Annotated in this window: 42 protein-coding genes and 7 pseudogenes (1 of these 49 running past the window's edge); 24 read left to right on the top strand and 25 right to left on the bottom strand. The window is 69.4% G+C overall.

The window, feature by feature from the left end; genetic code table 11:
• A pseudogene (locus EHO50_RS09520) lies at positions 1–1,585 on the bottom strand (helix-hairpin-helix domain-containing protein) (its annotated part extends 738 nt beyond the left edge of the window); the annotation flags it as partial.
• A gap of 418 nt (positions 1,586–2,003) precedes the next feature.
• Between EHO50_RS09520 and EHO50_RS09515 the strand changes: the two are divergent.
• Together EHO50_RS09515 and EHO50_RS09510 are read left to right on the top strand one after the other, a co-directional pair.
• Complete coding sequence (locus EHO50_RS09515) at positions 2,004–2,258, top strand: acyl carrier protein (protein ID WP_246101096.1); 255 nt, start codon at positions 2,004–2,006, stop codon at positions 2,256–2,258.
• Positions 2,255–2,743 carry a beta-ketoacyl synthase N-terminal-like domain-containing protein gene (locus EHO50_RS09510; protein ID WP_128429449.1) on the top strand — a complete coding sequence of 163 codons (489 nt, stop codon included), beginning with the start codon at positions 2,255–2,257 and terminating at the stop codon, positions 2,741–2,743. Before EHO50_RS09515 ends, EHO50_RS09510 begins: the two co-directional genes overlap by 4 nt.
• 3 nt (positions 2,744–2,746) lie before the next feature.
• Here the strand turns inward: EHO50_RS09510 and EHO50_RS09505 are convergent, their stop codons facing one another.
• Entirely contained in the window at positions 2,747–3,346 is a 600-nt protein-coding gene (locus tag EHO50_RS09505) for a hypothetical protein (RefSeq protein WP_128429448.1), read from the bottom strand.
• Positions 3,347–3,595: 249 nt separating this feature from the next.
• Here EHO50_RS09505 and EHO50_RS09500 point away from each other — a divergent pair, with 249 nt between their 5' ends.
• On the top strand, positions 3,596–7,381 hold the full coding sequence (locus EHO50_RS09500; RefSeq protein WP_128429447.1) for an nSTAND1 domain-containing NTPase: 3,786 nt from the start codon (positions 3,596–3,598) through the stop codon (positions 7,379–7,381).
• Between the two features lie 320 nt (positions 7,382–7,701).
• Here the strand turns inward: EHO50_RS09500 and EHO50_RS09495 are convergent, their stop codons facing one another.
• The gene (locus EHO50_RS09495; protein WP_128429446.1) at positions 7,702–8,655 is read right to left on the bottom strand and encodes an ArsR/SmtB family transcription factor; all 954 of its coding nucleotides are present in this window, start codon (positions 8,653–8,655) and stop codon (positions 7,702–7,704) included.
• Positions 8,656–8,822: 167 nt separating this feature from the next.
• Between EHO50_RS09495 and EHO50_RS09490 the strand changes: the two genes are divergently transcribed.
• The 3 genes from EHO50_RS09490 (at position 8,823) to EHO50_RS09480 (ending at position 11,308) form a co-directional block, all read left to right on the top strand.
• Positions 8,823–9,254, top strand: a complete 432-nt coding sequence (locus tag EHO50_RS09490) for a hypothetical protein (protein WP_128429445.1) — start codon at positions 8,823–8,825, stop codon at positions 9,252–9,254.
• A 263-nt stretch (positions 9,255–9,517) separates the two neighbouring features.
• A complete protein-coding gene (locus EHO50_RS43945; RefSeq protein WP_164904805.1) occupies positions 9,518–9,742 on the top strand; it encodes a hypothetical protein in 225 nt (74 codons plus the stop codon).
• A gap of 360 nt (positions 9,743–10,102) precedes the next feature.
• The gene (locus EHO50_RS09480) at positions 10,103–11,308 is read left to right on the top strand and encodes a DUF4241 domain-containing protein (RefSeq protein ID WP_128429444.1); all 1,206 of its coding nucleotides are present in this window, start codon (positions 10,103–10,105) and stop codon (positions 11,306–11,308) included.
• Between the two features lie 328 nt (positions 11,309–11,636).
• Here EHO50_RS09480 and EHO50_RS09475 read toward each other — a convergent pair whose 3' ends face one another.
• The 3 genes and pseudogenes from EHO50_RS09475 to EHO50_RS09465 form a co-directional block, all read right to left on the bottom strand.
• Positions 11,637–12,446: a transposase family protein gene (locus EHO50_RS09475; protein ID WP_128429443.1), complete on the bottom strand. Its 810-nt coding sequence runs from the start codon at positions 12,444–12,446 to the stop codon at positions 11,637–11,639.
• 113 nt (positions 12,447–12,559) lie between these two features.
• Positions 12,560–13,372 carry a class I SAM-dependent methyltransferase gene (locus tag EHO50_RS09470; protein WP_128429442.1) on the bottom strand — a complete coding sequence of 271 codons (813 nt, stop codon included), beginning with the start codon at positions 13,370–13,372 and terminating at the stop codon, positions 12,560–12,562.
• A gap of 810 nt (positions 13,373–14,182) precedes the next feature.
• Positions 14,183–14,392: pseudogene (locus EHO50_RS09465) on the bottom strand (metallophosphoesterase family protein); the annotation flags it as partial.
• Positions 14,393–14,492: 100 nt separating this feature from the next.
• On the opposite strand from EHO50_RS09465, the gene EHO50_RS09460 reads away from it, so the two are divergent.
• Positions 14,493–15,125 (top strand): RNA polymerase sigma factor, encoded by a 633-nt coding sequence (locus EHO50_RS09460; protein ID WP_128429441.1) that lies wholly within the window; start codon positions 14,493–14,495, stop codon positions 15,123–15,125.
• Positions 15,118–16,089, top strand: coding sequence for a CU044_5270 family protein (locus EHO50_RS09455; protein WP_128429440.1), 972 nt, complete (start codon positions 15,118–15,120; stop codon positions 16,087–16,089). The genes EHO50_RS09460 and EHO50_RS09455 overlap by 8 nt, the downstream gene beginning before the upstream one ends.
• A 7-nt stretch (positions 16,090–16,096) precedes the next feature.
• On the opposite strand, the pseudogene EHO50_RS44890 reads toward EHO50_RS09455, so the two are convergent.
• Positions 16,097–16,246: pseudogene (locus EHO50_RS44890) on the bottom strand (endonuclease/exonuclease/phosphatase family protein); the annotation flags it as partial.
• A 330-nt stretch (positions 16,247–16,576) separates the two neighbouring features.
• Here EHO50_RS44890 and EHO50_RS45585 point away from each other — a divergent pair.
• The 8 genes and pseudogenes from EHO50_RS45585 to EHO50_RS45990 all read left to right on the top strand — a co-directional run.
• Complete coding sequence (locus EHO50_RS45585) at positions 16,577–16,708, top strand: hypothetical protein (protein WP_281288178.1); 132 nt, start codon at positions 16,577–16,579, stop codon at positions 16,706–16,708.
• 805 nt (positions 16,709–17,513) lie between these two features.
• Positions 17,514–18,089 carry a peptidase inhibitor family I36 protein gene (locus EHO50_RS09445; RefSeq protein WP_128429439.1) on the top strand — a complete coding sequence of 192 codons (576 nt, stop codon included), beginning with the start codon at positions 17,514–17,516 and terminating at the stop codon, positions 18,087–18,089.
• A 131-nt stretch (positions 18,090–18,220) separates the two neighbouring features.
• On the top strand, positions 18,221–18,583 hold the full coding sequence (locus tag EHO50_RS09440) for a hypothetical protein (RefSeq protein ID WP_128429438.1): 363 nt from the start codon (positions 18,221–18,223) through the stop codon (positions 18,581–18,583).
• Between the two features lie 95 nt (positions 18,584–18,678).
• On the top strand, positions 18,679–19,128 hold the full coding sequence (locus EHO50_RS09435; RefSeq protein ID WP_128429437.1) for a hypothetical protein: 450 nt from the start codon (positions 18,679–18,681) through the stop codon (positions 19,126–19,128).
• 990 nt (positions 19,129–20,118) lie between these two features.
• Positions 20,119–20,952, top strand: coding sequence for an NAD(P)H-binding protein (locus EHO50_RS09425; RefSeq protein WP_128429436.1), 834 nt, complete (start codon positions 20,119–20,121; stop codon positions 20,950–20,952).
• Positions 20,953–21,186: 234 nt separating this feature from the next.
• The gene (locus EHO50_RS09420) at positions 21,187–21,516 is read left to right on the top strand and encodes a trypco2 family protein (protein WP_128429435.1); all 330 of its coding nucleotides are present in this window, start codon (positions 21,187–21,189) and stop codon (positions 21,514–21,516) included.
• A gap of 19 nt (positions 21,517–21,535) precedes the next feature.
• Positions 21,536–24,775: a tetratricopeptide repeat protein gene (locus EHO50_RS09415; protein WP_128429434.1), complete on the top strand. Its 3,240-nt coding sequence runs from the start codon at positions 21,536–21,538 to the stop codon at positions 24,773–24,775.
• Between the two features lie 260 nt (positions 24,776–25,035).
• Positions 25,036–25,158: pseudogene (locus tag EHO50_RS45990) on the top strand (tetratricopeptide repeat protein); the annotation flags it as partial.
• 503 nt (positions 25,159–25,661) lie between these two features.
• Here EHO50_RS45990 and EHO50_RS09405 read toward each other — a convergent pair.
• The 7 genes from EHO50_RS09405 to EHO50_RS09375 all read right to left on the bottom strand — a co-directional run bounded on the left by EHO50_RS09405 (position 25,662) and on the right by EHO50_RS09375 (position 36,364).
• The gene (locus EHO50_RS09405; RefSeq protein WP_128429433.1) at positions 25,662–26,591 is read right to left on the bottom strand and encodes a hypothetical protein; all 930 of its coding nucleotides are present in this window, start codon (positions 26,589–26,591) and stop codon (positions 25,662–25,664) included.
• A 34-nt stretch (positions 26,592–26,625) separates the two neighbouring features.
• On the bottom strand, positions 26,626–27,873 hold the full coding sequence (locus tag EHO50_RS09400; RefSeq protein WP_128429432.1) for a zinc metalloprotease: 1,248 nt from the start codon (positions 27,871–27,873) through the stop codon (positions 26,626–26,628).
• 51 nt (positions 27,874–27,924) lie between these two features.
• Complete coding sequence (locus tag EHO50_RS09395; RefSeq protein WP_128429431.1) at positions 27,925–31,068, bottom strand: S8 family serine peptidase; 3,144 nt, start codon at positions 31,066–31,068, stop codon at positions 27,925–27,927.
• Positions 31,069–31,102: 34 nt separating this feature from the next.
• On the bottom strand, positions 31,103–31,573 hold the full coding sequence (locus tag EHO50_RS09390) for a MauE/DoxX family redox-associated membrane protein (RefSeq protein ID WP_164904804.1): 471 nt from the start codon (positions 31,571–31,573) through the stop codon (positions 31,103–31,105).
• Positions 31,573–33,753 (bottom strand): PKD domain-containing protein, encoded by a 2,181-nt coding sequence (locus EHO50_RS09385; RefSeq protein WP_128429429.1) that lies wholly within the window; start codon positions 33,751–33,753, stop codon positions 31,573–31,575. The genes EHO50_RS09390 and EHO50_RS09385 overlap by 1 nt, the downstream gene beginning before the upstream one ends.
• A gap of 698 nt (positions 33,754–34,451) precedes the next feature.
• On the bottom strand, positions 34,452–35,003 hold the full coding sequence (locus EHO50_RS09380; RefSeq protein WP_128429428.1) for a hypothetical protein: 552 nt from the start codon (positions 35,001–35,003) through the stop codon (positions 34,452–34,454).
• Positions 35,004–35,149: 146 nt separating this feature from the next.
• Positions 35,150–36,364 carry a hypothetical protein gene (locus tag EHO50_RS09375; protein ID WP_246101094.1) on the bottom strand — a complete coding sequence of 405 codons (1,215 nt, stop codon included), beginning with the start codon at positions 36,362–36,364 and terminating at the stop codon, positions 35,150–35,152.
• A gap of 178 nt (positions 36,365–36,542) precedes the next feature.
• Between EHO50_RS09375 and EHO50_RS09370 the strand changes: the two genes are divergently transcribed.
• Together EHO50_RS09370 and EHO50_RS09365 are read left to right on the top strand one after the other, a co-directional pair.
• Positions 36,543–37,826, top strand: a complete 1,284-nt coding sequence (locus EHO50_RS09370; RefSeq protein WP_164904803.1) for a DUF4241 domain-containing protein — start codon at positions 36,543–36,545, stop codon at positions 37,824–37,826.
• Positions 37,827–38,238: 412 nt separating this feature from the next.
• A complete protein-coding gene (locus EHO50_RS09365; RefSeq protein ID WP_128429426.1) occupies positions 38,239–39,270 on the top strand; it encodes a DUF6215 domain-containing protein in 1,032 nt (343 codons plus the stop codon).
• A 135-nt stretch (positions 39,271–39,405) separates the two neighbouring features.
• On the opposite strand, the pseudogene EHO50_RS09360 reads toward EHO50_RS09365, so the two are convergent.
• A pseudogene (locus EHO50_RS09360) lies at positions 39,406–39,731 on the bottom strand (saccharopine dehydrogenase); the annotation flags it as partial.
• Here EHO50_RS09360 and EHO50_RS45985 point away from each other — a divergent pair.
• Positions 39,686–39,796: pseudogene (locus tag EHO50_RS45985) on the top strand (DUF6980 family protein); the annotation flags it as partial. The pseudogenes EHO50_RS09360 and EHO50_RS45985 overlap by 46 nt on opposite strands.
• 35 nt (positions 39,797–39,831) lie before the next feature.
• Here the strand turns inward: EHO50_RS45985 and EHO50_RS09355 are convergent.
• Positions 39,832–40,083: a hypothetical protein gene (locus tag EHO50_RS09355; protein WP_128429425.1), complete on the bottom strand. Its 252-nt coding sequence runs from the start codon at positions 40,081–40,083 to the stop codon at positions 39,832–39,834.
• A 446-nt stretch (positions 40,084–40,529) separates the two neighbouring features.
• Between EHO50_RS09355 and EHO50_RS09350 the strand changes: the two genes are divergently transcribed.
• The gene (locus EHO50_RS09350; protein ID WP_128429424.1) at positions 40,530–41,459 is read left to right on the top strand and encodes a S1 family peptidase; all 930 of its coding nucleotides are present in this window, start codon (positions 40,530–40,532) and stop codon (positions 41,457–41,459) included.
• Between the two features lie 108 nt (positions 41,460–41,567).
• On the opposite strand, the gene EHO50_RS09345 is transcribed toward EHO50_RS09350, so the two are convergent.
• On the bottom strand, positions 41,568–41,855 hold the full coding sequence (locus EHO50_RS09345) for an alpha-amylase (RefSeq protein ID WP_246101093.1): 288 nt from the start codon (positions 41,853–41,855) through the stop codon (positions 41,568–41,570).
• 2,306 nt (positions 41,856–44,161) lie between these two features.
• On the opposite strand from EHO50_RS09345, the pseudogene EHO50_RS45980 reads away from it, so the two are divergent.
• The 3 genes and pseudogenes from EHO50_RS45980 to EHO50_RS09330 all read left to right on the top strand — a co-directional run.
• Positions 44,162–44,890, top strand: a pseudogene (locus EHO50_RS45980) (AAA family ATPase); the annotation flags it as partial.
• 125 nt (positions 44,891–45,015) lie between these two features.
• The gene (locus tag EHO50_RS09335) at positions 45,016–46,227 is read left to right on the top strand and encodes a Mu transposase C-terminal domain-containing protein (protein ID WP_246101092.1); all 1,212 of its coding nucleotides are present in this window, start codon (positions 45,016–45,018) and stop codon (positions 46,225–46,227) included.
• A 145-nt stretch (positions 46,228–46,372) separates the two neighbouring features.
• On the top strand, positions 46,373–47,116 hold the full coding sequence (locus tag EHO50_RS09330; RefSeq protein WP_181449585.1) for an AAA family ATPase: 744 nt from the start codon (positions 46,373–46,375) through the stop codon (positions 47,114–47,116).
• On the opposite strand, the gene EHO50_RS44885 is transcribed toward EHO50_RS09330, so the two are convergent.
• Entirely contained in the window at positions 47,100–47,660 is a 561-nt protein-coding gene (locus EHO50_RS44885; RefSeq protein ID WP_246101091.1) for a hypothetical protein, read from the bottom strand. The genes EHO50_RS09330 and EHO50_RS44885 overlap by 17 nt on opposite strands.
• 7 nt (positions 47,661–47,667) lie before the next feature.
• On the opposite strand from EHO50_RS44885, the gene EHO50_RS44880 reads away from it, so the two are divergent.
• The gene (locus EHO50_RS44880; RefSeq protein WP_246101090.1) at positions 47,668–48,234 is read left to right on the top strand and encodes a hypothetical protein; all 567 of its coding nucleotides are present in this window, start codon (positions 47,668–47,670) and stop codon (positions 48,232–48,234) included.
• A gap of 65 nt (positions 48,235–48,299) precedes the next feature.
• Here EHO50_RS44880 and tpg (EHO50_RS09320) read toward each other — a convergent pair whose 3' ends face one another.
• The 7 genes from tpg (EHO50_RS09320) to EHO50_RS09290 form a co-directional block, all read right to left on the bottom strand.
• Complete coding sequence (gene tpg, locus EHO50_RS09320; RefSeq protein WP_164904801.1) at positions 48,300–48,857, bottom strand: telomere-protecting terminal protein Tpg; 558 nt, start codon at positions 48,855–48,857, stop codon at positions 48,300–48,302.
• Between the two features lie 201 nt (positions 48,858–49,058).
• A complete protein-coding gene (locus EHO50_RS09315) occupies positions 49,059–49,937 on the bottom strand; it encodes a hypothetical protein (RefSeq protein ID WP_128429419.1) in 879 nt (292 codons plus the stop codon).
• A 462-nt stretch (positions 49,938–50,399) separates the two neighbouring features.
• The gene (locus tag EHO50_RS09310; protein WP_128429418.1) at positions 50,400–51,563 is read right to left on the bottom strand and encodes a site-specific integrase; all 1,164 of its coding nucleotides are present in this window, start codon (positions 51,561–51,563) and stop codon (positions 50,400–50,402) included.
• Between the two features lie 4 nt (positions 51,564–51,567).
• Positions 51,568–51,906 (bottom strand): hypothetical protein, encoded by a 339-nt coding sequence (locus EHO50_RS09305; protein WP_128429417.1) that lies wholly within the window; start codon positions 51,904–51,906, stop codon positions 51,568–51,570.
• A gap of 100 nt (positions 51,907–52,006) precedes the next feature.
• Positions 52,007–52,567, bottom strand: coding sequence for a telomere-protecting terminal protein Tpg (gene tpg, locus EHO50_RS09300; RefSeq protein ID WP_128429416.1), 561 nt, complete (start codon positions 52,565–52,567; stop codon positions 52,007–52,009).
• A gap of 3 nt (positions 52,568–52,570) precedes the next feature.
• The gene (tap, locus tag EHO50_RS09295) at positions 52,571–54,670 is read right to left on the bottom strand and encodes a telomere-associated protein Tap (protein ID WP_128429415.1); all 2,100 of its coding nucleotides are present in this window, start codon (positions 54,668–54,670) and stop codon (positions 52,571–52,573) included.
• 57 nt (positions 54,671–54,727) lie between these two features.
• Positions 54,728–57,127, bottom strand: coding sequence for a DEAD/DEAH box helicase (locus EHO50_RS09290; protein WP_128429414.1), 2,400 nt, complete (start codon positions 57,125–57,127; stop codon positions 54,728–54,730).
• Between the last annotated feature and the right edge of the window lie 544 nt (positions 57,128–57,671).

The following is a 57,671-nucleotide window of genomic DNA, read 5'->3' as shown; positions in this document are numbered from 1 at the left end:
CCGCCGGGTCGGCTCGCCCTGCAGCGGACCGAGTGCGCCGATCTGGATCAGTCGCTGGGCGGTCGGCAGCTAGGGCCGTGCCCATTGCCACAGATCCTGCAGCGAAATGTACGGCTGTCCGGCCGCGATCCGCGTGGCCTCGGCGTCGCTGATCCCGCGCACCGTGGACAGCGCCAGGCGCACCCCCCACCCCTGGTCGGTCCGCTCCACGCTGTGCACGGTGCGGGAGTGGTTGACGTCGACGGGCAGGACAGGGACGCCGAGGCGGCGGGCGTCCGAGACGACCACCCGCATCGGCCACATGCCGGGATCGTGCTCCAGCAGGCCCGTGTAGAACGCCGCCGGATGGTGGGCCTTTAGCCAGGCGGACTGGACGGCCGGCACCGCGAACGCGACGGCATGCGCCCGGCAGAACCCGTACGCCCCGAACTCCTTGATGATTCCCCAGACTTCGTAGACGACGGATCCGGCATAACCGCGCGCGGCGGCCGCCCGCCGGAACCAATCCTCCACCTTCGGCAGGCGATCAGCGTCGGCGAGGGCACGGCGGGCGACGTCGCCGGCGGCCCGGTCGCAGCCGGTCATCCTGGCGAAGATTGTGATGATCTGCTCGTGCCAGATGACGACCCCGTAGGTGTCGTCGAGAATCGGCTCCAGGTCCGGGTGCGGGTAGTGAGGCGGCTCGGTGCCGTGCCGCGCGGCGATGAACCTGGCGGGCATGCCACCGGCGACCGGGCCCGGCCGGAAGAGCGAGATGTCAGCGATGACGTCCTGCATATGGCGCGGCTGCAGCCGCGCGATGAGGTCCTGTTGGCCGGGCGACTCAATCTGGAAGCAGCCCAGGACGTGGCCGCGGCGGATGAGCTCGAAGGTGTCGGGGTCGGCGAGGTCGACGTGGTCGGGGCTGTCCAGGTCGAGCTGGCGTCCGGTGGTGCGGCGGATCTCTGCGACGGAGTGCGCCATCGCCGACTGCATCCGCACGCCGAGCACGTCGAGCTTGAGCAGACCGAGGTCCTCCACGTCGTCCTTGTCCCCGATGGTCCAGGCGCCGCCCGGGGTGGGCTGGGCCGGCAGCCGATCCAGCAGGGAGGCATCCGAGAGGATCACGCCGCACGGGTGCATGGCGTACCCGCGGGGCAACACGTCCAAGCCGGCCGCCAGCTCCCACAAGGGCCCGAACTGCTCGGCTTCGCAGGCGAGTTGGCGCAGTTCGGGCAGCTCGGTGAGGGCGTTCGGAATGTCGCGGGCGCAGGTGCGGGAACCCCTTGGCGATCCGGTCCACCATCTGCGGTCGGATCCCCAAGGCAAGCCCGGTATCTCTGAGGGCGTGCCTCGCACGGTACGTCTCGGGCATGCCGGTAACCGCCGTCCGTTCCCGGCCGAACCGCTTGATGATCGCGTCGTACACCTCCAGACGCCGCTCGGACTCCACATCCAGGTCGATGTCTGGCAGCGACGTACGGCGCTCGCTGAGGAAGCGTTCCCAGAGCAAGGGGTGATCAAGAGGGTTGGCGGTGGCGATGAAGAGCGCGTGGTTGACCATGCTCCCGGCACCGGAGCCGCGCGCGGCGACCCGGATCCCAACCAGTGCGAGCGCGGTCATCCCGCGTTCGGCGGCGCGCTGCACGAGGGCGCCGGAGAGGGAGGCTCCGTAGCGGGCGCTGTACCCGGAGGCGACTCGCAGATGAGTAAATCCACGGCTTCGCACCTCCCCGCCTTTCGCCTGTCCCTCCCTGACCTGTGTCCTCTCCAGGTATCCACCATAGCTCGAAATCGCACAAGCGTTCGAACGTGACTTGATGCTATTCCACGCTGTGACGCTCAGCGATAGGTGGCCCTGCGCAGCCCTACTTGGCCACTCGACCCACAACTCCGCGCGCAGGCGAGCGCCGACGGGGTGGTACTGGGCGGTCGTCCGGCGCACAGAAGCAAGATCCGTTACGGGCCTGAACGGTCATCGTTCCCAGGGCGCTATGTAGATCTCCAAGGATGGTGGCAGGGCCGTGAGCAGGGCAGATGACCAGGTGAAGCAGCTGCTGGTGGAACAGTTCGGAGTACCGGCAGAACGTATTGCGGCGGACCAGGCGTTGCAGGAGTTGTCACTGGACTCGCTTGCCCTGGAGGAACTGCGGACAGTGGCCGAGGAGCACTTCGCCATCGACCTGGAGACCGCGGTGATCGGTATCCGCGACACCGTCGGCGCACTGGTGTCCGTCATCGAGGACGCGGTGATCAACTCCACGGTGGCTGGCCGGTGAACCGTCCCAACTCCGCCCCGTTCGAGGCGGCCGTCACCGGTCTAGGCATCATCTGCGCAGCCGGGATCGGCGCGAAGGCTGCCTGGCAGAGCGCCGTGCAGGGCACCGTCGGCCACATCACCCGGCCGCCGACCTTGGAGGGCCTGCCGCACGACTTCGCCTACAGCGTCCCCGACTTCGACGCCGACACCGTGCTGGGTCGCCCTCTGGCCCGTCAGATGGACCGGTTCCCCCACCTCGCCGTCGCGGCGACCCGGGAAGCCCTCGCCGACGCCGCCCTGGAACCTTCCGAGTGGGACGCCACACGCGTCGCGGTCCTCATCGGCAGCTCCCACGGCGGCCTGACCATCTACGACACTGTGCATGGTCAATTCATCGGTGCCCGGGAAGTGTGCCTGTGGAACCGGGCGTTCCTCGCCGGCCGTAGCGCGTCTGTGGCCGGAGTGCGGCACGTACATGCCGTACTCCGGCCACAGACGACATAAGTCCTAGCCGCAGGGGATTACGTAGCGGACGGGGTTCCAGTCGCCGTGGCGGTCCTCGCTGTACGCCCGCGGCGTCTTGTAGATCATGTGGCCGCTGGGGTTGTACATCCGGGCCCGGCGGCTCTCCAGGTCGCGGGTCTGGTCGTTGATCCAGGAACCGCCCCTGCCCCAGGTGGACACGTAGTACTTCGTATCGCACCGGAACATATCGATCCGGGTCCCCTTGAAGTCGTCTTTCCGGTAGGCGCAGAAGTTCCCGGACACCCCCGGAGAAAGGCACGGGTCGGCGGCGGCGCGCATCCCGTTGCCCGAGGCGAAGTCGCGCGGGTGGGCCTCGCCCGGCAGGGCGACGAGGACCTCGCCCTTGCCGTTGAGGTCGATCTTGTTGAGCGCGACCTGGGTCCCGCCCATCTTCTTCAGGTAGCGGTCCACGTCCGCCTGCAGCGCCGTGGTCTGCTCACTGGTCAGGTGCGCGGACTCGGCCTGCTGGGCGAAGCGCGAGGCGGCCGGCGCCGCCGGTCCTGCCTCGGCCGTGCCCACGCCCGTGACGAGCATGAGCAACCCGCCTGCCGCCGCAATACCGCTCTTGTGCATGTACCGCATGTCTCTCCTTCGATTCACGGGCACGGCTTGTGCCCCCGGCCGCACGCCGCCGGATCCCGGGGCGTGCCGTTCGGTTGGTCCGGCACCGAGTTCATCGGGCTGGGGGTTGTTGCACAGCCGTGTCCCGGGCGTGAAACAAAGCAGGTCACAGGCTCGGGTTGGCGAGATGGTGCCTTTCGCGGTGGTGGGGTGCGTGTTGGGATGGGACGCCGCTGCTGGTCACGGGGCGGCACGGGGGAAGGAATTGATATGGGGCGTCCGGAAGCGGACCTCGATCCGGGGCTGGGGCCGGTTCAGCGGTTTGCGTTCGAGTTGCGCAATCTGCGTCAGGAAGCGGGCGGGATCACCTACCGGCAGATGGCCCGGCAGGTGGAGGTCTCGGTCTCCACCCTGTCGAGAGCGGCCAATGGAGAGCAACTGCCCTCCTTGCCGGTGGCCTTGGCCTATGTGCGGGCGTGCGGCGGGGATGAGGAGGCGTGGGAGGAGCGCTGGCGCGAGGCGGTCACGGAGCAGGCCCGGGTGAGCGACCTCGTGGTGGACGAGAGCGTCCCTTCTCCCTACCGTGGCCTGGCCCGGTTCGACGTGGGTGATGCGGAGCTCTTCTTCGGCCGGGTCGAGGTGACCGATGCGCTGGTCCGCGCGGTGGCGGAGCACCGTGTGTTTGCGGTCTTCGGGCCGTCCGGCAGCGGCAAGTCATCCCTGCTGCGGGCGGGGCTGATTCCCCGCCTGCGCAGCCTCGACGGAGGGCACCGGCCGGCGGCGGTGCGGATCCTCACCCCGGGCGAGCACCCGCTGCGCACTCACGCCACTGTGTGCGACCCAACACCGGGCGAGGGGGATACCTGGCTGGTCGTGGACCAGTTCGAGGAGATCTTCACCCTCTGCCGCGACACCGCAGAGCGGGCCGGCTTCCTGGCCCGCCTGCTGGCCGCCGCCGAGCCCTCAAGCCGGCTGCGCGTCGTCCTCGGTGTTCGTGCCGACTTCTACGGACGTTGCGCCGAGCACCGTGAGCTCGCCGACGCCCTGCGTGAGGCCAACCTGATGGTGGGACCGATGAGCCCGGCCGAGCTTCGCGAGGCCGTCGTCAGGCCCGCGCAGTCGGCCGGGCTCATCGTCGAACGTGAGCTGACCGCCCGCCTGGTGGAGGAGTCCGGCGGCGAGCCGGGCGGCCTGCCGCTGCTCTCCCACGCCCTGCGGGAGACCTGGCGGCGGCGCCGCGGCCGGGCGCTCACCATGGAGGCGTACGAGGCGGCGGGCGGCGTGCACGGCGCGATCGCGCAGACCGCCGAGGAGATCTACACCCGGCTCTCCCCCCACCACGCGGAGCTGGCCCGGATGATCCTGCTGCGGCTGATCGCCCCCGGCGAGGGCTCCCAGGACACCCGGCGCCCGGTCGACCGGAGCGAACTCGACCTCGGCACCGCCTCCCAGGAAGACATCGCTCTGGTGTTGGAGCGGCTGGCACGGGCCCGACTCCTGACCCTCGACGAGGACACCGTCGATCTCGCCCACGAGGCCCTGATTTCCGCCTGGCCCCGGCTGCGCGGCTGGATCGAGGAGGACCGTGAGCGGCTGGGCACCCATCGACGTCTGACCGAGGCAGCCCGCTCCTGGGACGACCTCGGACGCGACCCGGGGGCCTTGTATCGCGGCACCAGACTGGCCACGGCCGAGGAGGCGTTCTCCCCGCCCGGACACAGCGCCGCCCTCACCGTGCTGGAGACGGACTTCCTCACCGCAAGTGCCGCAGCACGCGATCAGGAGCGGCGGGCGGCGACCCGGGCCGCACGCCGACTGCGCACGCTGGTCGGCTCGCTGTCCGCTGTGGTGGTGCTCGCCCTCCTGGCAGGCGTCGTCGCCTGGCAGCAGACTCAGCAGAGCGACCGGCAGAAGGTTCTCGCCGCCGCCCGCAAGGCCGCCACCGCGGCGAACGGGCTGCGCTCCTACGACCCCCGGCTGGCACTCCAACTCAGCGTCGCCGGCTGGAAACTGAGCCGTACCCCGGAGACCCGGTCGGCGCTGCTGGGCGCCCTGGAGCAGCGGGAGCGCGCGAGGTTCGACCCGCCGCCCTCCGAGTACAACGCTCAGCAGTTCCTGAGCGACGGCGGCCGCACGTTCACCCGCATCGAGAAGAGGCGCATCACGGTGCGGGACGCGGAGACGGGCCGAGTGACCGGCACCTACCGCGCGTTGCCACAAAACGTCGACCTGCAGGGGTATGGCGTCCAACGCAGCCCCGACGACTCGACGTTCGCCATCCCCACGGGCGCCGGCATGCAGGTGCGCCTGTGGGACATCCGCGCCGGCCAGTACCGCGGCCCCGCCTTCGGCCCCTCCCGTTTCGCCCCCGACTCCACCACGTCCGCCACGGGATTCAGCAGCAGCGGGCGGGCGATGTACTTCAGCACCGCCGACGACGGCACAGAAGTGTGGGACACGCGCACCGGGCGGCGGCTGCTCTCCGCCCCGGATGCCCCCCCGACGGTGGAGGCGGACATCAGCGCGGACGGCCGCCTGCTGGCCTCCTGCACCGAGGACGGTCACGCCGAGCTGTGGGACATCCGCCAGAACCGTCGGACGGCTGCCGAGTGGATCACGAAAGTGCCCTGCCTGACCACGTGGGACATGCAGTTCTCCCCCGACGCAGACACCCTGGCCGTGCCGGATGAGCAGGGACTGCGGCGCTGGCGGCTCTCCTCCGGGAAGGAACTGCCCACGCTCCGCCAGACGTCACCAGGGCAGTATGCCTTCAGCGACGACGGGGAATTCGTGGCGGGCGCGGGCAGAAATGAGATCCTCCTCTGGCGCCTTGACCGGCCGCAGACCCCGGTCTTCCGCCACGCGCCGGCCGACGGGTACGGGGACCCCGGCGACATCGAACTCGACATGAGCTCCCGTGCCATCCGCTACGTCGGAAGCGGGAGCGGCACCCGACCCGTGGTGCACACGCTCGATCTGGGCCAGTCCGTCACCACCTCCTGGCGTGCCCGTCCCGTCGACAACGCCACGTTCAGCGCGGATGCCGGCACACTGGCCCTGGCCCGCGCGGGCGCCCGGGCCGACCGCTTCACCCTGCTCGACGCGCGCAGCGGCAAGGTCACGGCGGACGTTCCCGGACTTGAGCGAGCCGCCCCAGCCGAGGACGACGACCCGTTCCTTGAGATGTCGCTGAGCGCCAACGGGGACCGCTTCGCCTACGGCCTCGACGAATCGCCCATCCCGTGGGGCGCAGACGGGATCCGCGTGTGGGATACGAGAAGAAACCGGCAGGTCACGGCGCTCACCCCCGGGACCGCGGACTTCGAATTCATGGCATTGGCACTCAGCCCGGACGGCCGGGAGGTGATGACCATCGGATCGGAAAACGGAATCAAGGTCTGGGACACCCGCAGCGGAAAGCGGCTGCGCACCCTGCCCGAGCCGAACCGAGGCGACCGCGACGAGGATGTCCAGAGAATCGGCGCGCTCAGCGCCGACGGCGCGAAGCTCCTGACAGACGACGGTGCCCTGATCAGGGTGTCCGACGGCAAGACCCTGCCCGACGAACTCGGCCAGTGCGAGGCATGCCTGTTCGCGTTCAGCCCGGACGCACGCCGGATCGCCGTGGCGAAAGACTGGGGGGATGTGTCCCTGTGGGACGGCACCCTGCGTACGCCGCTGGGGACACTGTCCGGCACCCTCTCCCGCGCCATACCCGGCGAAGGCGAGGAGACGAGCGCGGTGGTCTTCTCCCCGGACGGCTCCACCCTCGCCATCGCCGGGAACCAGGGCACCCTGCAGTTGTGGGACGTGACCTCCCAGCAACCCCTCGGCCCCGCCCTACGCACTCCGGGCGACGGCATCCTGTCCCTGGCCTTCAGCCCGGACGGCGGCACACTGTATGCCGCAGGTGAACACGTGCCGTGGCAGAAGTACGACATCGATGCGGACCGAGCCGTCGACACGGTGTGCGCACGCGCCGGAGCCTCGCTGTCCCCAGCCGCTTGGAACAGGTTTCTGCCCGAAGTCCCCTACCAGCAGCTGTGCCAGTCTTGAGCATACGCAGCTCCCCGAGCGCGCTACCACGTCCACAAGGCGCCCGACCCGAACCTGATCTCCACCGATGCGGACCTCGCCCGGGATCTGGCGCCGCCAGCACGTGTGGGCCGGCTACCCCACCGCCGGGAGATGAAATCGATGCCGGTCAGTCTCGCTCGGCTTTGGCAGGTCAGGATCAGACACAGGCACTGACGAAAATCGCAGCTGTGGCCGGGCTCTTCTGAGGTCCGGCCATGGCAAGGTCTGTCCACGCCGCCAGTGCGCGTAGGGCTGACCGCCAGCTTCCCGATCGCGACGTCGGTCACCGTTCGGGGAGCTTAGGAGCCGAGGAGGGCTCTTCCCAGCGGGGTGAGGGTGTGGAGGACCGCGATGCCGGTGCGGGTGGTGGTGATGAGGCCGGCGTTGCGCAGGACGGTGGTGTGTTGGCTGGCCGAGGGCAGCGAGATACCGACCCGGTCGGCTGTTTCGGTGGTGGTGGCTGGGTGGCGCAGGGCAGCAAGCACGGCGGCGCGGGTCCGTCCCAGCAGTGGCCCCAGCATCTCGGCGGCGCTGGTGGGCTGTTCGCTGGCATGCAGCGGGTAGATCAGCGTCAACGGCTCGCCTGGGACATACATCGGCTCTTGGACGAAGTACGACGGCAAGAGCATCAGTCCCCGGCCATTCAGATGGACGTCGGTCGGGGCGCACGGTGAGCTGATGTGCCAGGTCGGCGACTCCCATCGCCAGCCGGGGACGAGCGTGGCCAGCATGGCATCGACGCCGCCGCGCAGAAGTGTCTCGGCTCGCAACGCCCGGTCGGCGACGGCGGTGGCCTGCATCTGCGGCCACAGGGGCGCAAGGGTTGAGTTGAAGTAGAGCAGGGTGTCCTGCGCGAGGACCTGTCTGCCCCTCCTGGTGCCGTCGGCGAGCTCCCGCAGTGCACGGCTGTCGCGAATGGGGTGGGGCAGGAGAGCGATTTCGTCCGCCAGTTCCTGAACTGGCGTCCGGACGGCCAGGTCGACACCAGCGTGCAGGCCAGGAGTGGTGGGCTGGAGGAAGAATTCGAAGATGCCGCCTTGCGGGGGATCCAGGCTCCGGAGGATCCCCGCCCGCGGGACCAAGCTGTGTGCGATCGCCTGCTGCCACTGTCTCAGGCCGGGCCGCGAGCGGACCAAGCCGGTCGGGCGGGTGCGTAAGTAGCGCACGCTGAGCGCCGTTTCCAACAACGCGTTGGGCACCGGAGCGACGGTGATCTGACGCAAGTCAGCCTCGGTGAAGTGTATGCGCAACACGGGCCGATTCTCCGTGTGCATGACCCTTTTGGCCATGGATGAAAGGCATGGCGACTGGAACCGGCTGGAGGCAGGCTCATTCTCACCAGCTCGTCCTGCACGGTCGGAAACCCGGGCGCGCAGCGAGATGTTTGCACTCAAACCGGAATCCAAGGAGGACCTTGCTCGTGCAGACCAACCTCAAGCGCATCGGCCTCGGCGCCGCTGCAACGACCGCCGCGGTGCTTTTCGGCCTCGCAAGCACCGCCCAGGCCGCGCCGCACTATCTGAACGGTAAGAGCAAGACCGGGAATGCTGAGATCAGCGGCACGTACGAGTACCACGTGACCGGCCACACGACCAGCGGTGACCCAATATACGGGGGCAAATTCACCAACGCAGGGGCTCGGGACGCCATCCCGGGCAACCGTCTCGAGGCAGTTTTCGCCCTGGAGTACTACACATGGTCCGGAGGGGCCTGGAAGTACCAGCCTCGGTACGCCAGCCGGGTGAACTCCTTTGACAGTTGGGGCTTCAACAACAAGAAGGACATTCGAGTCTGGGCCTGTGACCGCCAGGTCGGAACCACCACACTGAAGAACTGCAACCCGGTGTTCTAACCAACCGGTGCTGACGCCTGCGGCCTCGCCGGATTCCGGCGGGGCCGCAGTGCTTCACCGGGTTGCGCGTAGGCGATCGCGCCGGGCGGTGACGAGCTCGCGCCACCGCGCGCGGGTGGTGTCTTCGTTGTCCAGCCAACGCGGCGCGGCGTAGTCGGCGGGGAGTGGGAGGTCGGCCATGAAGGACGCGATGTCGACGTAGTAGGCGTAGTCCCGCCCTGGGTCTGTTCGCGCAGTCGGGTGATCGTGGCGCTCACAGCATCGTGGTCGTCGAGGACGGCCTGGTGGAAGGCGAGGGCCAACTCGAGAGTGGGGGCCATGGAGGCGAGGCCCGCGACGTCAAGTTCGGTACGAAGGGGGCGGGCACGGTCTTCGAGGGTGGGATTGCCGGCGTCGCGGATGAGGGCGGCGATGGTCACGTTGATCGCGGTCGCGCGCAGGTCCAGATGTGCCAGGAGCTGTTCGGCGAGGGCGAGTGCCGAAGGTGAGGCGGTCGACAATGGCAGCGCAGAGGCGGGGGTCGGTGAAGTCGTTGACCGGCCGTAACGTGGCTTCCGCCGGGTTGGATCCCGCGCAGGAGTGTCCACGTTCTCGCCCCTGAGCGTCGGCGCTGACGCGAACGTACGCATCACCGATGGGGCCTGCCGAACCGACTGTGTTTCGTCACCTGGGGCGGCCCATTTCGTCGGTAACCCCAGGTTGCCGGCCTCCCACAATCCTATGTGTCACACCTCAGTGGCAGACTGGCGGCACAACGAAGCTCCGGAAGGGCAGGGCGATGCGGCAGGGTCACCCGTCGAGCGCCACTGCTCGGGGGCGGCTGGTGCCACGGGGGGAGATGCGCGGCTGTGATCTTCGACAGTCTTGATGTGTCGTACGGCGAAATGTGGGGTTCCCAGCGGGGAATGACCCATCCGGACCCGATGTCGCGCGTGGTCGCGGCACGCAGACATGCTGCCGGGATGGATTACGCGGTTCTGCTGTCCGCGCGGGAGCGACCGCTGGCACTGGTCGAATACTGGCCGCGCCGGATGTGGCGTGTGTATCTGTTCGACGACAGGTCCTGGCGCATGCAGATGATCGACCTCAAGCCGCACGGCACGGGGACGTTGTTGGCTCACCGGAACACCCGATGGCAGTTTTCCAACGAGCAGGAGCACTCGTCCGGGAAGTGGGATGTTCAGGAGACCACGACCGTCTCGGTCGACGGTCAGGTCGAGGTGAGGTCCGAGTTCGCCGGGCCGAGGGGAGCGTCGACGGAGCCACTGCACGCTCGCACATCCGGCCCGTCGAGCGTCCCCGTGCGGCGGTTCCCGGCGCCCGTCGAAAGCTTCCTCTGCCCCGTACCGGAATTCGGCGACTGGCAGGTGTTCGCGCCGTTCCTCGCCCAGCAGGGCCACGAGCCCGCCACGACCGTAGTCCTGAGCGATGTGTCGGTGGACGAAGGATCGGGACCGCTGCGTGCCGCCGGAATTGAGCAACTGTTCAGTCCGGGCGCGTGCGACACTCCGGATGGGCCGGCCGTCGTCGAGCCCGTTGACGCCGGCCTGCTGCGGATCACGTCAGGCCAGCTGGCAGTCTCGGACCCCGGCTGGATCGGAGAGACCCCGCGGACCGTCGCTGTGCCACCGGGCGAGTTCCCGGTCACGCTGTCGCTTTTGCGCACGACACGCGGGGCCGGTGTCGCTGCGGCCAGGGTGACGTTCCTGGACATCCCGCCCCGCGAGTGGGAAATGGCCCTCCGGCCCGACGAGGACCTGGGGCTGCTCGGCGAGGGCCAGTTCTACGGGGTTGGCGTGGATACCGGCACAGTGGCTTTCATGGATGCGACCCGGACGGTGATCGAAGACCAGTTGGACGAGGACCTGTTCATACCCCTCGACAGCCATTTCACCGTCGAACTGCCCAGCACGGAGCCCGAGCCGAACCTCATCGCCTTCCGTGCCGGCCGGGGCGACGGGGCCTACCCCGTCTGGATCGGCCGCACCGATGACGGACAGGTTGGTTGCGTCGTCGTCGACTTCCAGCTCCATTCCGCCGACGGGGGAGAGTAAGGAGCCGCCGACCATCGGCGCGAGGCCGCACTGCCCGAGACTGGGGCCGCGGCGAACCTCTAGAGTGCACACGGCGATTGAGAAGCTCGACAACTCGATCACCGACTTCGGCCTGGTGGACGCCTTCCCGGAGGACGTCAAGGAAACTCGCCAGCGGTACTACGCGTCGATGCACATGGGCGACAGGGCCACCGACGCAATGCGCTGGAATGGTGGGCCAGCAAGTCCAGCAGGGCGTGTATCCCGCGCAGATACGCAGAAGTTCCCGCACACGGGAGCCGCCTTCGGTGGGATCGGCGTCAACCCAATGAGGTTTTCTCAACGAAGATCACTTCCAGTGATTGTTGAGGACGTGGGCGGCGCGGGCTATGTCGCCGATCCGGGTAGGGCTGAGGGGGATGTGCTTCAACGCGCGCCAGCGTTCCTTGAGTTCAGCAGCGGTGCGTTCGCCGAGCGCCCGTAGGTCTCTGATCAGGGTGTTCGTTGTGCGGGTGTCGATATCAAGAGCTTTCTCGGACTGGCCTTTGGGGCGGCGGACCGGCACTCGGATGCCGATTTCGGCGCCGATGTAGCCCTTGTCGGCCAGGGTGGGCAGGCCGTCAGCGGCGGCCTTGTAGAGCGCGGGCAGCACGTGCAGGCGGGCGGCGGTGATGTCCGGAGTGGAGCCCGGCTCCACATCGGATACCCATAGCGGCGTGCCGTCCGGCGCCGCCAGGAACTGGATGTTCCCGCCGAAGCTTTTGTCTTTCTGGCTGAACCACAGGTCGTTGCCGTTGTCACGGACACCGGCGACGCGGTCGCAGGTGATCAGCGTGCCGTTCAGTACCAGATGCGTCATCCCCGCGGCCCGGCAACGGTCCAGCACCTCGTGCAGGTCTGGAGCTTGGCCGGCCAGCACGTCGATGCCCTCGTGCAGGTAGCGGTAGCCGGTGGCCTGCGAGATCCCGGCGTCCCGGGCCAGGCAATGTACGCAGCCGCGCTCGCGGAACCAGCGCAGCACCAGCACGGCCTGGCGGAACGGGCCGAGCACGCGGCTGCCGCGCGGGGTGCCGATGCGCCGTCGGTGCGCGGCCAGCAGTCGGGACAGATACTCCACGACGTGGCGAGGAACGTCGAGCGTGGCAGCATAGGTGACCAAGGTGAGGCCTCTGGCTCAGCAGACGATCTTGTGAGAGAGGCCTGTCCTACCAGAGACTTCACGTCCGTCCGAGCGCGGGGCCCGCATACCCGATCCGCGCTGGATCGAGTGGCTCAAGCCTTCTCGGCGCGGATCGAATAGGTGAGGGGGATGCGCGGAGCACCTTCAGGGTGCCGATAGATGTCGCCGTCGTGGCGCTCAAGCGACTGGCGTTGGAGGTAGAAGGTGTGGTCGTGCTCGTGGAGGAACCGGATCCGTAGCCCAGCTCCGGCGATCGCCGAGACAACGGTCGACAGACTGTGCCGCCACTCCACGGTCTCGTCGTGCTCGGTCACTGCCGCCTCGTCGGCGTAGGTGCCGGGGCCTCCCGAGGCTTCTGGACCTTCATCGAAGTAGTCGTGCGTGACCGTGCTTCCGGTCTCGTCGTCGAGGACGAAGCTGAAGGGATGGAACTCCGCAAGGTACAGGCACCCAGCGGGAGCGAGTAGTTCAGCGACCACCGACGCCCAGCGGCTGATGTCGGGAAGCCAGTTCAGCGCCCCGAAGCTGGCGTAGACAATGTCGAAGGTCTCCCCCTCGACCGCCGAGACCGCGTCGTAGACGTCCGCGGTCAGAAAGCGTGCGTCGATGCCGAGTTCGGCCGCGAGTCGTGAGGCCGCTTCGATCGCGGGCGGAGAGAAGTCCAGCCCGGTGACCTGTGCTCCTCGTACCGCCCACGACAGCGTGTCCCGGCCGAAGTGGCACTGCAGATGGATCAGGCGCTTGCCCCTGACATCCCCCACCTCGGCCGTCTCGAAGTCCTTCAGCGAATCGGGCCAATCCTGGAACCTGTCCATGTCGTAGAAGGCGGCGCCCAGATGAATGGGTACCCGCTCGTCCCAGTACGCCTTGTTCAACTCCCGCCAGCGCCCTGCCAGGTCACCCATGAATCCGGACGATACACGGAGGCGGACTGGCGCACTACGCTGCCGGACTCGCCACCCATTCGGTGGCCACCGGCAGCTCGCACGACTCTCGAAATCCAACTCCGGACGCGCGTTCGGGGACAGCTCCGCCATCGCACGGTTGATCCTCCGCCCCGCTGTCCGGCGCGTGCGGGCTCTCGGCGAGCGACTGCCGCCGAGCTCACGCAGCGATGACCCACCCCGCACGTCGCGCTCAGCCCAGCGGCGGCCTCGCCCGCACTGCATGCGTTCTCAACGGAATCTGAAGGTGATCACCGCTGAGAAAACCTCAATCGCCCGGCCGACGACGGACTGCGTTTCGTCACCCACACAGCCCCATTTCGTCGGTACGCCCGGGTGGCTGGCCAGGCGGTCGCCCTGCTGACCCCACGCTGACCGTGACCGAGACCGCGCTCGCCTTCCTCAAGGAAGCCCGCCGCCGCAGGGAGCTGTGCCAGCCGAAGCACTGCGAGGGGCACCACGAGGGGCAGCCAACCGGGGCCGACCTCTGCAGGCGTCCATGCGCTGACCCGCCATGGTCGAGGGAGGCGACAGTACTGATCCACCCCACGATCACACCTGACCCGGCCCACTTCACCGCATCAGAACTCACGAACCCGAGACAGCATCACCGCCATGACACAAAGCCCCACGACGGTGGTTCCGCCCATCAATCTCTCACCTCATGACAGCGGCCCACCCACCCACAAACAACCGCCGACCAGCCCCGTAACACCCCACCCCAGAACATTACCACCCACTCTCACCACCACCCACACAAAACCCAGAGAACGCAATGTCGGGATAGGACGAGTCCTGGTCGAGTTGGGTGGCTGCGGCCTCGATATCGAAGTGCGTGGTGCGGAGTTCGACGCCCGGGCCCAGCCGGGCCCAGTGCGCGCCGGTCCGTCCGTTGGGCATGCCGATGCTGCCGGGGTTGATCACGAGCCGGCCGTGGGCGAGGCGGACGAACGGCATGTGGGTGTGGCCGCAGACCACGGTGTCGCCGAGGGGGTCTGAGGGAACCGCTTCGGCGCGATGGGCGAAGGACAGGTGAAAGCCCAAGTATTCGAGCATCGTCCCTTGGACGAGAGGAGCCCCGATGACCGTCGGACCAGGCGTCGGCATCGGCACCGCGCGTGCCGATGCGGAGAGCGACGCCTCAGTGATCGCGCGGTCCCGGGATGAGCCCGAGGTGTTCGCCGCGCTCTTCGACCGGCACGCCGACGCCGTGCACCGCTATGCGGCCCGCCGCCTCGGCGGCGAGGTCGCCGATGACGTCGTGGCGGAGACCTTCACCACCGCATTCCAGCAGCGGCATCGCTACGACCCGGCCCGCGGCGCGGGCGCCGACGCCCGGCCCTGGCTGTTTGGCATAGCGACCAACTTGGTCGGCCGGCATCGGCGGGCTGAGGCCCGCCGGTTCAAGGCCATGGCCCGGGTCCCGGCCCTCGCTGACCACGACGAGCCGCTGGCCGACCGGGCCGCGGACCGGGTGGTGGCGCGGGCCGTACGCCGCGAGCTGGCGGCGGCGCTGGCCGCGTTGCCCGCTCGGCGCCGGGACGTGTTGCTGCTGGTGGCCTGGGGTGATCTCGGCTACGGGGAGGCGGCCCAGGCCCTCGGTATCCCCGTGGGCACGGTCAGATCACGGCTGCACCGGGCTCGCAGCAAGCTGCGCGAAGCATTGGGCGGATCCGATCCGACGGCACTGCGAGAGGTATCCGACCATGAATGACGAACTCGAACTCTTGAGGGAGTGGGACGCGGACGCGGCCCCGTTCACCGGTCCGGCCCGGGACCGGGCCCGGCACCAGCTGCTCAACGCGATGGCCCACGCGGACCAGCGCACCGGCACCGGCCCCAGTCGCCGCCATGCACTGCGCCTCGCGGCGGCCGCGGTGGTCGCCACGGCGGTTACGGGGACGGCGGTGCTGATCGGCACGGACGGCTCCGGCGAGGACGGCGCACCGGGCACGAGCACCCCGCGGGTGGAGAACGCCGCCGCGACGGTGCTGAACGGGGCGGCGGCGTGGGAGCGCGAGCAGGAGAAGGAGCCGTTGGCGCCGCGCGACGACCAGTTCATCTACTCGAAGCGGATCATCAAGGAGACGGAGCAGAAGACCGGCAAGGTCAAGACCTACACCGATGAGATGTGGGACTCGGTGGACGTCTCCAAGCCCTCCTTGTCCATGGAACTGGGCCGCGAGATGTGGGAGGAGCCCGCGGGGAAGGGCGGCGGGGTGTGGCCACCCCGGAAGTGGAGCGAGCTGAAGAAACTGCCCCAAGACCCGGAGAAGCTCATCTCGGCCATCATCTCCCTCGGCTCCCGCGCCGACGACCGGTCGATCAGCGATCTCGACAAGCTCGAGCGGTTCGAGGCCTACTGGCTGCTCGGCGAGCTCCTGAAGAACCTGGTGCTGCCCCAGGGACTGCGCCCCGCGGCGTACGAGGCGCTGGCCCTTGTGCCCGGCGTCAAGACGATCCCGGGAGTGAAGGACTCCGCCGGGCGGACCGGGGTGGGCATCGCCCATACCGAGCGCGGGTCCTACGAAGGCAAGTACCTGATCTTCGACCCGGCGTCGTATGAATTCCTGGGCTTCCGCGACGAGCGGATCTCGGCTTCCGGGAAGAAGAAGTACATCCAGCTGTCGCACGTAGTGGAGTGGGGGATCGTCGACCGGGTGAAGCAGCGCCCGTAGGCCGCCGCTATCCCGCGGCCGATACCCGCAGGGCCGCCGGCACCGGCAGATGGTCGCCGGCGGCCCTGAGGTTTGCCTCCGGGAGGTCGGTGGGGATGCCGCAGCCGAGGACCTCGTCGCCCGGCCTCGCGAACGCCACGTCGATACGGCGGTCCGGGGTTGAAACGGCATGTCGCTGACGCTGTCAGGGACAAAGAGCCCCAGCTCGGCACGGCAAAAGAACGCGAGAGGTCCAGATAACGGCCTGCTCGTCAGTCAGGAATTCCACCGGCACGCGGTCACCGCAGCCACGCCACGAGCCCGTTCAGCGGGCTTGCCCGAACTGCCCCACGACCGCCGATCGCTGTGCTAGCTGACAAGATCAATCTCACCGTCAGCCGCTGTACCGCTGCTACTCGCGACCGGACGAGCCGGCGGATGGCCGAGGTGCGGCCCTTCTCGGCCGGGACGCCGAGTTTCCGCAGCGCGTCTTGAGAACGTGATCAAGGTGGTCGCAGCCGTAGGCGCGGCGGGCATCGTTGCCGCGAAGGCTACGCCGCACGTCAGGAAGAGGTTCAACGAACTCAAGTCGAAGCTGAACCGCAAGTCGGAGGACACCGTCGAGGCCACCGCGCAATAAGCCAGCAGGATCGGTGACACGGTTCTTACCGGCACCCCAGGGTCGGGTGCCGTGCACTTCCGAGCTCCACCACCGAACATCCGCACGGGGAACCGTTCGTGCGTACCGATGCCAGGCGGGTGTTGCCAGACCCCGCTGTCACTATCCGCCCACGGCCCAGATCAGCCCCGAAAGGCTGCAAGACCCCGGGTCTCATAAATCGCTCACGGTTTCGAGGCGGGGCCGCTTCGGCGGATGCCCGCCGGGCGGGAGCGTGCAGGCCGGCGGCGGCAACAGATGGTTCGGTCAGCCCCAGATGCAAACAGCCTCATCTCGGGCGGTGAGTCTGGCGTCGAGGCTGCCCGGCCGCTCTCGCGGCTGCGGTCCGGGCCTGCAGCAGGGGGAGGCCGGAGCCGGCTGCAGGCAGCCAGTGCGCCCTGCAGTCAACGCCGGTGCGTGGTCCGCCGGCTGCCCTGCCGTGTCTTCCTGACAGATGTCAGGAAGACACGGCAGGGCAGGCCGAGTACGTTCCCCTACGTGCTGCTGCGCGTCGGCGTGTGAGCCCACCGCTCACCGGCGGGCTGGCATGCCGGGTGACCACCGGTGTTCCCCCTGTCCGTTGCTGCTCAGGTATTGCGTCGGCCTCAGGAAGCATGGGGCAGCAAACTCCACTCGGAAAGGGGGGAGGAGGCCGGGCATATCTCGACCCGGCCTCTCCACAGTCCTGCTCGTGCAGGCGCTCATGGCCACGCCGCCCGGGGGCCGGCCCAGCGCCCGGACCGACCAGTTCTCAAGTTGCCTCATGCTTCGTCAGGAAAGGAATGGCATGTCCATATTGAAGCGCTACGCATCCCTCGCAGCTGCAGCCGTGGCTGTGTTGTCCGTGAGCTTGGCGGGACCGGCTTCCGCGCAGACAACCCACACCCAGTCGGCCTTCGGCGAACAGGCCCGCGCTGCCGGCCTCAGCCGAGACGACGCCAAGGCCCTCCAGGCGAAGGTGGACCGCTACCTTGCCCGCCACGACGGACGGCAGATCGCGGCGAATGAGATCGCCCTGGCCGACGGTGCCACGCTGACGGTCACCGTTCCCGGCGAGAAGTACGTGCGTGAGCTGAGCACGCCGGCCAAAAGCCGTGCCGCGGCACAGTGGGAGTGCGACAACGAGTACTTCTGCATGTACCGCCAGCAACTGGGCATGGGCGACCGACTTGCCCTGTACTACTGCCAGGACTACGCGCTGCAGGACTGGACCGGCGAGGGCTCCTACTACAACCTCCAGACCCGTGGCACGCAGGCACTGCTCAAGAACCAGAGCCGTACGGTCATCCATGTCACGCCCGGCGCCCCCTATGGCAACCCGAGCTATGACTGGACCCCCGTCTGGTACGTCAGGCCCTGCTGACACCGCAGCAGCACTCCACCAATCCCGCTGGTCAAAAGGGGTAGTCTCGAGCTCTGCGGGCTGACGGATCATCAGGATCCGGTTCCAGCAAGCCGGTCGGTCCGGCGGGCGAGGCCGCACACGGCCGGCTCGTGACGGCGGACCTCGCTACGAAGGCCGTGGACGGCCGAGCCGCAGGAGTTGCTCCTGCGGGCGGGCAGCCGGGTCGGCCGGGTCGAGGTGCGGCCTCGGATGCGGGACAGAAGGAGCCCCAGGACGACGGGACCGCCGCCCACGATCCGGCCAAGGTCTTCGCCGAGGCCGCACGCGGCGAAGGCAACGACACAGCCGAGCGGCTGCCTATGGAGCTGAAGGCCATGGCCGCTGCGGGGCAGGCCCGTCTGCACCGCCCGGCCGACCACACCCACGAAGAGAGCCCGTCCGTACTCACCGGGACATGCGAGGACATCCAGGTGCCGGACCCTGATACATGTCAGGTGTCGCGGGCCGGGTGACCGACCGTACGGTCACCAACGGCGAGCGAGGACCGGCCGCACTGCCGGCCGCCCGCGCACGCCCACCACACTCGCCGACACACGAAAGAGGGCTCATGAGCCGCCGATCGCTCAGGACACTGCTGGCCGCCGGGAGCGCCGCCGCGGTGATGGCACTCCTGCCGACCTCCGCCCACGCCGCCTCGTTCTCGGGCGGCAACTACGGGGCCTACGGGATGGAAGGGCAGTACCCCACCACGAACTACTGCACGGGCACGTTCCGGCAGGTCGGACCCACCCAGTACGCCGGGAACATGGCCCTGAAGTACTTCTACTCCGACAAGTGCGGCTCGTTCGCCCGGATCGAGAACTCCCGGGAGAACTGCGCGGCCGTGCTGCAGCGTTCCAACGACGGCGCCAGCCGCAACGACGGCTGGGTCTCCGAGACCGTCGACGCAGGCATCAACTACGCCTACACGAAGCTGGGCAACAACCTCAACGGCCGTGTGTCGCGAGCCCTCCTCTCCTGCGACGGCCACGACCTGGCCTGGACCGCCTGGTTCTGAGCACGGGCTGCGGCGGGTCACCGGCCCTTACGGCGACCCGCCGCAACTCTGTGTGTGGGGGGTGAAGACGGTCAGCAGTCCGACACGCCGGCGATCTTCTCGCCGCCCCGGATGTACACGACGTCGCTCTCGGAGAACTCCATGACAGCCGCCCACCAACTGCTGGTGCCGACGGCCGGGCCGTGCACGGCCTGTCCCCGCGTCCGGCACACGGCGCCCGCCCACCACTGCGAACGGACCGAGACGCAGGGAGTTGGTGCTCCCCCCGCTGACGCAGGCTGACGCCGGTGACCCAGATGCAGACGTCGGTGACGGCCGAGCAGCCACCGTCGGCGACGGCAGGCACGGCCAGGGCCGTGGCGGCGATCACCCGGCGGTGGCGAGCGCGCCGGTGGCAAGCGCGGGCCGCGGCGAAAAATGCCAGCGCGCCTGACCACACACAGGCGGCCGTGATACACGATGCGCACGTGGACTTCCCGCCCGCCTGTTCAAGCCCGACACCACGCTGAACGCATGGACTGCGGCCGCAGCCCTCACCGCCCCGCACACGCTGCACACGCTGTCCGAACTCGTGCAGGGGCCGGCAGCACACCCGCCCGGGCAAGCAGCAGCGCCTGATCCGGAATACCGGAAACCCCCAGCCCACGTCCGGCACGACCACGCCGAGGGCCCATTCGACGAGCCCGCACAGGAGCACAGGCGCAGCATCAACCTGATGCACCCCTGACACCCGCTGGCCGCGTCGCTCTCAACCAGTGCCGTTCGCCGATGAGTTCGAACGCCGGCACAGATCTGCATGCCTCTGAATGCCGGCGAGTTTCGATGTCACACAGGCGGGCGGCAACGGCAGTGACAGATCGTCCGCCAGCTGCGCCGGGCGCTGCGCATGTGTGGGGCAGCGGGAAGGGCCAGGAGTCTTCTTGACCTGAAGTGCGATTGAGCTCCTAGCGTGCCCTGAAGCTGATCACCTGACGGCGGGAGAACATGTTCATGATCCTCGTGACCGGAGCCACCGGAAACATCGGCAGTGCGCTGCTCAGGGAGTTGCACGAATGCGGCGCGGGGCCGCTCAGAGGGTTCACCCGGGACGCCTCACGGGCGACGTTCCCCGAGGAGGTCGAGGCCGTCGAGGGCGACTTCGCAGTCGCGGAGTCGTTGAAGCCCGCCCTGGACGGGGTGCGCTCGCTGTTCCTCGTGTCGCGCATGGGCCCTGACGCCGACATCCTCGCAACAGCCCGGCAGGCGGGTGTCGACCACGTGGTACTCGTGTCCTCCATTACCGTCCAGACCCACCCGCACCTGGCCCCCGCCCGCGAAAACCTGACAGTCGAGCAGCTGCTCAAGGACAGCGGCATGCACTGGACGATCCTGCGGCCGACACAGTTCGCCTCGAACACCACGATGTGGGCGGCGTCGATCCGCAACGGTGAGGCCGTCCGCGCACCGTATGCAGACACCGCACTGCCCACGATCCACCCCGCGGACATCGCATCGGTGGCGCGCGCGGCACTGACCGAACCCGGCCACCAAGGGCGGACGTATGCCCTGACTGGTCCGGAGCCGGTGACAGCCCGGCAGCAGGCCGAAGCCATCGCGGCAGCACTCGGGCGGAATGTCCCCTTCATCGAGATCGGCCGACAGGAGGCCCGCACTCAGATGGCCGCCGTCTTCGGAGAGGACTCCGCGGACGCGGTGCTCGAGGTCACAGGCGCAGACGTCAATGACGAACTGCTGGCAGTGCGCGACACAGTTTCACAGGTCACCGGCCACCCGGGAAGGCCGTTCCGGCAGTGGGCCCAGGAGAATTCCCACATATTCCGCTGAGCCGGCCAACCGGTGAGAGTGGATCGTCCGGTGGTCGGCGATCACGAGATCAGAGCGTGGCGGCCTGCCCGGCGCGGGCTTTGGCCCGCACGAGCCGACAGGAATCTGCTCCGGTCTCGACGGCGTCGATCTCGCGCTGCCAGTCGGCATGGCCATGGCGGGAACGGGCCGGTTTCCGCGCAAGGACCTTATAGTTCCGATCAGTTGCTCGGTCGAGAAACCGGAGGTACGGGTGTGAACATCGAACTGGCCGACGCGGTCGCGGGGTTGCGGGACGAACTGCTGGCCGCCGCCGCGCGCGGAGCCGGGCAGGAGGTGGTGTTCGACGTCGGGACGATCGAGCTCGAACTCGCCGTGGAGTTGCGCACGGACGCCAAGGCCAAGGCCGGATTCAAGGCCTGGGTGGTCTCCGGGGACGCGGAGGCGGGAGTGTCACGGGGCAGGACGCACAGGGTGACTCTCTCGCTGACCCCGCGCCGCGCCGATGGCGGGGACCTGCTGGTGGGAGGCGACTCGCGTCGGCCCGCCGGACCGGGCGACGTGTCCGACCACATCGGACGCTGAGGACCCGGGAGGCGCGGGCGTGAACTGGGACAGGGTGGTGGCGGTCACCGGCTCGCACGGTCCCGGCTCGGGCTACCTCGTGGGCCCACGCCTCGTGCTGACCTCCGGTCATGTGGGGCGGGCTGAGGGCCGTGCGGTCACGGTGTTCCGGCCCGGACGGCCCGGCGAGTTCGCGGGGACCGTCGTGTGGTGCGGTACGCCGGGCGGGCGCGACGACGCGGCCCTGGTGCTGCTCGACGATCCGCACTGGGTGCCGACCGGCGAGGCCGCGCCCTGGGGGCGCACCGTCACCCACCGCACCGGCATCTCCTGCGCCTGCTGGGGCGTGCCGAACCTGGTGCAGCGCCCGGACAGGCCCGTGGAGGTCAGCCAGCTGTCCGGTCGGCTCAACGCGGGGGACCGGATGGTCGGCGACCGCTATGTGATGCAGCTGGACGGCCACCCGCCGGACGGCCCGTCGCCGTGGGGCGGGCTGTCCGGCGCCGCCCTGTTCTGCGGCGAGCTACTGACCGGCGTGATCGCCACAGACCCGGCCGGACGCGCGCACGCCGCGCTGGAGGCCGTACCGGCGTACATGCTGCTGCGCGACCCCCAGTTCCGCGCGCGACTCGCCGAGCACGGCGGATCGCCCGTGTGCCGGGGCGTGGAACTGCGCGAGCTGGACGATCCGTCGCCAGGCGGCGCCACGGCGGTCACCCCGGCCGGTCTGCTCACCGCGCGCCGCGCCGTCGTACCGTTCCTCGGCCGGGACGACGAGCTGGAAGAGCTGCTGGCCTGGGCGGCCCTCCCCGGCACGGGCGTGTGGCTGCTGCACGGCCCCGGCGGGCAGGGCAAGACCCGCGTGGCCCAGCAGTTCGGCGAGCGACTCGCCGAGGACGGCTGGGCAGTCGTGTGGCCGCGGGCCACTGCCGCCGCCGAGCAGCTGTCGGTGATCGCCGACGTGGTCGTGCCAACGCTGGTCGTGGTCGACTACGCCGAGGGACGCGTCCGCCAACTCGCCGCGTTGCTCAGCGACCTCGCGCACCGGGGACGCCGCGTCAAGGTGCTGCTGCTCGCCCGTACCGGCGGGGACTGGTGGCAGGAACTGGCCGCCTCGGGGGACGCCGTCGCCGACCTCACGGACACGGCCGTCGTACGCCGGCTGCCCTTACTGGAGCCGAACGACGTCGACCTCTACACGGTGGCCGTCGACGCCTACGCCGCCGCCCTGCGCGACCTGCCCGGCGGGCCCGACGAGGACTGGGCGGCGGCCGCAACGCGGCTCGGCCGGGCGGAGCGCCGGTCGGCACCGGAGGACCGAACCGTCCTGGCGGTGCAGATGACGGCTCTGGCCGACCTGCTCGACGCCGCGCACCCGACGGACGAACCGCCCCACGGAGCACCGCGCGGGCCCGAGGACCGCGTGCTCGACCACGAACGCCGCCACTGGCAGTCACTGGCCCGCGCACACGGCCTGCTGCCGGGGCTGAGCCTGCCCACCCTCATCGACACCATCGCCGCGGCGGCGCTCCTCGGGGCACCCAAGCGGCAGGCCGTCGACGCGTTCCTCACCCGCGTGCCCGGCCTCTCCGACCAACCGCTGGATCGACTCGACGCCGTGCGGGCCTGGCTGACCGGCCTGTACCCCGCAGCTGACCGGCACACGGCCTTCGGGTGTCTCCAACCCGACCGGCTCGCCGAACGGCTGGTGGGCCGCCTCGTACTCGACCGCGACCGCCGCCGCGTCGTGGAGACACTGATCCCGCACATCGGGTACGAGGAGGCGACCTCGCTGCTGACGGTGTGCGCCCGCGCCGCCGCACACCGCACCCTCGGACCGGGGGTGGCCGACACACTGACCCGCTGGTGCGTCGACCACGCGCGCACGCTGGCCGCGCCGGCGGTCGCCGTGGCCACCCGCGTGGAATCACCGGCCCCGCTGCTGATGGCCCTGGCACGGGTCGCACACGAGTCCGACGACGTCGAGCTGCTGCGTGTGCTCGGCAACGCCCTACCGGTCAGCACCGAAGTGCTCTCCGGTGTGGCGCTAGACCTGGCCGAAGCCCTGGTCCCGCGCTACCGGCAGGCGGCGGTGGACAATCCGGAGCGGTACACCGTGGCCCTGGCGATGGCGCTGCTCGGGCTCTCCGACCGGCGCGGCGACGCCGGACACCACCAGGAGGCGCTGGAAGCGGTCACCGAAGGCGTCGACCTGCTACGGCGCACCGCCCCGATCGAGCCCGCCCGAGCGGAACTCGCCCTCGGCCTCAACCGCCTCGCCAACCGGCTGCGGGAGACAGGACGGCACCAGGAGGCACTGGAAGCTGTCACCGAGGCGACGGATATCCTGCGCGACCTCACCGCCCAGGCCCCCGAACTGTACGCGCTCGACCTCGCCGGCAGCCTCAACACTCTGTCGGCCTGCCTGGCGACCCTACGGCGCCACGAGGAATCCCTGGCAGTGCTCGCCGAAGCGGTCGACCTGCTGCGCGGCCTCGCCGAGGAGGAACCGGGCTGCCTGCCCGCCCTCGCCGACGCCCTGCACAACCTCGCGAACCGCTACAGCCAGCTGGGGCTGTACGAGGATGCTCCGGTCCCGATCAGCGAGGCAGTCGACATCCGCCGTGCCCTCGCCGACCTCCACCCCGACGCCCATGTGCCGGGACTGGCGATCGGCCTCAACACCCTGGCGATCGTGCTGGGCGACGTGGGACGACACGAGGAGGCACTGGCCGCGATCACCGAGGCGGAACGGCTGTTCCGCACCCTGTCCGAGTCCCGCCCCGGCGTCCACGAGAACGATCTCGCCAGGGCCCTGCACAACCTCTCGGGCTGTCTGCAGCAGGCGGGTCGCCCGGCCGAGTCGCTGACCGCGATCACCGAGGCGGTGCAGATCCGGCGCGCCCTCGCCGAGCGGTCACCCGAGGCCCACAGCGCGGACCTCGCCATGAGCCTGCACGACCTGGGCCTCCAAGTCAGTTCCGCCGGCGCGGCCGAGGCGGCGCTGCCCCTGTTCGCCGAGTGCGTGATGCTCCGCATGGACCTCGCCCAGGCGCTGCCGGAGGCGCATGTGCACGACCTGGTCTGGGGCCTCCAGAGCTACGCCCAGTGCTGCATCGACGCCGGCCGGCACGACCTGGCGGTCTCGGCGATCGACCAGCTCGTCGACCTACGCCGCCAGATCGCCGAGGTGGAGCACGACCACGCCACGCAGGACCCGGAGATCGAGAAGGCGTTGGACGTCCGCGCCTGGCTCCTGGAACAGCCGACCGACGGCTAAGCCGAGGCCGGAGCCCTAGTTACCAAACACACCAGTCGGTACAAAACGCTCTTTGAAGGAGGGTACAGGCGGGCGTCAGCCCGACGCTGGTCACCTCTCCCGACGGTCGAGGACACCCCCGTGAGTCGACCGGCTCACCTTCGGCGGGAACATATCGAGACCGGCACCGACTCCTTCCGCCTCACCCAAACCCGAGCCCGCAATGAGCCAGGCCGGCCCCGGGGCCGGCCTGGCCGGGATACGGCGTCGGCGGCCGCGCCACCCTCGTCACCCGCTATGAAGTCGCCTACGTACTTGGCCAGTTGGAACGCTGGGAGGAGGCGTTGCAGACCTACCGCGAGGTCGTCGAGGTCCACGCGCAGGCCTTGGGCGCTGACCACCCCTTACACCGGACAGATCGTGACCTGGTCGAAGTCCCGGCTGGGTCTAATGTTTTGGTTGGCTTGACCTGCGGTTTTTGTGGCACCTTCGTGGCCTGCTCAATTGCGAGCGGTGACTGCTCAGGCTTGAGGAGCCGCCGGTGGCGTTGGTGGAGATGGGCGTCGGTGTTGAAGGCCTGCAGTGCCCGTAGCTCGGTCGTTTGATAGCCGGGAGGCATGCAGCGTTGTTGGGATGGGAAGCTCGCGTTGACCGGGACCACCGCGAGCAGAGCCGGCGCGGGAGCGTGTGTGGTTGCGTCGGTGTCTGATTCTGCGCGTACCCCAAGGTCGGGGGCCGGCGACCGTTCGCAGCCGACCGCCACTTCAGCGGTTCGTGCCCAGACGGAGTCTTACAAGGAAGGTTCGTGGACGAGTCGGTGGCAGGGCGCGCCGCGTCATGCCGCTGGTGGAGCATGGGGCGCTCAGGCGACCAGTCAAACCGGCTTGGGCAGGAGGTGTGTTGCCGGTCAGTCGCGCGGCTGACGCTGTGGGCCGGTGACGCTGATGTCGTACAGAGCGACCTGGTCTGCGTCCGCTCCGTATCGCAGCAAGAGCCGGTGCTCGTCTGCGGACAGCTGCACGGTGATCACTGCGCCGCGGCCGAGGAAGCCGTCGACGGTGGAGTACCACTGCAGCGCATCGTCCCGGAAGGTCTCACCCGATTCCAGGTCCGTGCCGTGGCCGTGCAGGTCCACCGGCTGCCCGGCCGGGACCGGACCGGTTGGCGAGACCACGGTGATGAAGGGCCGGACCCCCTTAGCCTGCACCCGGAACGGTGCGCTGGTCACCGTGGTCGTTCGCAGCCCGCTGGAGGCGACCACCCGTAGCTGGCATGCCTCGCCGCCGGGCAGCGAGTCGAAGTCGATGGTGGCAGAAGGAACGATCGATGGGAGCGTGACGGGCCGCCAAGTGAGTCCGTCGGTGGTGTACAGGACCAGGAAGGAAAGCCGCTCGTCCTCCACGCGCTCGATCTCACGGCGTGGCGCTGGGTGCCAGTCGATGCGGGTGATTCCCTGGGCTGCGTTCTCAGGCGGCCGCCACCGCAGGGTGATGCGTGGAGGTGCGGCTGGCAGTCGCAGCGACGTAAGCACACGCCCCTGGCGCAGGAATTGCAGCCGCCGGGTGCCCAGCGGGACATCGACGGGGAGGCTGAAGATCCACGTCTCATGCCCGCCGGTCGGTGTGTGCTCGCCGGGGTGGAGGCACACAGGTTCCATCGGCAGGACAAGCCGGCGCAGCAGGGTTCCTGCTGTGTCAAGGAAGTCCAACTTCAGGGTGTGCTCGGCGCCCTCGATGCTCGTGTGGAGCGTGTCGGCCTCCGGCGCGGGGAAGGCGGGGGCGAGAACCACACGGTCGTCGTCGGTGACGCTGCCCACCAGCATGATCCGTTCCGCCATGTGATGTGTCCCTTCAGCGCAATGAACGGATGTCTCAGATCGGCATGTCGTTGTAGAACACGTCGTACGTGGCTACGCAGGGCCAGCTGTCGGCGCCGTCGTATCCCATGATCTCGGGTGATCCGGACGGGATGGCCCGGCCGGTGGACATGTGAAACCCCGTCTCGTTCGTACGTCCCTCCGCTGGGAGACGGCTGTCGATGTGGTCCTCGCTGCCGGAGAACCGGGCATGCCCGAGGCCGTAGGTGTGCCCCATTTCGTGAGCGAGAACGGTGGCGCTCGGTATGGACACGAGCCTGGGCCGGTTCCAGAAGAAGTGCCGCTGGCTGCCGATCCCGTGAGCGGCTCGCAAGGGGCCTGCGTCCACGAGACCTGCCACGATCCCGGGGATCTGGCTCGCAAGACCCGTCCAGCTCGATATGTCATGCAGCAGGCCGGACCAGCCTGACCTGGTTGACAGATCTCGGTCGGTGCTGAGCACGAGGGGAGGGGCAAGCTCGAAGTCTCTGATGGGAAAGCGGTCCCGCGCCCCCTGCAAGGCCCTGACGAAGTCCTGCAGGCTTGGTGCGGTGGTGCCCGCGACCGTGCTGGCGATGAGCAGCGGCTGCATGATTTGCGGTCCGCGTTTGTCGGGGAGTGCGAGTGTCGTCGACCCGGTAGCTACCCAGCCGCCTCCGAGTTGCTCCTTTCCTGCGACGAACACCCGCGCTTCGAAGGTCACATGGTCGGTGGCGAGCGCTTCACCCGGCAGCCAGAAGTTCAGGGAGTGTGAGGCATTGCCACGCTGGCTCGTGCGGGCGGGCGGTGCGTCGATGGATGAGGTACCGATCAGGGTTCCGGTGAACAGTTCGACACCACTGCGGGGATCGGTCACCCGCAGCTCACCGGTCACTCCGGCCTGATATCCCGGCCCGACCCCTGCGTTGTAGCCGTTGTTGATCCCTGAGGCTACGAACACCCGGGCCACAGCTGCCTTTCCCCGCGCCAGCCGCAGGGAGTTGGACATGGACTGCAGAGACTGGACGACCTCGATGCGCAGCACACGCAGCCTCGGATCCATCGGCTCGGGCGGAGGCGTGTGTAATGACTCGCACAATGTGTACGAAGCCTCCGCTGCCGCGAGGTCCTCCTGCAGTTTGCGCCGTTGCCCGAGATACTCCGACTTCGCCCCGGAGTCCTTTGGCTCAGTGTGCTTCCATTCCTCGTCCAGGGCCTCCAGGACTGCCCCGGCTTGATCCAGTGCAGCTTTCTTGTCGCGGCACGGCAATGGAACTTCAGGCATGACACCCCCTCGCTTAGATGCACGTCTGCATCAGCCTTGCTTGTCGTCCCCTCACCGCTTCTCCTCGTGCATCCCCTTGCGCAGCTCCACCGTGACGCCGCCGATCCTGCGGCCGTTGGACCACTGGGTCACTCGGACGTGTCGTCGCCTCGTTGTTGTGTCGAGCCGGACGATGCCGATCGTGGTCGGGAGGCGTGCTCCGGGCGCCAGGTGCAGGCACGGCACCCCAAGGGGTGTGCGGGGCGTGAGGTCGATCGAAGCGATGCCGTCGCGCACTTCGAGACGCTGTGCGGCCGTGATGCCGGTGAGTTCCTCGATGAGCTGCGAGCCGTCCAGGGTCGCGTCGCGGTCGGCCAGCGGGTCGGGCCATGGATCAGGGTGGCCGTAGGGGGCGCGCGGCTTGCCGAGTTCCTCGATCATGGCCAGGTCGCGCCAGGGGAGGGCCTGGACGGGCAGGCTGAGTGTGACCTCGCCGGCGGCCAGCTCGGCAGACACGCTGATGCCGTCCTCGCCGTCCGTGCCGACCACGTAGAAGCCGGAGACTGCGTCCCCGCCTGTTGCGTTGGGCAGGACGTGGACGTTGCGCAGGCCCACGTTGTTGCGGGCGCCGACCTCGGGGAAGCCGCTGCTTCCGATGCCCGAGGGGTCGGAGAGGTTCTCCAGGAGGACCAGCAGGCAGAAGTGGTTGTCGGCACGCAGGCTGGACCCCGGCGGCGGTGGTGCCCAGGCGAATTCCACTCGTGTCGCGCTTCCGGGGGACAGCCGCGGGACGATGATCTGGTTGCCCTGGGTGGTGAAGCCACTCAGCGGGGGAGCCGGAGGGACGGCCGGGGTGCCGGTGAAGATGCCGCTTCTGTTCCACGCGAGCGGATAGGGGATGTTCGTGGCGGGATCTGCCCAGTACAGGGAAACCTCGGTGTTGCGGGCGGTCTGTGTGCCCCGGTTGCGGACAGTGACCCGGATCCGGTTGTTGAAGCGGTTGGCCGGGTGGTGGCGCGGGTTGGGTGTGGCGTTTCCCTGGATGTCGAGGATCTCGATGTCGGGGCATTCCCACATCACCGGGCCGACGAACGGCTCTACCCCGGTATCTCCCACCGCGTCGCGTATCCAGACGTCGACCGGGCCCGCCTGCGCCGTGCACGCGGTGGCGGCCTGGAGGAAGCCGAAGCCGAAGCCTGGGTGCGGCACTGCGTACGGCGGAGCGAACAGGGTGCCCGCGGAATCGGTGAGGATCTGTTTGAGGTCTGCCCCGGTCAGCTGGGGTCCGCGGCACTCCAGTACGAGTGCGCAAGCGCCGCTGACCAGAGGGGCGGCCATGCTCGTGCCGGACATGGCGGTGTACAGCGGTCCCGGTGCCGCGCTGGTCATGTCGCGTGAGCGAGGCGCACTCACGTTGGTCCCGACGGTCGCCAGTTCCGGTTTGGTCCGCCCGTCGCGGGTGGGGCCCCGACCGCTGGCGGCATTAATGACCGCGGGCGGGCCCGCCTTGGTGTGGTTGCCGACAGTGATCGCCCGGCGGGCGGTGGACAGCTGGGTCAGGGTCAGGGTGGCGTCGTCCACGTGCGGTGGCTGCCAGGCGCTGGAACCGGAGTTGTACACGTCCACCCAGGAATGGAAACGGCCGTTGATGACGGTGTTGCCGGTGAGAGTGAGGGTCCAGGCTCCCGCCAGCGAGGCACCCACCGCCACGTTGAGGACAACGCTGATGGTGTTGTCTCCATTGGTCCCGGCATGGAGGACGGAGCGCAGCTGCCCCGAGATGCCGAAGCCCACGCCGGCCACCGGGACCGAACTGCCCGGCCCCACCGGACCGATGACAGCGCCGTTGGGCGCGGTCAGCGTCACGTCGAACCGGTCGTGGCCGTCGTACCAGAGCTCGATCACGTCGCTCATGTGCCCGCCGGGCACAGCGGCGTAGCTGAGCACGAGATCGGTCGAGGCTCCTGCGGGCACGGTGCCGGTGGCGTGTGCCTGGGCGCCCGTCGCGTTGCCGGAACCGATGACCACGGCCCGGCCAGGGCCGCTGACCAGCAGGTCGAGGAAGCGCTCGCCGAGCAGGGAGCCATCGTGCGGGCCCTGCCCGTCGCCCAGGCTGAGATTGATCACACAGGGCTGCCGCCTCTGCTGGGCGCGGGCGGTGATGTACATGCAGGCATCGAGGACCGAGGCCGCGTCGCTCGCGGGGACCTCAGGCTCAGGCAGGCGCAGGGCGACGAAGACGAGGTCGGCCTCCGGCGCGGCACCGCGCAGCACCGCAGGAGCGCCGCTGCCCAGACCGTTGCCGGCGGCGATCCCGGTGACATGGGTGCCGTGCCCGGCGACGATGCCTCCGTGCCGGACCACGGAGTACGCGGCCGTCCCGGCAGGACGGTTCAACTCAGCATTGATGTCGTGCGCGGAGTAGTCCACTCCGTAACTGGCGCCTCCCAGCGGGATGACCCCGGGCAGCGCCGCGCCCGTCGGCGGACGGTTCTCGCCTGCCACCGCGACCAGGTTCTGATCCCACAGATGCCGCACACGAGTGCCGGCCACCGGAGCCGGACCACGCAGATCCGGATGGTAGACATCCAGTTCGTCGTCGACGACGCCCACCACCACACCGGCACCGGTGTGCGGGGGCGGCCCCGCCTGCACCTGGTCCACCTGGGAGTACGCCAGCGCGCCGTCGAGAGAGAGGAACACTGGACGGGACAGTTCGATAGCGGTGACGGCGGGGGACTCGGCGAGCCGAGGCACGAGTTCCAATGGGATGTAGGCGGTGACCAGGTCGCACAGCTGATTGCGGAGGACAGCTCCGAGGCGCTCCAGGTCGCGCAGGGATGCCTGGGACTCGATGAACACCGAGACGTACGCGCGGTCGAGCTGCATGGGAAATTCCCCGGCCGGGGGACTTGGGGGCAGGTGGAGCCCGGTGGCAAGGGCGACAGGCGGGGCGGGCACGCGCTCCTCCTCGCCGCGTGTCCCGGCCACATCCCCGCTGCTGTCGCTGACCGGCTCCGCATCGGGCTGCTCGTTGCCACGGCCGCCATGCCCGGAGCGATGCAGGCCAGGTGGACGACGGTGACGGACAAGCCACGTGCGCAGGGCCTCCCGTTCGTTTCGCACGAGATCGTTGAGTTCGTCCTCGCTCAGGGCAAGCAGATGGGCCAGGCGTGTGTCGATCTTCGCGGCGGCCTGCGGACTCAGCTCGATCATGAAGTCTCTCCTTGCTCGCGGCCGCAGGCCGCGCCTAGGGGTGATGGCTGTGGCCGGGCGGCAGGGCCAGTGCCACCGACACCACGACCAGCAGGCTGTTGCGGGCCACGATGTACCCGGGGTTGGACGGGGCAGCCTGCAGGCGCGCTCCTTGCTGCCGCCCTGTTCGGCCGAAGCACCCGCACCCCGAACCGGGCTCGACGCCTGCCCCCGGCAGGGGATACGCCGCAGTGGAGACGGCAGAGACGGTAAAGGCAAGCAGCAGCAGCGAACTGGCCACCGCGGCGGCCCGGACCGCGAGCCCCGACGCGAGCAGCACCCCCAGTACCAGCTCCACGGCGACGATTGCCGCGGCCACCTGCCGTGCCGCGCCCGCCACCACCACCGGACGGTGTGCCCGCACGGCGGCGACAGCGGCGGCAGGGCGGGTCGCCTTGGCTACGCTGGCGGCGACCCACACGACGGCGAGAGCGACGCGGGCGACGGTCAGGGATGCGGGGTCCATCAGGGCCTGCCGGGAACGGCCGGGATTCCGAAACACGACGGCCCCGGCGGACATTTCAGCGCCTTCCGCGTCTCGTGCACCAGGATGAGCAGGATGCCGAACTCGATGTCCGTGGCCGCCACGGCGAGCCCACACATCACGTCTGCGGTGAACAGGCCGATGAGGAGGGCGGCCAGGGGCACTACCACCGCAATGACCCAGTCGAGGATGCACTCAAGCACATGAAGCAGCTGGCACGCGTTCGGCATGATCCGAGCGCAGAATCCGGCCCACAGCAGATACACGAACACAGCGAGCAGCATGGCGCCGCCCGCGACGAAGCCGAGATACGGAACTTTGGCGCAGACTGCGACAGCGGTGAACACGGCCGCGACGACGGTGAGGCCCAGAGCGATCCACAGCAGTACGTCACAGGCGCAGCCCCCGCCCGCCGGCGGCGGCCCGCTGCCGGGTGTGCAGTTCACGGTCGTGGATGTCGTGCGGTCAGGACAGTCTTCGCTGCTGAGTGTGGCGGTCACGGTGAAGGGCCCGCTGGATGTGAAGGAGTGCGAGACCGCGGTGCCTACCGAGGTGCTGCCGTCCCCGAAGTCCCAGGTCACCTTGATCGGTCGGCTGTCGGGGTTGTGGACCGGCAGTGCGAAGTCGAAGACGCAAGCGCTCGTCTCGGTTGCGGTGATGGCCCCCGACGGCTCAGGACAACGCAGTGGCCCGGAGCGGCAGTCGACATCGATGGTGGTTGTCACGGTGTCGCTGCAGCCCGGGCTGGTGACCGTCAGCCGGACCGTCTGCGAGCCAGTGCTGCCTGGAGCGTATGTATGAGTGGCTACTGGAGAGTTGGGAGCATTGGGGTCGGGGCCGGATCCGAAGTCCCAGATGAAGGTCAGGGCGGCGCCGGTGGGCGATGGCCGGACGGGGGCAGCGAAGGAGAAGGTGCAGCCATTCACCCGGGTCGCGGTCAAGTCGCCGATGAACACTGCGCAGTCGCAGTCACCGATCGTGAGAGCGAGCGTCTTGTGCGCGGTGCGGGGTGAGCAGCCGGGTGGTCGCTCGATGCTCGCGGTGACCTCATAGCGTCCCTTGGAGGGAAACCTGTAGTTCAGAGTCGGTCCGGTGGGCGGCGGCGCGTTGGGCGGGAACGGCAGCAGCGTGTTGGTGACGGCATCCCGTACCTGCCATGCCACAGGCCCGGTGAAGGAGGGCGTGGCGGGAGCGAAGACGGCGGTGATGTCCACCAGGACAGCCGCGCCGCCGCTGGAGCAGGGGGAGGCAGGGTTCGCTGTGAGCTTCAGATCGTGGCAGATGCCTGCGGGGCAGGGGGCGACCACGACGCCGCCCGCAGGGCCGGTGCTGAAGACGAGGTTGAAGGTTTGTGTCGGCACGCCGGGCGGAGTGACGGTGACGGCTGCACCCGGGTGGTACGTGCCGGGGGTGTAGGCCGTTGTGGTCTCGACGCTCGGTAGGGGGGTACCAGCGACGGTGAGGTTGCCGGTCGAGAGCGGCGGTTTGGTCCCCAGGTACCAGGTGACTGCGTACGTTGTTCCCACCGGAAGAGGCGGGGTGAAATCGATCCGCAGGGTGCTGGTCCCGCGGACACCATCACTGCAGTCCCCAACGACGGTGGCAGCGGTGGCCGTGCTATGCGGGGAGCCGAAGATCTCCGAACCCTCGAACTGCACCCCGAGGATGCCCTCGTGAAGGTCCCCGTACGGCGACACGTACGGTTCCCCGACCGTATTCCCAGGGGAGCCAGGCGCCGGAAGCAGCGCGGGTGCGTGCACGCTGCTGCCCACAGCACGGTCGATGACAACCGTCCAGAACCCCGCCCCGTCCACAACCGAGGCAGGCACGGTCAGCCAGTTCGTCCACCCAACGGCGGAGGGCTCCGTACCGATGAGGGTTCCGTCGGGCGCCACGACGGAGAAGACGAAATCGTTGCCGGGCTTGACGTCCTGAAACAGCCTCAGCCGGTCCACCCGGAAGCCCACAGCACCGGTGCCGCTCCTGTTGAAGCCCTCGTCGAGGGTGCCCAGACTGGGCGGGACGGTCGGCGTCCCGGCCGAGTTGGGCCAGGGAGGCGGCGGCGACCCGGCCCAGTTGGGCCCCTCCGCCCACCTCGACTGGTCCAGGTCCGCATGCTGCACAAGCGGCACCCACACCGCGTACCGCTCGTCGGCCCGCACCGGCCCGGTCGTACCGGAGGGCCACGGGAACTTCGGCGCCGGCGGTTGGCCCGGCGTGGCTGTGGCGAACGGAACCCGGGGTACCACCCCCGCGTACTGTCCGGCCCAGGAGGGCGATGGTGCCTGCTGGTTTGCGCCCAGGGGCGGTTCATCCGTCCAATGAGCGCGTACGTACAAGACAGCCATGAGTCCCCCCTCAAGCAGTGCGTCCCACAAGAGCGGCACCGCTTCGGCAAGGCCACAGCATCCAGAGAGCGACGGACGGCGTCAATCGCCCATTCTGGACCATTCTCCCGCTGCAGGGGGTGAACTGGGCTTGTCAGTCCGCGGGTTGAGGGGAACACGTCCCTCGATGGGTCCGAAGTGGTGTGCTCCACCCGCCCGTTGTCCTACCCGCGCCGGTGCACCGTGCAGACCCGGGGTCATTCACCTGGGGTAGCGGAATCATGCTGGCGGCCAGTTCACAACCATGAGTGCCGCGTCCGACCGGTCAGCTCTAGTCCGCGCCGCCCCGGACTGAGCAGCTCCTTCAACGCTGGACAGGCGGACTGATGCCTCTGCTGGAGACCTGCGAGGACGGGTCTCCAGCAGAGCATCAGCGTGTCTGGCTGCACCTTCTCCCGCACGTGGAGTGCCGCCTCACACAGGAGTCCCACACGACTGCTGGCGCGCTGGCCACGCGGCAGCGGGTGGGGTGGCTACTCCAGGGCGGCGATGAGGGGTGCCCATAGAGGGTGGAAGCTGCCCGGGACGACGAGGTGGGCGGTGTGGCGGGCGCGGGTCATGACGACGTAGAGCAGCCGGGAGCCGTTGGGGAACGGTTCGCCTTCGGGGCCGTACCACTCGTCGTCCGCGAGCAGCAGGATGGTGGTGTCGGCTTCGCGTTCCTTGGTCTGGTGGAGGTTCATCACCTGTACTGGCCGCGGCCGCGGCCGCGTGTCGCCCACCACGGTCTCGTCGCGGGCACGGTGGAGTTCCTCGGCCACCGCTGTGAGGCTCAGGCCTTGCTTGAGCAGACGCAGTGCGCGGCGGGTGGTGGGGGCGGCCTGGAGCCAGGCCTCCTGGCCGCGGAAGGTTCCGACACGAGCGTAGGCGCCGGTGACGATTTCGGCGAGGCGGTCGATATCGGCGCCGGGCCCGCTTCCCGCCGAGCGCAGATCCTGCGCGAGTGCCCGCAGGGCACGCTCCAGCGCAGGGTTGGACTTGTCCAGCATCTGCCGTGCGAGATCGGAGAGCCCGCGGCCACGCACGCAAGCGGTGACAAACACAGCCAGCGCCCGCCGGACCTGCACGCCCTTCTGCCCGAGCGCTAACTGGGCGAGGGTGAGTTGGGCGGAGAGCGCTTCCGCGTGGGCCTCGGTGAAGCCGACTTGCTCGTGGACCAGGCAGGCCGCGTTCAGGGCGTCGGACAGGGAGGTGGTGGCGAAGTTGGTGTGGGTGAAGATGCTGACGGTGTGCTTCTTCTGGCGGGCGGGCCGGGCGAGTTCGATGACCTGCGCGTAGCCGGTATCGCGGCCAGCACCAGCAGTGGATCCACCTCGCTGCGGCGGGTGCGTACGTTGCTGATCGCCCGCAGCAACAGCAGTCCGCCGTCGTCCTCGGTGGCGCACGGCAGATACACCACCGGGGGAACCGTGCGCTTGCGGCGGCGCAGGTCCAGCGTCCGGGGCCGGAAGTTGTCGCGGAGATCCTCGAGCAGCGCCAACACCCGTAGCTCCAAATGGAACTGACGAGCCGTCGGATCACCGGCCTGGGCGGCCACCACCTGCTGGGCGACGGCGAAGGCCCGGCCACGGATCGTCTCCCAGGACTTCGTCGGCCGCCACCGGGACCATTCCGCGGCCTCCGGCCGGTCGCTCGAAGGCGCCAGGAACGTGGTGGTCGCGAACCACCGGCTGGCCCGGCGCAGCCACAGCAGCGGTGGCGCGCTGCGCGCCAGCAGGTGCACCACGCCGAACGCCGCCAGTGCCAGGGCCCCACCCCACACCGCCGTCTGCCATCCGCCCTCGCCGAGCAGCACACTCAGGCAGGCGATGAACATCGCGCCCACGAAACCGGACGGGTTCACCACCGCGCCGAAGGTGTCCGTCAGCGCCGAGATGCGCCTGTCCTCGTCGGTGTCGTCCGGATCACGCCCCGGCCGCCAGCGCAGCTCGGCCAGCCGCCGCATCAGCCGTTCGCGGCGCTGGGCGGCGGACCACACCGTGCTCACGTCCCCGCCGACCTCCGGCGCGGCCTGCTCGATGGCGCGCAGCAGCCGCGAGCGCGGAAAGCCGAACGGCTTGTACTGCGACTGGTTCTCGTTGTCCCAGGGGTGCTCGCACATCTGCCGCACCATGTCGATCGCCGAGGAGTACGCGTCCGCCCCGCCGCCACCTTCCAGCCGTTTGGCGATCAGCCCCCGCGGCTGATGGCCCTGCCGGACGAACTCCACGACCTGCGCGACCCGCCGGTCCAGGGTGCCGGTGTCGTCCTCCTCGCCGGCCTGAAGGACCACCAGCGGTGTCACCGGCGGGTTGTCCCGGAATTTGTCGATGAGCCGTCTCATCAACTCGAACACCGCGTCGGCCGCCTCTATCCCGGCACTGCCGCTCCATGCCTCTCTCGCCACTCGCTCCGCCCCCGTCGCATCCGCCCGACCCGGCACTCCCGGATCCGATGCTGATACCCACACCGAAACGCGCTGCACCTCGCGGACGTCGGGATTCTCACGACCCGTCAAAGCGCCTCGACTGCCGAAACACCAGCAGCACTGTGACAGGTACACCCTCTCCGACGCTGAGATCAACGTGATCATTGACGTGACGTACGGGGAGCACTGGGACGCCGCCTCCCGTGCGGTCCTCGGACCCCTCAGCCGAGAGCGGGCCGCGAGTCGGGACGCCGCGGGCGAGCAGTACGCCGTGGTGTTGCACGAGCCGGAGCGCCCCCAGCCGATCGCCGTGCTGAACATCGCGTGGGCGCACGACTATGTCGGCGTGTGGGCGTACGACGACCAGGGCCGCCGCACTCGCGAGTTCGACCTGCGCCGCCTGGAACCCGATCGGCTCTTCTGCCGCCATATCGCCCAGTGGCGATACGACACCGAGGACATGAAGGAGTTCGCGGACAACGCGGGTCGCGTCTTCACCGACCTCTACCCCAACGGCAAGGGCCGGAAGGTCTCCGAACCGAAGGGCATCGGGGGTGGCTCGATGCACACCCTGGCCGATGTGCCGGACGAGCAGCGTTGGGCGCCGACTTGTGCATTCGGCGACTGGGGATGGGCGGTTGCCCTCGCTACCGGCGGGCTCGTACGCGACGTCGCCCTGCGCGACACACCGACGCAAACCCCTGACCAAGACGCCCCGGCGGGAAACGAGCAGTACGGTCACGTCACCGCCCCCGCCTGGCATCCGCCCAGCCCTCTGCGCCCTCGCCACCTCGCCGAGATGTTCACGCCCGGCACCCGGTTCTCCCCGCCGGACGCCCACGCGACCGGCCCGTACGTCGTCGAGCGCGTCATCGACGCTGGACCGCTGCGGCTGCCGACCGGTCGGATCGTCGCCTGCGACCCGGGCTGGACCGATCCCGGCGAGCCGTTCACCGTGGTCGTACCGCCCGGCAGCTACCGCACGCAGATCGCGACTGCGGCCTACCCGACCGAGCACTGGGGCAAGGCGCTGCACATGGAGGACTTCACCGGGGCGCGCGTCGTCGTCTCCGACAAACCGACAGTGGCTTGGGAGATGGCGCTGCGTCCCGGTCAGGACCCGAGGACGCTGCGAGAGGGCGAGTTCTACGGCTTCGGCGTGGACACCGGCACCGGCTGCTTCGTCGACGCCGCGGCGGCGGGCAGGCTCACCGGCAAAGAGGACACCGTCCCGTACGACGACAACAGCGACGGCATCCTCGTCCTCGACGACCCGAAGTCCGGGGGCAACCTCATCGCCTACCCGAGCGGCATGGGAGACGGCTCCTACCCGGTGTGGATCGGCCGAGACGCCGACGGCGAGGTCACGTGCCTCATCGCCGACATGCTGATCCTGCGCCATCAGAAGCTGTTGCCCGACCGCTCGCAGCGGAACGCGTAGAGCGCACGCAGCAGGACTGGACCGCCTCGCCGCGGTGGGTCCTGCTGCGCAGGCCCCAGGACACCTGGCCCACGCAACTGCCGGGCTTCCCGACGCGACGCCGGCGTGTAACTCCCTTGCGGGCCATGCAGGTTGGGGCTGGCCAGACTCCGGTGTATCACTGCCCGGCTTCGGCCTGGATCGGTGCCGACTGGCGACGTGCCCAGCTGGTCGACGAGGCCGTGCCGGACCCCGACCAGGCCGCCGAGCAGGGGCACCCCACCGCCGCCGCGCACACCCTGCTCACTGCGCACGCCATCCGCAGCCCCGGAGAGCCGCCCGCCGAATCCAGTAAGACGGCTCCTCTGCCTACGTGCCCGGAACTGTGGCTTCCACCACGGCGAAAATGGTCTTGAACTGATGAGATCGCCGGATGCTCGGTTTCCTCCTCCGTCTCCTCCCTTTCTGGGTCCGCGAGCCCCTGCTCATCGCGATCGGGTCCGTCCTGGGAGTACGCATCATGTATCTCGCCGTCCACGATCACGATCGGGTCGCGGCCGGTCTCGGCGTGGTGTTCCTCGTCTTCACGGCGATACGCGTCTACGTGGTGGTCCGGGCCCTGCGCGCACGCCGGAACCCGAGTCCGGCGACCTCCGCAGACGGGGCGAAGGCCGATGCTGCCGCCCAGCCCCAGCCCCAGCCCCAGCCGCAGGCCCAGCCCCAGGCCGGAGCCGGCTCGCGTCCCGGCCCGGGCACTCCGGAGAAGGAGCCCAACGTGTGGGGTCAGGCCATCGCGGCCGTGGCCCTGTTCGGGGCACTCGCGGCCGCGCTGTGGGTGGGCCCACGCGTGATGCCGTCCGACGACAACACCCCGCAGCCCGCGTCGTGTTCGGACGGGGAGCTCGAAAAGCTGCCGAAGGCCTACAAGGAGGACACGCCCCAGCCTGTGACAGGCGATGAGCTGTGCAAGGCGCTCAACCGGCCAGACCTGGCCGAGCTCCTTGGAACGCCTGGAGAGACCGCGACCACTGCTTCCGGCACCAGCAACACCGCTCCCCTGACCGATGGGAAGGTCGCCCAGCCGGAGGCCGAGGTCAGGTTCGACACGTACACCGTGAACGTCTCGGCCACATACAACGACCTGACGACCGACCAGTACGTGAAGCTGATGAAGTACGGGAACGAGCAGGACATCAAGACGCTCACAGTTCTCGGCCGGCCCGCGGTCTTCGCCTCGGATCACACCATGAAGCTCGAGATCAATCTCGGGAGCGGCGGATCCGGCGGACCGGTCGAACAAGGTCCCTTGGCCAGGACGCTGACCGTGGCCCTCGACCGTAAGGACCAGGGCGGCTACTTCGACGTCACTGTGTGGAGCGAGTCCGGAGCCCTCCCGGATGACAGCGTTCTCCTCGGCATCGCTGAGAAGGTTCTGCCGACGATCCCCGAACGGACTGCTCGATGAGACGTCCAGGACTTTTCGGCCGCTGAAGGAATGGCCCGGTCGCGCCGCCGACGACGGCATCAGTCCGGTGAGGGAATCGGTAGTCCGACGCGGGCCGCCTCGCAAAGTGCCGTGTCCCGCACTCGCAGTCTGACCCTACAGATGCAGCTCCACGTGGATGTGCGAGGACAACGCGCGTAGGAAATCAGGCGCATCGAACATCTCCCCGGCAGAGGCGACACCGACCACCTTGGTCCGTCCTGTGAGGATGCGGTCGACCGCTTCCACGACGAGCGGCCCGGTGACGGCGTAGATGTCCTGGCCGCTCGCCACAGCACGTCGCTCGCTGCCGCCCGAGCGCACGACGACGTCGACCAGGAAGAGCATCACGATCGACTTCTGTCCCTGGTGCGGTGGGCGTCTGCCCGAGTCGCAGCGGGACCGGTGGTTCGACGAGCTGGAACGTCGCGGGATCGATCCGCAGGAGGACGAGGTCCCTGCCGAGTTCCAGGACGACCGTTGGCTCGCCGCACTGCCTCAGGACTGACGCGTCATGGCATCAACTGGGTCCAGTGAGGGGCGCTAGTAGTAGCCGTCGTGGCTCGTCATCTCGTGACCGCAGGTGCACGACTCGCCGGGAGCGCCCCGGAACTCGCTGCAGGAGCAGAGGAGGCAGTGATTGGGGTTGAGGTCGCGGCGCAGGTCGCTGGCGTCCAGCCGCGAGTTCGCGGTCTCCGCGAAGCCGCGCATCTGCTTCTTGAGCTCGGCGAAGTCGGCTCTGTTCTGTTCGAAGGCCTTCTGCTGGGCGTCTGTGAGGCCGTGCTCGGTGTGCATGTTCTCTCCCAACGCAACGCCGGGTCGGGCGCTCTTCCTTCGTCTCCACCATGGCCCGATGCCCAACGGGCTGCATGTCGAGCATCGACCGGTGAGCGTTCGCACAGCGCCTGCCGCCCGTCATCACCGCGCTCCCACCGAGCCCACTGCCCACCTTGCGCCCGTACCGGGCCGCCGCACCGCAAGCGGGCCGCCGCGCCGCTCGGCCGGCACGATCCCCGGATCTCGGCTCGTCCGGCGACACCAGGAGCCTCTCACCGTCGTCCGCCACGGCCGGCGACACGTCGTGTCATGACCCCGCGCGGTGGCCTGTCGGGCCGTCACCCATACGCGGTGCTCAGGTCGCCCAGGTCTTGAAGGCGCGGTTAGCGTCCGGAAGAGATCACCGAGCAGCCGTTCCCGTCCTGTCCTGTGGCGTCCGGCTCGACCCTTTCCTGGAGGCCCGTATGAGTATCGGACGCCCGCGGCCCCGCAGCGCGAGACGACGTACCCGCCTGGTCGCCCTCGCGTCCGGGCTGGCCGCCGTGGCGGCGACGGCCCTGGCCGGGAGCGCAGCCCACGCAGGCACCGTCGACCCGAGCCCGACCACCACGTACAGCACCGCGCAGCTCGCCGCGGTCGAGAAGGCGGTCGCAAGAGCCGATGTGGCCGGGACCGCCTGGAGCGTGGACGACACGTCCGGCAGGGTGCTGCTCGCCGCCGACAGCACCGTGTCCGCCGCCGCGATCGACACCATCACGCGGGGCGCGGGTTCCGACGCCGGCGCGCTGCGCGTCGAGCGCCTGCCCGGCAAGCTCACCAGGTACCTCTCCGGAGGGGATGCCATCTACAGCAGCGACGCCGCCGGGTCGCTTCGCTGCTCGCTGGGCTTCAACACTCAGGACGGCGCCGGAAACTACTACTTCCTCACCGCCGGCCACTGCACCAACGGAACCACCGCCTGGTACTCGGACCGGCTCGTCACGCGCATCGGCACCACCACCGGCTCCAGCTACCCCGGCAACGACTACGGCATCGTCGCCTACGACCCTGGCCAGCCCGTCCCGCCCGGCACCGTCGGCGACCAGGAAATCACCAGCGCCGGCGACGCCCAGCGCGGCCAGGCCGCGTGCCGCCGCGGCTCCACCACCGGCACCCACTGCGGCCGGGTCACCGGCGTGAACTGGAGTGTGCGCTATCCGGACGGCGTGGTGACGGGCATGATCCGCACCAACATCTGCGCCGAGCCCGGCGACAGCGGCGGCCCCCTCTACGCCGGCACCCAGGCGCTGGGCCTCACCTCCGGCGGCAGCGGCAACTGCGCCACCCCGCCCAGCGTGACCTTCTTCCAGCCGGTCACCGAGGCCCTGAACGCCTTCGGGGTGCACGTGTACTGAGTACCGACACGCAAACCCCGACGGGCCCGGTGCAAGTACGGGATCACACACCGGGCCCCCGGGGGAGCTGGGCGACTCACGAGGCGGGCAGAAGCTTGCGCGGTGCTGTCAGGCGCCGCCGCTGTCGCACAGGACGGCGCCAAGGACCTCGTTGCCCTGAGTTCCGCGCCCGGGAAACGTGATCAGGGCGCCGGGAGCCGCCGTCCGGCAGGGGACCTCGGTTCCGTCCAGGTAGACGACAGTCAGGGTGTAGGTGCTGGAACAGTCGTTCCTGGCGAAGGTGTAGCGCCAGTCCACGGTGAGGTGCACGCAGTCGGGCGCGATCGTCGGGCTCTGCGCAGATTGAGCCGATTCCATGGACACCGCCGTGCCGGTCGTCGCTGCGAACAGAGTCACCGCAAGGGCTGTGAAAGTTGAACAAAAGAACCGCACCATCGACCTGATCCCCTTCACTTCATGAACGAATAGGCCTCAGCGTAGGGGGCGTTGAGAAGGGGATGAAATACTTTGCGGCAAGTTTCAGAAACTTCCAACACCGCTTTCACAGGCCGCCTTTGGGCCCTTCGTGTCGTGAACGACCAGGTAGCCGCGGTCATCTGACGGTCAGTGGCATCTGCGGGTCCTGACCGGAGGACCGGGCGACGCGGACGGGCGCTGCCGCGCCGCGACGTGAGAGCAGGACTTACACCTGCCACCAACTGCCGGTGCCGTCGACCGGTGAAGGCGGAGATGAGACCGAAAGTGATTGGCCGCCCTGGCGGCCCCCAGCGGCGCCCACCGGAAGACGGCAGCGCCGGGCACGCAACATCCCCCGAAAACAGAACGCTCCCGTGCCGGTCGGCCCGGCCCGGGGACGTAACGAACGGTTGCCTCAGTTCGGCTTGTCGGGTTGCAGGCGAAGGCGAGCGGGTATGTGGAGGCGCCGGTCCGGCAGGGGTGCGCGGTGTCGGACGATGTGTGGGAGCTGCTGGGTGAGGTGGGAGGGACGTCGCTGAACTGAGGCGCCGACTGGTCGCTGCTGGCGGCGGGGAATCGGTGCCGTCGGCGTCGACGTTGAGCCGGGTGATCCGCAGGGACCGTCGGGCGGGGCGGGCTTTGCTGACCGTGCGGGAGCCTGAGGTTGCCAGGTCGCGCAGGCCGGATCCGCTCAGCGAGCTGGGCCTGAACGTGCTGGCCGGGAAGGCGGCGGTGGGCAGGTGTTTGTGCGGGAGCAGAAATACTTGGCGCAGGTCCGAAGCAGTGAGAGCGCCTGACCTGGAGCGATTGTGATGACATTGACGTGCGACCTTGCGGCTTGGGGTCGGTAGTGGTGAGAGTCGGTGGTGCTGGTCTGGTGGTGTGCTGTGTCGGTGTGAGTGGGCGCGTTGGTGGCATTGGGTGGGTGTCAGCGGGACAGGGTGCTGGGTGCCTGGTCATGTGGATGGTTGCGGGCAGGTCTGCTGTCATGAGGTGACCAAGCGGCTGCTGTTTTCCGGCCAGTGTGGGGTAGGCCGGCTGTCGTGGAGGTGGCTGTTCCTATTGTTTGAAGGACAACCGCAGCGGCGCCCGCGAGACTTGGACTCGGCAGTGGACTGGCGAGGGAGCTCCGATGAGGACGCCTGACGGGCTGGATGAGTTTCGTTGGCGGTGGATGCTTCTTCGCCGTCCGAGGACCGAGTGGTTCTTTCTGCTGCACGCCGCGACGCGGCCTGCTGGGTTCCAGGACATTCGCGTCTACGGCCGTGACGGGATATCCGATGCGCGGCTGGTGTGGAAGGTCTGTCATCAGTGCGAGCGGGGCGTCATCTCGAAAATCTCGCTCTCCCCGGAAGTGCAGCGGCAGGGGCTCGGCACACGCCTTGTCGACAGGGCACTCCTGGACGGTCCTGGGTATCGCTGGACGACCAGCAGTCAGTCCCCGGATGGTCGGGCGTTCTTCCGGGCGATGACGGCACGCACCGGCGCCGAGTTCGCGGCAGGAGCCCGAACATGCGAGCACATCCTGGAGAGTCGGCCCGGACGCCATAAGCCAATACTGGACCGACGCCTCCACCGGGCACGTCGCTGACTGCCGATGCCCTGCCTCCGACTGGGGAAGAGGCGCTGGCACGCCTTCTTGTCGCAGGTGCCGTTTGACCGGTCGGGTGTGAGGCTCGCTGAGCCGGGAGGGTAGCTGCCGCTACTGCCGGCATGCAGGTGCTTCCGTAGGTGGGCCAGGCTCAGTACAGGGCGATGTCGGCGGGGCGGGGTGCTGACTGCAGTCCACGGGGCCGGCTCGTGGAACTGGCTGCTGTCATGGGGGTGACCGGGTGGCTGTCACGGTGTGGCTAGCAGATCGCGGTCCGGCTGTGTTGGGTTTTCCGGTCTTCGTGTGGAGGGGCGGCCGAGGCGGTGGGGTTGGCCTTGTGACGGGTTCGGGAACCCCGGTGGGGGAGACGGTGCCGGGTCCGGCTGTTTTGGCGGTGGCCGGGCGGGTGGAGCGGGCGGTGGTGGTGCGGCGGCTGCTGGCGGTGGACCGGGGTGAGGGGGGTCTGTCGTCGTTGCATGTGCGGATCGCGGCCGGTTTGGCGGGGGTGACGGAGCGGACGGTGTGGCGGTGGCTGGCCGAGGGGCGTGAGGGGCAGGTGGAGGCTCGGCCGCGGCAGGGCGGGTTCACGGTGGGCGACCCGTTGTGGGAGGTCCTCACCCAGGTGGGCGGGAACGTCGCCGAGCTGCGCCGCAGGATGCTCAGGGCGCAGGACGAGGGCACGCTGGAACGCTGGGAGGCGGAATTTGTGCCGTCCTTGGCGACGCTGCACCGTGCGATCAAGGACGGGCTGCGGGCGGGCCGGGTGCTTCACGTCGCCCGCGCCGCGTCGGGCCGGGTGGAACCGAGCCGGTACGACCGGGCACTGGCCGAACTCGGCTTCGCCGATGGTGCGAACGGCCCGCCGGTCGTGGACGGCCCGGACGGCGAGCCGTCCGGTACGGATGGTGAACAGCGGTCCGGCGTGGTGAAGACTGCTGCGCGTGCCCGGGTGTCGGGTGGGGTGCGGTTGTATGCGCCGGGGGCGCGGCTGGTGTCCACGCGGCAGGTGGCCCAGGTGGTGGAGGCGGTGGGGCACACGGTCGCCGCGCGGGGGATCGGCTGCGTGTACGGGGATACGGGGCTGGGGAAGACGGTCGCGGTCGAGCAGGCTCTGCATCTGCTGCCCGGCCGGGTGCCGGTGTGGCGGGCGGTGGTGGGGGTCGGGCCCGGGCTGCCGCAGGTGCGGGCCGCGTTGTGCGAGGCGCTGGGGCTGCCGTCGGGGTCCTTGACCCACCGTGCCGGACCGGCCGACCAGGCGTTGGCGGAGGCGCTGGCCGAGCCGGGTGTGCTGTTCCTCGACGACGCGCAGCGTCTGTCGCCGCCGGTGCTGGACTACCTGCGGCAGCTGTGGGATTCGCCGGGCTGTGCGGCTGCCCTGGTCTTGTGCGGGGCGGGCAGCGAGCGGGCGCTGGCCCGGGCCGCGGCGATGCGCTCGAGGGTCCTGACCTGGCATCAGGTCAGCCGCCTCGACCCGGAGGACGTGCCGCGGACGCTGGTCTGTTCCACCCGGTGTGGGAGGACGCTGATCCGGCCGACCTGGGGCGGGCGGATGAGCAGACCGCCCGCGGCAACTTCCGTACCTGGGCGAAGATCACCTCGCGCAGGCCCGCCGGTCTCGCCATCGGTCCGGAGGCAGCACGCGCCCATGACGTGTTCGGCAAGCGGCCGCCGTCATGGCGCAACTACGCCTGGGAGACCGACCACGTCCAGGCCCCGCTGCTGGTCGACGCCGACGGCGACCTGGTGCGCCCGTGGATCACCTGGTTCATCGACACCGCCACCAAGGTCATCACCGGTACCGCTGTCACCCCGGGTCATCCCTCCCGCGCGTCGGTGCTGGCCGCCTTGCGCGCCGCTGTGGTGCGGGATGAGCCCTACGGCCCGGCCGGGGGAGTGCCGGAGCTGGTGAGGGTGGACCGGGGCAAGGACTTCCTGTCGGCCGCCGTCACCACCGCGCTCGGCGCGATGGGCGTGACGGTCAATGACCTGCCTGCCTACAGCCCGCATCTGAAAGGCACGGTGGAGAGCCTCAACCGGGCTGCGGACCGGATGCTGTTCGCCGCCCTGCCCGGCTACACCGCCGCTCCCACCGGGCCCCGCTCGCAGCGGCGCGGACGTACTGCGGGGGCGGTGTCCGCCCTGTCGTTCCAGGACTTCACCGCGGAGGTCCTGGCGTGGACGAACTGGTGGAACACCGCGCACCGCCCGAAAGCCCTGTCGGGCCGTACGCCGCTGGAGGCGTGGCAGGCCGATCCGACCCCTGTCACCGACATCCCCGCCGCCGACCTGTGGGCCTTCACCCTCGAGGACGACGGCCGGCCCAGGAAGCTGACCAGCCACGGCGTGAGCTGGCGCGGCCGCACCTACACCGCCGCGTGGATGACTGGCCAGGCCGGCCGCCAGGTCCGCGTGCGCTACATGCCGCACCACGACCACGAGATCGAGGTCTGCGACGCCCGAGGCCGCCACCTCGGCCCGGCGCACCTCGCGGACGCGGCCACTCCCGAGCAGCTGCAGGCGCTGCGCGAGGCACGTGCGGAGCGCGCCCGGCGCCTGCGCGCCGACGTGAAGGCCGCCGACGCCTGCGCCGCCAGCGATTCGCCCCCACCACCAGTGCGGAGCCCGCCCAGCGGCTGGGAGCCGTCACGGCCGCCCAGGCCGAGCGTGAACTCGCCGCCGCCGACTACACCGACGTCGCACGGCTGGCACTGCCCGACCTGATCCCGCCCGCCCCGCCTCCGGCGCACTGGCGCACTCCGCCCGCCCTTGCGGCCGGCACAGCGACGCCCCCGCCCGCCTCCGTCCCAGCAGACCCGTCGGCGGACGTTGCGCCGGAGCCCGGCTCCCGACCCGCAGGAGACGCCTGATGACCGCGGCCACCTACCAGTACGTCGACCTGCCCGACGCGGCCGTCGTTACCACCCGGGCCCTGCTCACCGCGCGGGAGAACATCACAGACACCGTCGCCGCACGCGCCATGATGTGCATCCACGGCGGTGCCGGCTTCGGCAAGACGCTCGCGGTCAACACCTGCCTGCACGAACTCGAACCCGCAGAGGACGTCCGACGGGTCACCTTCCGCGCCCGCCCCACCGCCCGGGCCGTGCGCTACGAGCTGTTCACCGCCCTCGACCTGCCCGGCGAACCGCCCCGCCACCCCAGCGAGTTCGACCGCCTGCTGAAAACCGCCCTGGCCGAACACCCCCGCACCTTCCTCGTCGACGAGGCCCAGTGGCTCAACGGGGAAGCGTTCGAATACTTCCGCTACCTGTGGGACGAGCCCGCCACTCGCTTCGCGGTCGTCTTCGTCGGCGGCGAGGGCTGCCACACCGTGCTGCGGCGCGAACCGATGCTCTCCTCCCGGGTCTTCATCTGGCAGCACTTCACCCGCCTCACCCCAGACGAAGTCCAGCAGGTCATCCCCCTGTTCCATCCGGTGTGGGCCGACGCCGCCCCCGACGACATCGCTTTCGCCGACAGCCACGCCGCCCATGGCAACTTTCGCGCCTGGGCCCAGTTGACCGCCCACACCCGTACCGCGCTCGCCCGCACCGGCCGGCCCCGGGCCGACCGGGAACTGCTGCGCTGGGCCTTCAGCCGCCTCGCCTGACCACCACGCCGCCATGCCGCCCACCATGCCACCGTCCGTCGCCGTGGTCCTCGACCCGGGCGACGATGCGATTCACACGCACACGGCCCTGGCCGCCCACCATCCGCCCTCCGGGCGGATCACCCTGCACCCCGGCCCGGGCAGTACCAGCGAGACCGGCCTCGCCCACGACCTTCTGGCCGCTCTGGGCAAACCGCCCCTGCTCCCGGGGCGTTTCCCCGCCGGCCGTCAGCCCGCCTGGGAAGCCGCCACCGCCTGGATCACGGTCCTGCCCATCACCCGGCTGACCGTCCTGCGCGCCCACCGCCTCACCACCCGCCGCACGATGCGCCTCCTGCAGATGTGCGCCCTCACCGGCATCCACCTGACCCTGGTCTGCCACCGCCCCCATCTGCCCGCCGCCCTGCACCAGGCGCTGCAGACGGCCGACTACGCCGTCATCGCCGACTTCCAGGCCGCCCGCCGCCACTACTACGGCGCAACCGCTCCCGTACCCCCGCTTGTTGACGAGCCCGCCCGGCCGGCCGGCCGGCCGGTGGCTCACTCTGCCCGTGCTGGAGCGCCTGGTCTCCTACGACAGCCCCGCTCCATGTACCGCCCCGTGCACGCCGCCGCCGATCGTCTTCCGGCACCGCCCGCCACCCGCACCGCTCACCCAGCAGACAGCCGGGGAGATCGCCCGACGCCTGGCCACCGTGACCGCCCACCCCCGCTTGGCCGCAGCCCTCACCGCCGCGTCATTCACCGGCGGCTCCTTCCAGCAGCTCGCCACCGCCCGCCCCGGCGACTACGACGACGCGGCGGCCAGCCTGGCCCTGCATGACCGCGCCCGCTACACCGACGGCTGCGCCACCTACGGCGTGCCGCCGTGGGCGCGCGCCTTCCTGAAGGCTGCCGTGTGCTTCGCCCGGCTCGCGCCCGGCCAGGACCGGCATCTGCTGGCCGGTCCTCACGACCGCACGCACCTGCTGCGCGTGGCCGAAGCGGCGAGGCTTCGCCCGCCGCAACCGCCCGTCGGCCAGCGCACCGGCCGTATCCAGTGGGATTGGCGCGAACGCCAGGAGGCACAGCGCTACGACACGGTGCTGACGCGGCACCAGAGCCCGCCTTCGCCCTGAGCCCAGACCGGACACCCAGGGCCGGCAAGGGAAGACGGCGCCGCGCGGCACAGCGAGCCGGGGGGTCAGCCGATGGAGAAATCGGCGAACTCCACGTCGGTGAAGGCGATCCCGAGACCGTGGGCACGACTGCCTCCGTCCCGGAAGTAGGCATGGCCCAAAGCTCGGGCGAGGATCGCCATCTGCTGCTGCTCGCCCGCGCCGGCGTCCCGCGCGGCGAACAGTTCTCGAGCGACCTCCCCGGACAGGCGCTGGGTGATGCGTCGCACCCGCGGGTCGTCCGAGGACCGGGCCGCGTCGGCGAATCCGAACCGCGCCCTGGTGTGCAGGACGAAGCCTTCCGCTTCGGCCCGGGTCTGTCGGCGGGCCCGTACCCGAGGTTGCCATCTGGCCGAGACCGCCTCCTCGATCACCTGGATCTGCGCAGGCCCCGGCGAACGCCGCGCTCCGGGCTTCTTCGTCACCCACCGCTGCACGGTGCGCTGCGACACCTCCAGTACGGCGGCCACTTGCCGGGTGGAGCCCTGGTGCGCGGCGAGCAGGAACCGCAAGCGGGTCTCGGTGTCCGGGGGAACGGGCCGGGTGCGCAGCGCGCGCTCCAGCCCCTGCGCGATCTCTCCCACGTCCATCTCCCTTGATCGGCCTGCGGGGCTCCTCCCCACGGCCCGTGGTGTCAGGTCTCGCACACCCGGGACTCCTGCCCGCCGGTTTCGGTGTCTTCGTGACAGCGCCGGCTGCCGTCGGCTACGACACCCGGGCACGGCGAGGCGTTCTCGGTGAGGAGAAGGCCGAGGGGGCGGCCGGATTTGCTGACGGGAGGTCGGCTACGGAGCTTCCTTTGCCGTGCGCTTCTTCGACACACGCACCACACGCCGCGGCGCGGCCTTGATGCCCGCCGTCTCGTTGAGGCGGTCTAGATCGAGGTAGTGGACATTGCGCACGTGGACGACCTCGAAGTCGGTGGGGTTGATGGGGCGTCGCTTCGTGCGCACGAGTCCGACCTCCGCGAGCTCCCGGAGGCCCTTGCTGCGGGTGTCCTCGCTGAGCCCGAAGCGGCGTTCTGCGTCCTTGGGGCTGAACCACAAGGCCTCATCGCTCGAGGCTGGCCCGCGTTCACACAGCAACGCGAGGAACATCGCGACGCCAGCACCGGACAGCACGGTGAGGTACCCGCTAGTCCAAAAGGCCCGTGGGATCTGGACGTAGCGGTGGACGATCGCCCCGAAAACAGACTTAGCCTCTTTGCGGGCTGCGGCCCCGGGGGCCACGTAGGCCTGACCGGTGCCGCTCTCATCCAGAACGAGGACCTGGTTGGGGCGCCCCATCTGAGAGACGATCTCGATGAACTGGTTCTCCTCCAGCCATGCTTGTGCGTCACCAATCCGCCGGGCCCCGGCCGTCGCCGGATCGCGAAGGTCAAGCAAGGTCGCCCAGGCCCGGTTCGCAAAGGTAAGGCCCTGGGCCGTGTCTTCCCTCTGCATCCAGAGGTAGCTCAGGTACAGCTTCAGCCGCACCTGGCCGCCCCGGCCGCCCCGCAGCATGCGCGCCAGCGGAGGGGGCGGATCGTCGGGGTGACTGCGCTGGACGAAGCTGTAGCGCAGCTGGGCCTTGTTCCGTCCGTAGCGGGCGGCGTTCTCCGCCGCCTGCAGTGCTCCGTTCGACGGGGAGCGCTTCGTCTGGGCCGTCGGATTTTCCGCTTGCACCGGGGCACCCCTCGTAGAGTCAGTAGATATCAGTAATTCATAGTTACGTAGTTCCGGCTTCTAAGGTAGGGGTTATCCGGCACAAAGGTACCCCTCTCACTGGGTGAGACCGTGTCACATAGGGTGCAAGGGTGGGGGTCTGCCGGGTTGTCAGGCGATAAGACACTGGCGCTTCTCCGGCCGGTCCGTCTACCTTGGAACTAGAGCAGCTGATGTTGAGGGCTGGCCGGGTGGTGTACCTACTCCCGTTCTCCTGACTGCGGCTGACTCAGTGTCACCACGGTTCACGTAGTCCGACGGTTCGTCGTCCCCGATATAGGTTTCGGCTGACGGATGGCGGAGGGGAACAGACGAGGTTGTGCCTCCTCGTCCCCCTCCCCTGTGGTCTCACCGTGTGAGGGCCCGGAGCATCGCTCCGGGCCCTCACACGTGCATGTCTGAATCCAGGGCCAAAATGGGAGGTCAGGCGCTCGCCTGCTCCCGGGCCTTGGCCCGGGCGGCGTGCAGCGGGTTGTTCGCCTTGCCCTGGGCGGGCTCGATGTAGTGCTTGCGGACGGTGGGGGAGCCGGGCTTCCACCGGCCCTGTGCGGTCGGGTCGCCGCCCGCTTCGGAGATCTCCTGTGCCGGGCCGCGGCGCACGCCGTGCGCGGTCGCCGTGCGGCCGTCGGGCGCCGTGACTCCGGCGAGCCGAGCGCGGCCCTTGATGATGTCCCCGACGGCGTCGGGGCTGAGGAAGTCGCCGCGCGGCCCAGAGCGCGGGCGGATGCTGCCACCCCGAGTGATCTGCCGGAACAGCGGACCGGACGTAATCCCATGGCAGCGCAGTTCCTCCAGCCATGCGCGTACCCGTGCCACGGGGCACACGGCCGGCTCGTCCGGGTCGGCCGGCACGAAGGTCTGCTCGCCCCTGGCGGCCTGGTCAGTCTTGGAGAAGGCCACCAGCACGGTCACGCCGTCGTCCTCCACGACCAGTTGCTCGATCAGGAGGTTCGCCAGCTCGCTGCGGCGGGCCAGCATCCCCCAGCCCAGCGTGAGCAGGGCCGCGTCCCGCACGGCCTTGGGCCGCTCCCGGTCACTCGTCGCCGTGCACGTGGCCACCATGGCGGCGAGGGCGGGCGTACGGATCGGCGGGGCCTTGCGGGACGTGCGGCTCCGGGCCCACTCCTGGGCGCGCTTGCGCAGGATCTGCCGGGCCTCCTTCGTGCCGGGCTGCTGTCCGTCCGGGTGGGCCGAGCGGATCGCCGACATGTGGACCTGGATGGATGAGGGCGCCATGTCCCGCTGCACCGGGTGCCCGACGTACCCCACGAACGTTGCCGTGGTGGCCGGCATCGGCACCCGGCCGCGCTCGGCGCACCAGGCTTTGAACTGGCCGAGGGCGGAGCCGTAGGTGCGTGAGGTGTTGGCAGGCGGCGCTCCGTCGATCAGGTCGGCGGTCTCCTGGGAGATCCGGAAGTCGGCCTCGCTGTACATCGGCAGGTCCGCCGCCGTCGGGACCGGCGCGCTGGGGCGCATCAGCGTGTGCCGGTCCACCAACGCCCGGGGCGCCGGCCCCTGCGCGGGAACGGGCAGCCGCCCCTCCCCGTCGACCAGCTCGGCGTCGACGACCTCCGTCTCGTCGTCCACGGCATCAGCCCCCCGCGATCATCTGACGGACCCGCGCGAGCTGAGCGTTCTCCCAGACGGGGAGGAAGGCGGGATGGTCCTTCCATTGCTCGCCCGCACCGGTCAGGAGGTGCCAGGCGCGCGCGGCCTGCTCGGTGTCGCCTCTGCTCAGGAGTTCCACGAGGCCCTCTGCGGTGGCCGTGATCGCGTACTTGTTGGAGTTCGAGATGCGCCAGAAGCGGGCCATGGCGTCGGGTTCCATGGTGTCGTCGTCCGTGGTGGCCGCGTGCTCCTCGTCGGCGCGCTGAAGGATGAAGTCGTGCAGCGCCTGGACGTCGTCGGCGGTGGGGACGGTGACAGCCATCGAGTGAATTCCCTTCCCTGGGCCGCTCCGGAAGCAGCCTTGTATAAGGGAAATTACGCGGAGTTCCACACCCCACGCCGGAAGCTGCACCGAGGCAGGATCAGTAGTCGAGGTCGAGGTAGTCGATGTCGTTGAGGGTGACGTCGGAGAGGCCCAGAGCGCGGGCTCCGCTGTCTTGGAAGTAGATCTCTTTGAGTCCTTCGGCGATGATCTGGCGCATCTGCTGGTCGCTGGCGCCTGTGTTGCGGGCGTCGAAGAGGCGTTGTGCGTAGGCCGGGGGGAGGTGGACGGTGAGGCGGCGGAAGCGTCCGTCGTCGGTGGTGCCGATCGGTGCGGTATACCCGAAGCGGGCCCTGGTCTCCACGGTGATCCCGGTCGCGGTGGCGGCCTGCTGCTGCCGGCGTTTGCGCACCTGGGGCTGCCAGCGCTGCCGTACGGCGTCATTGATCTTCGTGGCGACGTCGGGGCGGGCGTGTTTGCGGGCGCCGCGCCGGTAGCGGTTGACGGAGTCGGCGGTGACGCCGATCTCGCGTGCGACGGCCTTCGCGCTGCCCAACTGCCGGATCAGGTAGCCGATCTGCCCTTTGAGTGTCTTGGGCGGCTGGCGGGTGAAGGCTTCCCGGTCGGCCCGCTCGATCGCGTCGTCGATCTCTCCGGCCACGGCCTACTCTCCTTCGTCGAGGACGGCGTCGCCGCCCTTGATGTGGCGGGCGGGGTTGTGGCCCTGTTCCATGAGGTCGACCGCCCACAGCATCGACTGGACGCCCTCCAGTTTGGCCAGGCCCGGGGTGGGTCCGAGGCGGAACCCGCCGGGCTGCGGCTTGCCGGAGGCGGCGTACGGGAGGAAGTCCAGCGGCGAGTCGCCTGGTGAGGGGTAGACGACGCAGTCGGAGAGTACGGCGAGCGGGTACAGGCCCGTCATGGTGGCCATGTTGCGCAGTTTGCGGTGCATGTTGATGCGGGCCTTGCTGATGACGGCGGCGCGGATGTCGGGGCGCCAGGTCGGCCGCTGGAGGGCCGGCCACCGCTCGCCCTCCTGGTACTTCCTGCCCTGGGGGCGCTCGCGCAGCTTGCCGATACCGCCCTTCACGGTCGCCTTGATGGCCGCGAGCACGGCCGCCATCGCCGGGTCCACGTCCTTGTGCCGCTCCATCGCCGCCAGGAACTCCGCGTCGGTCAGGTCCTTGGTGACGCCGAGGTCGGCGAGGGTGTCGACGTAGGCGTTCTTCAACCGGTCGTGCCACGGGTCCAGGTAGGCGCCGGTCTCCCGGCGCAGGTACGCCTCGATCGGAGCGACGTTGTGGCCGAGTTCCTGGGCGTAGGCGACGGTGTGTGTCTGGTACCAGGCCGGTCCCGTCGGCCGCTCGCCGGTCGGCGTGAACGGGCTGGGCAGACGCGGGTCCACCTCGACGTGGGACAGGTCGACGAGCCAGGAGCCGGGGATCTTCGGGTTGAACGTCGGGGCACGGAAGTGGTCCGGGGCGGAGAGGCCGACGACCAGGCGGGCCGCGGCGGCGAGGAAGGCGGTGTTGAGGTCCAGGCCGACCGCGTACGGCAGCGTGCACTCCTCATCGGTGAGCAGGCTGACGTCGCGCACCCACTGGTACGCCTCCTCGTTCAGGAACCCGCCGCTCCAGCCGCTGTCGACGACGACGGGGTGCTCGGCGGTGGCCTCGGGCGGGGCCGGGTCCATCGGCTCCGTGCCCAGTGAGCCGGGGTTGTGGCCGGGCACCCAGTTTCCCGTCTGCGGGTCCTGCACCGCGCGGGTGGGCGGACGCAGCGCGGTCATCAGTTCCAGCCCGGACACGGCCGTCGAGCCGCGCGGCGTGATGACCCGCTGGGCATAGACACCGAGGACGCGGGCGATGTCGGTCGGCTCCATCTCCGTTACGCCGGGCCAGGACCGCTCGTCGAGGGCGTCCCACGACAGGATCGCCAGTTGCACGCACTGCCGCTCGCGCCCCTGTACCTTGCGGTAGATCCTTGCCCACGGGCCGAACCCGCGCTGGGTGAGCCGCCATTTCGCCTTCACCACCTGCTTGACCACCGGATGGTCCTCCGCAAGGCGCAGTGAGCGGCGCTGCTCATGGCCCTCCAGGCGCTCGGGCAGTCCGAGCTTCACGGCGGCCGCGGCGGTGAGCACGATCAGCGGGTCGCTGTCCTTGCCGTTGCGGTGCAGACGCGGCGCACCGAGGCCGGACTCGCGCAGCGTCCACTCCACCAGCTCCACCACGCTTGTCGCCGGGCAGTCGAGCACGATGCCGTCCACGCCGTACGCGCAGCCGTCACCGTCCAGCACCGCGAGCGGGCCGTGCGGGAACCGCGGATCGGCTACCGGCCTCGCAGCCTTTTGAGGGGCCGGGCGCCGCGACGTCGCGCCGGACCGGGTGGCGGGACGCGCCAGCCCCGCACCTGGAACGTCGACAGGCTGCGGGGCGTCTGCCGTCTCCACCTCGGACGCGGCCGGTGCGGCAGGCGCTGCGGGCACCGTCGCGGCAGCCGACACGGCACCGGGGGCCGGATACTTTGCCGCCCACCCGTTCAGCAGCCGCTGGTAGGCATCCAGGCGCGGCGACTTCGGCTCGCTGCGGCCGTTCTCCCAGTTCTTCACGGACTGGGTCGTCGTCTTCAGCGCGGTGGCGAGGCGGGCCTGGGTGATGCCGGCAGCCTCACGCAGCCGGGCCCGCTCCGCCGGAGGCGGCAGGTGCGGCTCCTCATTCAGTAGAGCGTCGACAGACGCGAACAGCTCTTCCTCAGATGGCATGCCCCGCACCCTTTACTCGAGAGCCAACCAAACTTACCCACCAACTTACCCCCCTCCTTAACCTTCCGCCGCCCATTTCAGTCCCAGCGCGGCCAACGCAGCGAGCTTGTCGGAGGTGAGCTTGGCGCGGCGGGATTTCTGGTTCATGGTCCAGACTCCGAGCTTGACCTCTGTGCCGTCCTCTAGCCGCTCTACGTGCCCCCGTGGGACGGTCACGTGCCCCTCGCGGGTCTTGTACTGCGTCAGGGCCGCCAGGCCTTTCTCGAAGGCGCTCATGGGCGTCGTGGGCGGCTTCGCGGACGTCTCCGGCTCCGGGGCCAGCGGCGTGATGCCGAGCCGCTCCAGGCGTTCGCGCTGCCCGTCGTGAAGGGCCTGCCAGACCTCGGGCTTGCGCTGTCGGGCCAGCCACTTCCCGATGTCCATGCCGTGGACGGTGAGGCCGGGCAGGACGTCGGTCTCACTGGCCTGGCTGTCTTCGTCGCGTACGAGTTCGCGGAGTGCGGCGTAGTGGCGTTGCCAGTCCGGCGGCCAGTCCGGGTTCCAGTCCTCGTCCACGGCTTCCAGCGCGGTCTTCCAGTCGGGGTGTCCGTCGAGGGCGCCGGGTCGCCGCAAATTCGCGAGCCACATCCCCAACGGCCTGTCCAGCATGGTCGCCGACCTCGGTGCGCAGAGTGTCCAGTGCTGGTCGTAGTAGGCCTTGGCGGCCTCCAGGTTCTCCTGGAAGCGCTCATCTGCCAGGGACCAGACCATGCCGAGTTGTTCGAGTCGCCGTGCGCGTTGGCCGGTCATCTGTCCGGCTGTGTAGGCGCGTCGTTGTTCTGCGACCCATTGTCCTAGTGGTGTGGCGCCTTCGCGGTGTCCGTAGGGCACGCGGGCGTTCCCGACCCGTTCGACGTATGTCTTCAGTTTTGCCCAGCCGCGGGCCCAGTCCTGGCGTTCGGTGTCGATCACGTTGAAGCTGACCCAGTCCGCGACCATCACCGGGTCGCGCGGGGCGGCGAAACGGAGCAGCAACCGTGATTCGGCTTCGCCTTCCTCGGGCGGCGTGCCGATGTTCACGGACGGTTGGGCGACATCCTTCTGAGGCTCCTGGGGAATGGCGAGCAGCTCGACGGCTTCCTCATCGTGAGCGCGCAGGCCTTCCAAGACTTTCACCAACGGGCGATACGACCCCGAGGTGAACATATCCTCGGGCATTTCTCCGGGCTGGAGGAAGACAGGCACGATCAAGGAGGCGAGTTTGCCCTGTCCCGGCTTCTGCCGGAGTGCCCGGCCGATGGCCTGGACGATGTCGTGCGGCGCTCCCTTGGGGTCCAGCAGGGCCACGGAGTCCACCGCGCGGATGTCGACGCCCTCGCCCAGGACACGGCAGTTGGAGAGCACGGCGCGCTGCGCCGTGGTCCCGAACGAGCCGAGAACCTCCTGCCGGTGCTCGGGGACGTGTTCGCCGCACAGCCAGTCGGCCCAGATGCGCTTGGGGTAGGTCTCGGGCTGATCAGCGTGCAGCTTCGCAGCCACCCGCTCCAGACCCTCCGCGTACGCCTGCGCCTCGATGGTGCGGTGGTGGAAGGTGATGCACGTCGACAGGTTGTGCTGCGCCATGGTGTGCAGGAGTGCGGCCTGCAAGGCTCCGAGCCGCTGACCGCGCACCTCTTCGCTGCGCCGCTCCTCGCCCATCAGCCGTTCCGGAGTGACGACCGGATCCTTCAGCTCCAGGACGATGATCTGATACCGCGCCAGCAACCCCCGGGACACGGCAGACGCCAAGCTGAGCTTGTAGAGGACGGGCCCGAAGACGGTCTCGTCGTCCATGGACGCTGCCATCTCCCGCGGCAGCGGATCCCGCACCCCCTCGGCAACCTCCCGGCTGAGCCGCTCTTCCCAGATCCGCGGCGTCGCCGTCAGGTACAGCCGCCGGTACGCCGGGATGACGCTCTGATCGTGGATGTCCGCCCACGCCTTACCCATCGACCCCGACGTCCGGTGCGCCTCATCAACCACCGCCAGGTCCACGGGGTCCAACTTCTGGCCGTAGACGCCCTTGAACGCTTCCGCCAGGACACCCAAGCTGGCGTAGGTCGCGTAGATGGTGACCGGCCCCTGCCCGTGCCACAGCGCCAACTGGATCGGGTTCGTCGTGGAGCGCACCTTCAACGACCACAGCTCCGGATCGTCCTGGAGCGAACACACCGCAACCGCCGGCCCCTTGTGCCCAGCCTCGTGCCACGCCCTCACCGTCTGCGCCAGCAGATCCAGCGTCGGCACCAGCACGAGCACACGCCCCCTGGGCACAAGCCGCCTCGCCGACGCGGCAGCCATGATGGTCTTCCCCGTGCCACACGCCGCGTGCACCTGCCCACGAAGACCATTCCAGGGAATACCGCCCGGCGGAACATCAAGACCCCGCACAATGGCGGCAACGGCCTCGATCTGGTGATCACGCAGCTTCACGGCCATGCCCCGTGTTCTCCTTTTCGCGGAAATGCGGCGCGTAATAACAAATGGAATTCAGGCGCAAGATACGCGGCGGTAGGGGTGTAGCATCTGATTCCAGACTCTACACAGTGATGACTCCATGATGCATCACCCGCACATCAACTTCTGCGCCCGAGGGTGGCACCTGACTCAATCCCATCCACGAACGACCGGTTGCCCTGTATGCTGACAGGCCATCGGTGAACACGTCGGGGACAGTCAGACGGTGGGGGAGGGGTTCAGGGTGGAGCGCAGCGGAACCCGTCACTACAACGAGGCCGGCACCTCGTCAGGCCGACGGTCCGTCACATCCGTTACAGGGGTGGCAGCTGGGAATCCCAAGCCCTACACAGTCCCGCGCGTGATGCACCCACCCCTTGCTGCCAGCCTCAGGAATCCCGCTTGCGGGATTCCATCAATTCGCGCTTGCGCGAATTGACACGCACTCAGAATTCCGCTTGCGGAATTCGATTCCCGCGCTTGCGCGGGAATCTGGCGGAGCGTCAGCGGAGCCGTTCTCTATGCA

Source organism: Streptomyces cyaneus (assembly GCF_004028635.1).
Taxonomy (GTDB): domain Bacteria; phylum Actinomycetota; class Actinomycetes; order Streptomycetales; family Streptomycetaceae; genus Streptomyces; species Streptomyces cyaneus.
This window is presented reverse-complemented; position numbering and strand designations above follow the sequence as displayed.

Coding starts and splice junctions, on each gene's coding strand:
- EHO50_RS09330 (WP_181449585.1), top strand. CDS start 46,373: ATGACCGCGGCCACCTACCAGTACGTCGACCTGCCCGACGCGGCCGTC.
- EHO50_RS09470 (WP_128429442.1), bottom strand. CDS start 13,372: ATGGGTGACCTGGCAGGGCGCTGGCGGGAGTTGAACAAGGCGTACTGG.
- EHO50_RS09390 (WP_164904804.1), bottom strand. CDS start 31,573: ATGGACCCCGCATCCCTGACCGTCGCCCGCGTCGCTCTCGCCGTCGTG.
- tap (WP_128429415.1), bottom strand. CDS start 54,670: ATGCCATCTGAGGAAGAGCTGTTCGCGTCTGTCGACGCTCTACTGAAT.
- EHO50_RS09425 (WP_128429436.1), top strand. CDS start 20,119: ATGATCCTCGTGACCGGAGCCACCGGAAACATCGGCAGTGCGCTGCTC.
- EHO50_RS09365 (WP_128429426.1), top strand. CDS start 38,239: ATGCTCGGTTTCCTCCTCCGTCTCCTCCCTTTCTGGGTCCGCGAGCCC.
- EHO50_RS09405 (WP_128429433.1), bottom strand. CDS start 26,591: ATGGCGGAACGGATCATGCTGGTGGGCAGCGTCACCGACGACGACCGT.
- EHO50_RS09355 (WP_128429425.1), bottom strand. CDS start 40,083: ATGCACACCGAGCACGGCCTCACAGACGCCCAGCAGAAGGCCTTCGAA.
- EHO50_RS09395 (WP_128429431.1), bottom strand. CDS start 31,068: ATGATCGAGCTGAGTCCGCAGGCCGCCGCGAAGATCGACACACGCCTG.
- EHO50_RS09500 (WP_128429447.1), top strand. CDS start 3,596: ATGGGGCGTCCGGAAGCGGACCTCGATCCGGGGCTGGGGCCGGTTCAG.
- EHO50_RS09290 (WP_128429414.1), bottom strand. CDS start 57,127: ATGGCCGTGAAGCTGCGTGATCACCAGATCGAGGCCGTTGCCGCCATT.
- EHO50_RS09400 (WP_128429432.1), bottom strand. CDS start 27,873: ATGCCTGAAGTTCCATTGCCGTGCCGCGACAAGAAAGCTGCACTGGAT.
- EHO50_RS09305 (WP_128429417.1), bottom strand. CDS start 51,906: ATGGCTGTCACCGTCCCCACCGCCGACGACGTCCAGGCGCTGCACGAC.
- EHO50_RS09505 (WP_128429448.1), bottom strand. CDS start 3,346: ATGCGGTACATGCACAAGAGCGGTATTGCGGCGGCAGGCGGGTTGCTC.
- EHO50_RS09455 (WP_128429440.1), top strand. CDS start 15,118: ATGAATGACGAACTCGAACTCTTGAGGGAGTGGGACGCGGACGCGGCC.
- EHO50_RS09350 (WP_128429424.1), top strand. CDS start 40,530: ATGAGTATCGGACGCCCGCGGCCCCGCAGCGCGAGACGACGTACCCGC.
- EHO50_RS09445 (WP_128429439.1), top strand. CDS start 17,514: ATGTCCATATTGAAGCGCTACGCATCCCTCGCAGCTGCAGCCGTGGCT.
- EHO50_RS09435 (WP_128429437.1), top strand. CDS start 18,679: ATGAGCCGCCGATCGCTCAGGACACTGCTGGCCGCCGGGAGCGCCGCC.
- EHO50_RS09460 (WP_128429441.1), top strand. CDS start 14,493: ATGACCGTCGGACCAGGCGTCGGCATCGGCACCGCGCGTGCCGATGCG.